Source organism: Opitutus sp. GAS368 (assembly GCF_900104925.1).
In the GTDB taxonomy this organism is placed as follows: domain Bacteria; phylum Verrucomicrobiota; class Verrucomicrobiia; order Opitutales; family Opitutaceae; genus Lacunisphaera.
This window is the reverse complement of the sequence record NZ_LT629735.1, coordinates 4089435-4146965: the sequence shown is the minus strand read 5'-3', so window position 1 is coordinate 4146965 and position 57531 is coordinate 4089435. Positions and strand designations below refer to the sequence as shown.

The 57531-nt window shown below is 65.9% G+C and carries 48 protein-coding genes and 2 tRNA genes (2 of these 50 running past the window's edge); 11 read left to right on the top strand and 39 right to left on the bottom strand.

What is annotated here, in order from left to right; genetic code table 11:
• From serA to BLU29_RS17700, 8 genes are all read left to right on the top strand, one after another.
• A protein-coding gene (serA, locus tag BLU29_RS17735) for a phosphoglycerate dehydrogenase (protein ID WP_091060780.1) crosses the window boundary here: on the top strand, positions 1-757 show its end. 833 nt of this gene lie to the left of the window's left edge; the window shows 757 of its 1590 coding nt (coding positions 834-1590); its start codon lies beyond the left edge, outside the window; the stop codon is at positions 755-757.
• Positions 757-1377 (top strand): glycerol-3-phosphate 1-O-acyltransferase PlsY, encoded by a 621-nt coding sequence (gene plsY, locus BLU29_RS17730; RefSeq protein WP_091060778.1) that lies wholly within the window; start codon positions 757-759, stop codon positions 1375-1377. The genes serA and plsY overlap by 1 nt, the downstream gene beginning before the upstream one ends.
• A 56-nt stretch (positions 1378-1433) precedes the next feature.
• On the top strand, positions 1434-1622 hold the full coding sequence (locus BLU29_RS17725; RefSeq protein ID WP_091061278.1) for a hypothetical protein: 189 nt from the start codon (positions 1434-1436) through the stop codon (positions 1620-1622).
• Complete coding sequence (locus BLU29_RS17720; protein ID WP_197677739.1) at positions 1607-1822, top strand: type II toxin-antitoxin system RelE/ParE family toxin; 216 nt, start codon at positions 1607-1609, stop codon at positions 1820-1822. The genes BLU29_RS17725 and BLU29_RS17720 overlap by 16 nt, the downstream gene beginning before the upstream one ends.
• Positions 1823-2033: 211 nt before the next feature.
• Positions 2034-3248 carry an aspartate kinase gene (locus BLU29_RS17715; RefSeq protein ID WP_091060776.1) on the top strand — a complete coding sequence of 405 codons (1215 nt, stop codon included), beginning with the start codon at positions 2034-2036 and terminating at the stop codon, positions 3246-3248.
• A gap of 196 nt (positions 3249-3444) precedes the next feature.
• On the top strand, positions 3445-4806 hold the full coding sequence (thrC, locus tag BLU29_RS17710; protein ID WP_091060774.1) for a threonine synthase: 1362 nt from the start codon (positions 3445-3447) through the stop codon (positions 4804-4806).
• 153 nt (positions 4807-4959) lie between these two features.
• Positions 4960-5703, top strand: coding sequence for a class I SAM-dependent methyltransferase (locus BLU29_RS17705; RefSeq protein ID WP_091061275.1), 744 nt, complete (start codon positions 4960-4962; stop codon positions 5701-5703).
• 116 nt (positions 5704-5819) lie between these two features.
• Positions 5820-6989 (top strand): fatty acid desaturase, encoded by a 1170-nt coding sequence (locus tag BLU29_RS17700; RefSeq protein WP_091061272.1) that lies wholly within the window; start codon positions 5820-5822, stop codon positions 6987-6989.
• 161 nt (positions 6990-7150) lie between these two features.
• Here the strand turns inward: BLU29_RS17700 and cls are convergent, their stop codons facing one another.
• Entirely contained in the window at positions 7151-8599 is a 1449-nt protein-coding gene (cls, locus tag BLU29_RS17695) for a cardiolipin synthase (RefSeq protein WP_091060772.1), read from the bottom strand.
• Positions 8600-8781: 182 nt separating this feature from the next.
• On the opposite strand from cls, the gene BLU29_RS17690 reads away from it, so the two are divergent.
• Positions 8782-8869 (top strand) — tRNA-Tyr (locus BLU29_RS17690).
• A gap of 125 nt (positions 8870-8994) precedes the next feature.
• Here the strand turns inward: BLU29_RS17690 and radC are convergent.
• The 8 genes from radC to BLU29_RS18780 all read right to left on the bottom strand — a co-directional run bounded on the left by radC (position 8995) and on the right by BLU29_RS18780 (position 17974).
• Entirely contained in the window at positions 8995-9717 is a 723-nt protein-coding gene (radC, locus tag BLU29_RS17685) for a DNA repair protein RadC (RefSeq protein WP_091060769.1), read from the bottom strand.
• 41 nt (positions 9718-9758) lie between these two features.
• A complete protein-coding gene (locus BLU29_RS17680) occupies positions 9759-10658 on the bottom strand; it encodes a peptidyl-prolyl cis-trans isomerase (RefSeq protein WP_231962273.1) in 900 nt (299 codons plus the stop codon).
• Between the two features lie 113 nt (positions 10659-10771).
• Entirely contained in the window at positions 10772-14230 is a 3459-nt protein-coding gene (mfd, locus tag BLU29_RS17675) for a transcription-repair coupling factor (RefSeq protein ID WP_091060765.1), read from the bottom strand.
• A 69-nt stretch (positions 14231-14299) separates the two neighbouring features.
• Positions 14300-15013 (bottom strand): ribonuclease III, encoded by a 714-nt coding sequence (rnc, locus tag BLU29_RS17670; protein WP_091060762.1) that lies wholly within the window; start codon positions 15011-15013, stop codon positions 14300-14302.
• A 4-nt stretch (positions 15014-15017) separates the two neighbouring features.
• A complete protein-coding gene (locus BLU29_RS17665) occupies positions 15018-15812 on the bottom strand; it encodes an ABC-2 family transporter protein (RefSeq protein ID WP_091060761.1) in 795 nt (264 codons plus the stop codon).
• Between the two features lie 3 nt (positions 15813-15815).
• The gene (locus BLU29_RS17660) at positions 15816-16628 is read right to left on the bottom strand and encodes an ABC-2 family transporter protein (protein ID WP_091060758.1); all 813 of its coding nucleotides are present in this window, start codon (positions 16626-16628) and stop codon (positions 15816-15818) included.
• 37 nt (positions 16629-16665) lie between these two features.
• Positions 16666-17460 (bottom strand): ParA family protein, encoded by a 795-nt coding sequence (locus tag BLU29_RS17655; protein ID WP_091060756.1) that lies wholly within the window; start codon positions 17458-17460, stop codon positions 16666-16668.
• A gap of 166 nt (positions 17461-17626) precedes the next feature.
• Positions 17627-17974, bottom strand: coding sequence for a prepilin-type N-terminal cleavage/methylation domain-containing protein (locus BLU29_RS18780; RefSeq protein ID WP_091060754.1), 348 nt, complete (start codon positions 17972-17974; stop codon positions 17627-17629).
• Between the two features lie 477 nt (positions 17975-18451).
• Between BLU29_RS18780 and BLU29_RS18250 the strand changes: the two genes are divergently transcribed.
• A complete protein-coding gene (locus BLU29_RS18250; RefSeq protein WP_157693980.1) occupies positions 18452-18808 on the top strand; it encodes a hypothetical protein in 357 nt (118 codons plus the stop codon).
• Positions 18809-19049: 241 nt separating this feature from the next.
• Positions 19050-19883: a hypothetical protein gene (locus tag BLU29_RS17645; protein ID WP_091060751.1), complete on the top strand. Its 834-nt coding sequence runs from the start codon at positions 19050-19052 to the stop codon at positions 19881-19883.
• 75 nt (positions 19884-19958) lie between these two features.
• On the opposite strand, the gene BLU29_RS17640 is transcribed toward BLU29_RS17645, so the two are convergent.
• From BLU29_RS17640 to BLU29_RS17500, 30 genes are all read right to left on the bottom strand, one after another.
• Positions 19959-20168 carry a hypothetical protein gene (locus tag BLU29_RS17640; protein ID WP_157693978.1) on the bottom strand — a complete coding sequence of 70 codons (210 nt, stop codon included), beginning with the start codon at positions 20166-20168 and terminating at the stop codon, positions 19959-19961.
• Between the two features lie 2 nt (positions 20169-20170).
• On the bottom strand, positions 20171-20437 hold the full coding sequence (locus tag BLU29_RS17635) for a hypothetical protein (protein ID WP_091060746.1): 267 nt from the start codon (positions 20435-20437) through the stop codon (positions 20171-20173).
• On the bottom strand, positions 20434-20736 hold the full coding sequence (locus BLU29_RS17630; RefSeq protein WP_091060744.1) for a type II toxin-antitoxin system RelB/DinJ family antitoxin: 303 nt from the start codon (positions 20734-20736) through the stop codon (positions 20434-20436). Before BLU29_RS17630 ends, BLU29_RS17635 begins: the two co-directional genes overlap by 4 nt.
• 363 nt (positions 20737-21099) lie before the next feature.
• A tRNA-Cys gene (locus BLU29_RS17625) sits at positions 21100-21174 on the bottom strand.
• Positions 21175-21253: 79 nt separating this feature from the next.
• Positions 21254-22621, bottom strand: a complete 1368-nt coding sequence (locus BLU29_RS17620) for an MFS transporter (RefSeq protein ID WP_091060741.1) — start codon at positions 22619-22621, stop codon at positions 21254-21256.
• A complete protein-coding gene (locus BLU29_RS17615) occupies positions 22618-24681 on the bottom strand; it encodes a transporter substrate-binding domain-containing protein (RefSeq protein ID WP_091060738.1) in 2064 nt (687 codons plus the stop codon). Before BLU29_RS17615 ends, BLU29_RS17620 begins: the two co-directional genes overlap by 4 nt.
• Positions 24682-24729: 48 nt before the next feature.
• On the bottom strand, positions 24730-25563 hold the full coding sequence (locus tag BLU29_RS17610) for an MBL fold metallo-hydrolase (protein ID WP_091061270.1): 834 nt from the start codon (positions 25561-25563) through the stop codon (positions 24730-24732).
• A gap of 226 nt (positions 25564-25789) precedes the next feature.
• A complete protein-coding gene (locus BLU29_RS17605; RefSeq protein ID WP_172830297.1) occupies positions 25790-27301 on the bottom strand; it encodes a TolC family protein in 1512 nt (503 codons plus the stop codon).
• A 319-nt stretch (positions 27302-27620) separates the two neighbouring features.
• On the bottom strand, positions 27621-29273 hold the full coding sequence (locus tag BLU29_RS18460) for a hypothetical protein (RefSeq protein ID WP_091060733.1): 1653 nt from the start codon (positions 29271-29273) through the stop codon (positions 27621-27623).
• A complete protein-coding gene (locus BLU29_RS17595) occupies positions 29270-29875 on the bottom strand; it encodes a prepilin-type N-terminal cleavage/methylation domain-containing protein (protein ID WP_157693977.1) in 606 nt (201 codons plus the stop codon). Before BLU29_RS17595 ends, BLU29_RS18460 begins: the two co-directional genes overlap by 4 nt.
• On the bottom strand, positions 29856-30368 hold the full coding sequence (locus BLU29_RS17590) for a hypothetical protein (RefSeq protein ID WP_172830296.1): 513 nt from the start codon (positions 30366-30368) through the stop codon (positions 29856-29858). The genes BLU29_RS17595 and BLU29_RS17590 overlap by 20 nt, the downstream gene beginning before the upstream one ends.
• Before the next feature lie 104 nt (positions 30369-30472).
• Positions 30473-31156 (bottom strand): response regulator transcription factor, encoded by a 684-nt coding sequence (locus BLU29_RS17585; protein WP_091060725.1) that lies wholly within the window; start codon positions 31154-31156, stop codon positions 30473-30475.
• 40 nt (positions 31157-31196) lie between these two features.
• Complete coding sequence (locus BLU29_RS17580) at positions 31197-32573, bottom strand: hypothetical protein (protein WP_091060723.1); 1377 nt, start codon at positions 32571-32573, stop codon at positions 31197-31199.
• Positions 32573-33187: a prepilin-type N-terminal cleavage/methylation domain-containing protein gene (locus tag BLU29_RS17575; protein WP_091060720.1), complete on the bottom strand. Its 615-nt coding sequence runs from the start codon at positions 33185-33187 to the stop codon at positions 32573-32575. Before BLU29_RS17575 ends, BLU29_RS17580 begins: the two co-directional genes overlap by 1 nt.
• Positions 33162-33584 (bottom strand): hypothetical protein, encoded by a 423-nt coding sequence (locus BLU29_RS17570; RefSeq protein ID WP_091060718.1) that lies wholly within the window; start codon positions 33582-33584, stop codon positions 33162-33164. The genes BLU29_RS17575 and BLU29_RS17570 overlap by 26 nt, the downstream gene beginning before the upstream one ends.
• Entirely contained in the window at positions 33581-35179 is a 1599-nt protein-coding gene (locus BLU29_RS17565) for an ATP-binding protein (RefSeq protein ID WP_172830295.1), read from the bottom strand. Before BLU29_RS17565 ends, BLU29_RS17570 begins: the two co-directional genes overlap by 4 nt.
• 288 nt (positions 35180-35467) lie before the next feature.
• Positions 35468-36130, bottom strand: a complete 663-nt coding sequence (locus BLU29_RS17560; RefSeq protein WP_091060713.1) for an ABC transporter ATP-binding protein — start codon at positions 36128-36130, stop codon at positions 35468-35470.
• A gap of 81 nt (positions 36131-36211) precedes the next feature.
• Positions 36212-37261, bottom strand: coding sequence for a small ribosomal subunit Rsm22 family protein (locus BLU29_RS17555; RefSeq protein WP_091060710.1), 1050 nt, complete (start codon positions 37259-37261; stop codon positions 36212-36214).
• Positions 37258-38442: an SAM-dependent methyltransferase gene (locus tag BLU29_RS17550; protein WP_231962272.1), complete on the bottom strand. Its 1185-nt coding sequence runs from the start codon at positions 38440-38442 to the stop codon at positions 37258-37260. The genes BLU29_RS17555 and BLU29_RS17550 overlap by 4 nt, the downstream gene beginning before the upstream one ends.
• 55 nt (positions 38443-38497) lie before the next feature.
• Positions 38498-39364 carry a tetratricopeptide repeat protein gene (locus BLU29_RS17545; protein ID WP_091060707.1) on the bottom strand — a complete coding sequence of 289 codons (867 nt, stop codon included), beginning with the start codon at positions 39362-39364 and terminating at the stop codon, positions 38498-38500.
• A 34-nt stretch (positions 39365-39398) separates the two neighbouring features.
• Positions 39399-41861, bottom strand: a complete 2463-nt coding sequence (locus BLU29_RS17540; RefSeq protein ID WP_091060705.1) for an ABC transporter permease — start codon at positions 41859-41861, stop codon at positions 39399-39401.
• 94 nt (positions 41862-41955) lie between these two features.
• Positions 41956-44454: an ABC transporter permease gene (locus BLU29_RS17535; RefSeq protein WP_091060703.1), complete on the bottom strand. Its 2499-nt coding sequence runs from the start codon at positions 44452-44454 to the stop codon at positions 41956-41958.
• A 159-nt stretch (positions 44455-44613) separates the two neighbouring features.
• Positions 44614-47124, bottom strand: coding sequence for an ABC transporter permease (locus BLU29_RS17530; protein ID WP_091060701.1), 2511 nt, complete (start codon positions 47122-47124; stop codon positions 44614-44616).
• A gap of 31 nt (positions 47125-47155) precedes the next feature.
• Entirely contained in the window at positions 47156-47302 is a 147-nt protein-coding gene (locus tag BLU29_RS18235) for a hypothetical protein (protein ID WP_157693975.1), read from the bottom strand.
• A 218-nt stretch (positions 47303-47520) separates the two neighbouring features.
• Positions 47521-48270: a DUF4097 family beta strand repeat-containing protein gene (locus tag BLU29_RS17525; protein WP_091060698.1), complete on the bottom strand. Its 750-nt coding sequence runs from the start codon at positions 48268-48270 to the stop codon at positions 47521-47523.
• A 260-nt stretch (positions 48271-48530) separates the two neighbouring features.
• On the bottom strand, positions 48531-50966 hold the full coding sequence (locus BLU29_RS17520) for an ABC transporter permease (protein ID WP_157693974.1): 2436 nt from the start codon (positions 50964-50966) through the stop codon (positions 48531-48533).
• Between the two features lie 73 nt (positions 50967-51039).
• A complete protein-coding gene (locus tag BLU29_RS17515; RefSeq protein WP_091060694.1) occupies positions 51040-53463 on the bottom strand; it encodes an ABC transporter permease in 2424 nt (807 codons plus the stop codon).
• 151 nt (positions 53464-53614) lie between these two features.
• Positions 53615-54325: an ABC transporter ATP-binding protein gene (locus BLU29_RS17510; RefSeq protein ID WP_091060692.1), complete on the bottom strand. Its 711-nt coding sequence runs from the start codon at positions 54323-54325 to the stop codon at positions 53615-53617.
• Between the two features lie 170 nt (positions 54326-54495).
• Entirely contained in the window at positions 54496-55749 is a 1254-nt protein-coding gene (locus BLU29_RS17505; protein WP_091060690.1) for an efflux RND transporter periplasmic adaptor subunit, read from the bottom strand.
• 517 nt (positions 55750-56266) lie between these two features.
• Positions 56267-57531 carry the 3' portion of an ATP-binding protein gene (locus tag BLU29_RS17500; RefSeq protein ID WP_091060688.1) on the bottom strand. 82 nt of this gene lie beyond the right edge of the window, so only the last 1265 of its 1347 coding nucleotides appear in the window; the start codon falls outside the window, past its right edge; the stop codon is at positions 56267-56269.

Below are 57531 nucleotides of genomic sequence, written 5' to 3'. Positions count from 1 at the left end.
GCACCTCGGGGCCTCGACCGCCGAGGCGCAGGACGCCGTGGGCGTCGAGGTCGCCGAACAGATCGCCGACGTGCTCAACGGCGGCGTGATCCGCAACGCCGTCAACATGCCGACGATCGACGCCGCGCAGCTGAAGGTGCTCGGGCCGTATCTCGAACTCGGCGCCAAGCTCGGCACGCTCGTCCAGCAGATCGCGCCCGGCCCGGTCGTCACGTTGCGCATCACCTATTGGGGCAAGATGGTGGACCTCGACGCCACCGCGGTCACGCGCTCGATCCAGCGCGGTTACCTGCGCCGCATCAGCGGCGAGAGCGTCAACTACGTGAACGCCCCGCTCAACCTCGAGCGCCTCGGCGTGAAGTCCGAGGTCATCAAGTCCACGGCCGACACCGATTACACCGAGTTGATGGAAGTGAAGGCGATCGCCGCCGACGGCACGAGCGTCAGCGCCGCCGGCACGCTCATCGGCAAGGCCAACGCGCCGCGCCTGATCGCGCTCAACGACCGCGAGGTCGAGGCCGCGCCCGCGGGTGCCCTGCTCATTTACGAGAACCACGACGAGCCCGGCATCATCGGCATGGTCGGCACGCTGATGGGCCGCGACCAGGTGAACATCGCGGCCATGTCGCTGAGCCGCAACAACGCCGGCGGCACCGCCCTGTGCGTGTTGAATTTGGACAGCGCGCCCTCGGAGGCGGCCCTTAAGGAGTTGACCAGCCATCGCGCCATCAAGCAGGCTGTGGTGGTCAAACTCTGATGTTTAACGCCTGGTTAGTTAGCTCAGCCCTCATCGGATACATCCTCGGGTCGCTGCCATTTGGCTACCTCGTGGCGCGGGCGCACGGCGTCGATATTTTCAAGGCCGGCAGCGGCAACCCGGGCGCGACCAACGTCAAGCGCGTGCTCGGCGCCAAGGCCGGCAACACCGTGCTGGTGCTCGACATGATCAAGGGCGCGATCGCGACCGGCTGGCCGCTGCTGCCGATGGTGGTCGCGCCGCGACCGATGGTGCTGGCGCTGATCGGCGTGGTGGCGGCCGTGATCGGCCATTCGTTTTCGGTCTTCACCAAATTCCGGGGCGGCAAGGGCGTCGCGACCGCCGCGGGCGGGCTGGTTGTCCTCATGCCGCTGGCCTGCGGCATCGCCGGCGCGACCTGGGTCGTGGTTTTCTATGCTTTCCGCTACGTGTCGCTGGCGTCGATCCTCGCAGCCGTCGCCATCGTCGCGGCCGGCTGGCTGCTGCCGTATCATGTGGCCATCAGCGTGATCGCTTCGGTGCTGGGCGGGTTCGTCATCCTGCGCCACCACGAGAACATCAAGCGGTTGCTGAACGGCACCGAGAACAAGTTTGCCAAGAAACCGCCCGCGCAGGGTTGAACCTCAGAGTGGAAAGCGCTCTGGACTTTAAGGACAGTCGGGCTAGGTTGCCGTTCATGAGCGCGGACAAATCCGAGGCCGTCGAGATGATCAAGAAACTTCCCGACGACGCGACGTTGGAGGACATCCAGCACCACCTCTTTGTGCTCGAGAAGATGAAACTGGGCCAGCAACGTCTCGTCTCCGAGGGCGGCATACCGCAAGCCGTCATGGAGCAGGATCTGGCCAAATGGATTTTGAAGTAGTTTGGTCACCGCAGGTTCGGGACGACCTGCATGGCATTGCCGCCTACATCGGGAAGGACTCGCCGCGCTATGCCTCGGCGGTGATCGAAAGGATTCTCGGAGCGGGGCGCAGCCTGCAGATCCTGCCGTGGCGCGGGCGGGTTGTGCCGGAGATCGGAAGTGAGAACTGTCGGGAGCTTTCATCCACGAATACCGGCTGATCTATGAGATCGGCGACAAGGTTGTCCGCATCATCGCCGTTATCCATGGTCGGCGCCTGCTGGGCGTCATACCGGGACGCTTGGCTGATTGAGCTTTAAGGTCGGCAGCTACATCTGCCGCAAGTGGTTCAACGGTTGGGTTATGACGCGAGGGGTGCACTCGCGCCTTGCCAAACCCCGTCCGGCTGAGCCATTTAACCCGACTCTTTCCATGGCTCTCATTGTCCAGAAATACGGCGGCACCTCGGTGGGTGACGTCGACCGCATCAAGAATGTGGCTTCGCGCATCAAGAAGACCCACGCGGAAGGCCACGGCCTGATCGTGGTGGTGTCCGCCCGGTCCGGCGTGACCAATGAGCTCATCGCTCGCGCCAAGGCCATCAACGACCGACCCGACACCCGCGAGATGGACATGCTGCTGGCCATCGGCGAGCAGGAGACCATCGCCCTGACCGCGATGGCGCTGCACGCGATCGGCGTGCCGGCCGTGTCCTACACCGGCGCGCAGGCGGGCATCCTCACCGACCAGGTTTTCACCAAGGCCAAGATCAAGCAGATCGTGCCCAAGTCGATCCTCAAGGACCTGAAGGAGGGCCGGGTCGTCATCGTCGCCGGCTTCCAGGGCATGAACGAGGCCGGCCAGATCACTACTCTCGGCCGCGGCGGCTCCGACCTGACGGCCATTGCCTTGGCCGCCGCCTGCAAGGCCGACAAGTGCGAGATCTACACCGACGTCGACGGCGTCTACACCGCCGACCCGCGCATTGTGAAGACCGCGCAGAAGATCGAGGAAATCAGCTACGATGAGATGCTCGAGCTCGCGAGCCTCGGTTCGAAGGTCATGCAATCGCGCTCCGTCGAGTTCGCCAAGAAATATGGCGTCGTGTTCGAGGTCCGTTCCAGCTTTAACCACAACCCAGGAACCATCGTGAAAGAAGAAGTCGCCTACATGGAAAAGGTCGTCGTCCGCGGCATCGCCGTCGACAAGGACCAGGCCAAGGTCGTCATCAGCGGTCTGCCGGACAAACCCTCGTCCGCCGCGACCATTTTCACCGCCCTGGCCGAGGCCAGCATCAACGTGGACATGATCGTCCAGAACGTCGCCCACACCGGCGGCGTGGACCTGACCTTCACCGTGCAGCGCGACGATGCGCAGAACGCCGTCAAGGTGCTGCCGCCCGTGCTCAAGAAGCTCGGTGGCGGCGAGGTCAAGGCCTACGACAACATTGCCAAGCTCTCGGTCGTCGGCGTCGGCATGCGCACGCACGCCGGCGTGGCGGCGGCGCTGTTCACCGCCCTCGGCGACCGGGGGATCAACATCCAGCTGATCGGCACCTCCGAGATCAAGATGACTCTCGCGGTGGAACGCGCCAAGGCCGACGAGGCCGTGCGCGCGGCGCACGAAGCATTCGGGCTGTCGAAGTAAACCAGAGGACGAAGGACGGAAGACAGATCTCCGCTTGGTCATTCTGAGCGCAGGGAAGAATCCAATGCGATATGCGCTGGCGGTTATGTTACTGGATTCTTCACTTCGTTCAGAATGACAAACCAGGCAAGCACATGACTTTCTGGTGGCCTGATGCTGGATTCTTCGCTTCGCTCAGAATGACAATTTACGCGGCATGAAATTCGTTTCCACCAGAGGCCAGACCGAGGCACTTAGCTTCACCGAGGCCGTGGCCGTCGGCCTGGCGCCGGATGGCGGGCTGTTCCTGCCGCAGAAGCTGCCGGACCTGACTCCGCACCTGGCGAAGTGGGAAGGGCTCGGCTACACCGACCTGGCGTTCGAGTTCCTGAGTCTGTTCGCCACGGACCTCGAGCCGGCGGTGCTGCGCGATATTGTCCAGCGGACCTACGGCACCTTTGCGCCGGCGGAGACCATCGCCCCGTTGCGGAAGCTCGACGGCAACCTGTATGTCCTGGAACTCTTCCACGGCCAGACACTAGCCTTCAAGGATTTTGCCCTGCAGCTGCTCGGCCACCTCTACGAACACCAATGCGTGGAGAGCGGGCAGGGGATCAATGTGCTCGGAGCCACCTCGGGTGACACCGGCGCCGCCGCCATCCACGGCCTGCTCGGCAAGCCGAAGACCGCCATCTTTATCCTGTATCCCGAGGGACGGGTCTCGCCCTTGCAGGAGCGGCAGATGACCTGCACCGGCGCGGCCAACGTCCATGCGATCGCCATCGACGGCAGCTTCGACGACGCCCAGCGCGTGCTGAAGGAGGTTTTCGCCGACCAGGACTTTGCCGCCAAGCACGGGCTGTCCGCGGTGAACTCCATCAACCTCGCCCGCGTGCTCGGCCAGTGCATCTATTACCTGTCGGCGTGGCTGCGGGTGCCGGCGGCGGAGCGCAGCAATGTGGAATTCGTCGTGCCGACGGGCAATTTCGGCAACGTCTTTGCCGGGTGGCTGCTGGCGCGGATGGGCCTGCCGGTCCGCGGCTTCAAGGTCGCCACCAACCGCAACGACATCCTGCACCGGCTGTTCAACACGGCCGAATACCGCAGCGAGGCCGTGCACCCGAGCCTGGCACCGTCGATGGACATCCAGGTGGCGTCCAATTTCGAGCGCTTCCTCTACTATGCGCTCGATGAGAACCCGACGCGGGTGAAGGCCGTGATGGCGCAGATCAAGGCGACCGGCGTCTACCGGTTCGACGTGCTCAACAAAGCGGCCTTCAGTTCGTCGCGCGCGACCGACGAGGAGATCACCGCCATCATCCGCCAGGTTTACGATCGCTACCACTACATCGTCGATCCGCACACCGCCTGCGCGTTCAAGGAGCTGAACCCGGCGCGCACGAGCGTGGTCCTGGCCACGGCGCACCCGGCCAAGTTCCCCGACGCCATCAAGGCCGCCACGGGGCAGACGCCAACGCATCCGACGCTGGAGGCGCTCAAGGCACGGCCCATCGTGAAGCACCGGCTGCCGGCCGATGCGGCGGCGATCAAAGCGTTCATCGCCCAGCACGCGGTGTGAGCGATACACCATGGGGTCGGCAGGGACGGCCCAGCGGCCCGGTCATCAGCGCAGCTTAAAAATCTGGCATCAGCGCTATAACCTCCGCTGCAAAGCGCGCCCGACGCGCGGGTGCGGCTCGCGAACAAGGCGAAGCCGTGCGTGACTGTCGATATGAGCTTCAAGGATCATTTCTCCACGCAGGCGGCGACCTACGCCAAGGCCCGGCCGACTTATCCGCCGGCGTTGTTCGCGGAGCTGGCCCGGCTGGCGCCCGGCACGGCGCTCGCCTGGGATTGCGGTTCGGGCAACGGCCAGGCCGCCGTGGCGCTGGCCGCGCACTTCGAGCGGGTCGTCGCGACGGAGCCCAGCGCCGCGCAACTGGCCCAGGCGGTCGCGCACCCGCGGGTGCGCTATGTGCAGAGCGCGGAGCTGGCGCCGGGTATCGCGGACGGTTCGGCGGACATCGTGACGGCCGCCCAGGCGGCGCATTGGTTCGACCTGAAGATCTTTTACCCGGAGGTGCGCCGCGTGTTGCGCCCGGGCGGGTTGCTGGCGATCTGGAATTACGGCCTGTGGACCATCGAGCCCACGGTGGACGCCCTGGTGGAGCGGTTCTACAACGGCACCGTCGGTCCCTACTGGCCGCCTGAGCGCAAGCACGCGGAAACGAGCTACCGACTGCTCGAGTTTCCATTCCCGGAGATCCCCCTGCCGAAGCTCAACCTGGAGGTCGATTGGACCGCGGAGGAATTCGCCACCTACCTGCGCACCTGGTCGGCGGTCGCCCGCTACATCAAGGCCCACGGCACCGATCCGGTGACGGCGTTCGAACCCGAACTCAGCAAGGCCTGGGGCGGGGACCGGCGCCGTATCGTCTGGCCGGTGGGCGGCCGGCTCGCCCGGGTGGACGGCTGAGCTGCTGCGGCCAAGGCCTTTGCGCCCCCGGGGCGTTCAAAAATAGGTTCTGACGGTCAGAAATATACCGCGGATTTGCGCTCGCCCCCGGCGCCCGGTTGCACACCTTCACTGGCGTGAAACTTCGCCTTCCGTTTGACCGCATCAACTGGACCAACAGCTCGTTCCTTATCGGCACGACGATTGTGACCCTCACCGGCGTGCCGCTCTACCTCTGGCACTACGGCGTCGATGGGTTCCAAGTCGCGATGTTCTTCCTGTTTTTCATCGCGACCGGCCTGAGCATCACGCTCGGCTACCACCGTCTGTTCGCCCACATGGCCTTCCAGGCCAGGTGGCCGGTGCGGCTGGTCACGCTGATCTTCGGCGCCGCCGCCTTCGAGAATTGCGCGCTCGCCTGGGTTTCCGACCATCGCCGGCACCACAAGCACGTGGACCACGACGATGATCCCTACGACATTTCGAAGGGCTTTTTCCACGCCCACATCGGCTGGATCCTCTTCAAGATCAATCCCGAGCCGCCGTGGGACAACGTCGCGGACCTCCGCAAGGACCCGCTGGTGATCTGGCAGGACCGGTTCTATGTGCTGATCGCCGTGGTGGCCGGTTTCGTGCTGCCCGCCTTGCTGGGCTACTGGCATGGCGGCGCGGCGGGGGCACTCGGCGGATTCCTGCTGGCCGGTGTCGCCCGCGTGGTCGCGGTGCAGCACATGACCTTCTTCATCAATTCGCTCTGCCACACGGTCGGCGACCAACCCTACTCGAACAAGTGTAGCGCCCGCGACAGCTGGTTCATGGCGATCTTCACCTTCGGCGAGGGCTACCACAACTATCACCATGAGTTCCAGCACGACTACCGCAACGGCGTGAAGTGGTGGCAGTGGGACCCGACCAAGTGGACCATCTGGACCCTCGAGAAGGTCCGCCTCGTGGGCGGCCTGCGCCGGGTGCCGGAGGACAAGATTCTGCTCGCGCAGCTGGCCGATGCCCGCCGCCGCCTCGGCGAACACCTGGCCTGCCCGAAGGTCGGCGCCAATGCCCGCCTCCACGCGCTGCTGCAGGCCTCGGACGCCAAGCTGCACGAGCTCGGCGAACGCTGGACCGCCCTGAAGGCGCAGTATGCCGAGAAAGCCGGGGCGATGAAGGCCGAGTATGCCGAGAAGAAGGCCGCCTACGCCGAGCGCGCCTTGCACCAGATTGACGACGCGCGCGCCGCGCTCGCCGAGATGCGCCACGAATTGCGCCAGGCGCTGCATTTGCTGGAACACGCCGCCGCCGCGGCTTGAGGATTCAGCAGATTGCAATTGTAGGGCGGGATCGCTGATCCCGCCCTTTTTATTGGGTCTATTCGGAAGCCGGGAGACCAGGGGATTCTCCGCAGATGAACGCGGATGAAACGATTCGGATCAATCCGCGTTGATCCGCGTTATCCGCGGGAATGCATTGTTCACAGCAGAGGCGCCAGCAGCCGGGCGATTTCCTCGGCGATGGTCGGAATCAGGCGGCGCCCGGGACGCGGCTCGGGCATGGGCTTCGCATGGGCGAAGATGTCCTTCATCCACCGGCCGATCGCCTCGGCGTCGGCGGGCGAGTAGGTGATGGCCCCGACCTCGAAGTTCAGGAATAGGCTGCGCAGGTCCATGTTGGCGGAGCCGAAGAGCCCGGTCTGCCCGTCGACGAGCAGCATTTTCGCGTGGTTCATCCCCGGGCCGTAGAACAGCACCTTGACGCCCGCGGCCTGCAGGCCGCGCAGGTAATAGCGGCGGGCGAGATCGGTGACGGGGTGGTTGGACTTGGCCGGCACGACGAGGCGGATGTCGACGCCGGCGCGCGCCTGCACCAGCAGCGAGCGGAACAGCACTTCATCGGGGATGAAATAAGGCGTGACGATCCACACGCTGCGCTCGGCCTGCTGCACGAGGGAGAGGATGCCCTCGTAGAGCGGGTCGCCGGCCACGTCGGGGCCGCTGGCCACGATCTGCACCTCGCTGTCGCCGGCCGCCGCGGGCGCTTCCGCGGGCAGTTCCTTTTGCAGCTCGGCGAGCGGCTGGCCGCTGGCAAAGGCCCAGTCGGAGAGGAAGATCTCGTCCAGCAGGCGCACCGCCGGGCCTTCGACGACCCCGCCGAGGTCGCGCCAGCGGCGCTTCAGCGGTGTGGGCCCCATGTATTCGACGGCGAGGTTGCGGCCGCCCAGCGCGGCCACGCGGTGGTCGAAAATCGCGATCTTGCGGTGATTGCGCAGATTGGCGGAATGGGGAGACTGCAGCGGCATCACCGGCATGAACTTCACCACCTCGCCGCCCGCCTGCCGGATTGGATCACAGAAACCCCCGCTGGTCAGGAAGCAGCCGAGCCCGTCGAGCAGCAGCCGGACCTTGACGCCCTCCCTGGCGCGCTGGGCGAGGAGTTTGACGAGGCGTCTGCCCACGGCGTCGCGGCCGAGGATGAAGGTCATCAGGTGGATGCTGTGCTGGGCGTGGCGGATGCTGTGTTCGAGCCGTTCGAAGGACTCCTCGCCGGAAGTGAGGAAACTCACGCGGTTGCCGCCGACCGGCGGGCAGGCGCCGCTGCGCGTGAAGACGCGGGCGGCAAAATTCTGCTCCGCGGTGGCAAAGGGCGTGATGGTGGGAGTGGGATAGAGCCGGGCTTTTTTCTCCGCCAGTTTCCGCAGCTTGCGGCCGCCGAACATGAGGTAGAGGGGCACGCCGACGTAGGGCACGAAAGCAATGGCGAAGAGCCAGGCGAAGGTGTTGCCCGGCTGCTTGCGCTGGCTCATCAGGCGGGCGATGGCAAAGAAAGCCAGGAGGAAGCCCACGACCGTGAGCAGGTGCGGCAGGACGCCGTTGATGAACGGGTGCTCCAAGAGGGCGTCGTAGTATTGCCTCAGCGTCTCCATCGTGCGGCTAGATTTGCAGTGATTGGCCGGTTGGCAAGCGACGGAGTTGCAGCAAGGTAGGGCGAATCCTCCGGATGAGCCGCGGCTCGTCGGGACGACTCACCCTACCGCGTGCACATTTGCAAAAAACCGCTTGGCAAAGCCCGAAACCGCCCCATACCTTCACCTTTCGTTTGCTTGATGGTGGAGTATCCAAGTGGCCAAAGGACGTTGACTGTAAATCAATTCGGCTCTTGCCGTTCACTGGTTCGACTCCAGTCTCCACCACCAATTTGCGAAAGTCCCGCTGCCTGAAAGGGTAGCGGGATTTTTCGTGTCTGCCATTCCACGGCGAGGTCGCCGTGGCTCCAGTGGCGATCTGAATGGAGTGCAGGCGACCTCGCCTGCGGGGGCTGTCAGATCACCCCGGCTTCCCGGAAGCTGTAGTAGCCGCGCCCTTGTGGATCGGCGCCGGACCGGCCGACGATCACGTGGTCGAGCAGCTCGATGTCGACGGCCTTGGCGGCATCGCGGAGCTGGCGGGTCACCTGCACGTCGGCGGCGCTGGGAGCCGGATCGCCACTGGGGTGGTTGTGGACGCAGACGACGGCCGTGGCGCCCTGCCGGATGGCCTCGCGGAAGACCTCGCGCGGGTGGGCGAGCGAGCTGGTGGCCGTGCCGGAGGTGACCTCGACCTGCTTCAGGAGCCGGTTCTTGCGGTTCAGGCAGAGCACCCAGAATTTTTCGACGGCCAGTCCGGCAATCTGCGCTTTGAAATGGGCGTGAATGAGCTCGGGGCGGTTGAGCACCTCGTCCTCCGGCTCGGCACCCTTCGCCAGGCCGCGGCGCACGATTTCCATGACCGTGACCAGCTGCAGGGCCTTGACGCGGCCGATGCCGGTCAGCCGGCGAAAGTCGGCCTCGTTCCACTTGATCAGGGCCGCGAGCGAGCCGGCCTCGGCGATGAGCCGCTGGGCGATGCTGATGACGTTGTGCCCCCGGCTGCCGCTGCGGAGGAGCATGGCGAGCAGCTCGGTGTCACTGAGCGCGGCCGGGCCGAGTCGCTCCAAGCGTTCCTGCGGCCGGTCGGTGACCGCAAGATCCCTGACGCGGAGGGGTGGGTAGGATTCGTCGCTCATGGGCCGGGGCGCTTCGCCCGCTGGCCCGCGAGCTAGAGCACTTAGAAGTGCTTCACGTAGGCGTTGCGTCGGAGCTTCTCGAGCCAGCGCTCGGTGGCTTGCCGGGAACCCTGCTGGACGAGCGCTTTCTCGATATCAGGGCGGACCTCGTCGAGGGGAAGAATACCGGCGTGCTTGCGGTCCTCGGCGAAGAAGATGAACGCGCCCTCGGGCATGATGAGCGGCTCGCTGCGCTGGCCCTTCTCCAGGTTGAAGATCACATCACTGAATTCCTTGCGCAGGTCGGAGCGGCGCTGCCAGCCCCAGTCGCCGCCCTTGCCCTTGCGTGAGTCCTGGCTGTATTTGCGGGCGACGTCGCCGAAATCCGCGCCGGCGGCCAGCTCGGAGACGATGGTGTTGGCCTTGTTGCGGAGCACATCGTCCGAGTCACCGGCGGCGCGGGTGACCTGGATGAGGCGGAGCTGCACGCTGTCTTCCTGATAGAAGCGGTCCTTGTTCTCGGCGTAGAAGGCCTCGATCTTCACCGGGCTGATGGTGCTGGCCGACTTGGCCTTCTGCTGGCGCATATAGCCGTAGATCATGTCATCCTCCTGCTCCTTGCGGTAGTCCTTCTGCGAGATGCCGCGGGAACGGAGGTAGGCGAGGTATTTGCTGCGGTCGCCGTCGAACTGGGTGATGATGGTCTCGGACACGGCGTTGTCCACGTAGCTGGCCGGGACCTGGCGCTTCTCGTCCGAATGGAAATCCTTGATGATCAGGACGCGGTCGATGAGGTTCTGAACGACGTCCTCCTGCAGGGCCTCCAGCTTCTCGTTGAATTCCTTCTCGCTGCGGCTCTGTTTCTGGATCTCGGGGACCAGCGGGCCGATTTCGCGCCGGATGTCGTCCACTGTGATGATATGATCCTCCGCAATGGCCACTATGCCGTTGGCGTAGCGCATGTTAAGACTATCCGGCGGCGTCTGGGCGATCTGGCCACGGGCGGCGATCAGGCCTAGGAAAAGGCCGGCGCAAGCAAGCAGGGATGTGGATAGAACGCGGGGGCGTCGAAGACTCATGGAGTGGGTAGATTCTGCAGGAAAATAATTATTTCCCTCAACCTTGCAAGGGGGGTGGGTGCGGTCAAGCGGGGAAAGCGGCTGCTCAATTGGATGAAATCGTCGCGCCGGCCCGAATTGCGGAGGCATTTCAGCCGGCTGCCTTGCGTCTCGACTGACAAAACGCCCTTTTGTTCCGCCCGCACCCGGATTTCCGTGACCAGCAACAGGGCCTTCACGGGCTCGGTGAACTTGCCGAACCGGTCGCGCAACTCGGCCTCGAGCTCCTTCACCTGCTTGGGATTCTCGGCCAGGGCCAGCCGGCGGTAAAAGTCGATGCGCAGCCGCGTCTCGCCGATATAGCCCGCCGGCAGGCGCGCCTGGATCCGGTCGATCTCGCCCTCGATGCGTTCCGTCTGCTTCAGCGCGGAGAAGCTGTCGGTGGCCCCGGCGCGTGCGCGCTCCGACTCGGCGCCCTCGCCGACGAAGACGAAGTCGAGTTTCACATTGGCGCGGACGAGCGCGGCGTGCTTCTCACCCTTCAACCGGGCCACGCTCTGGCGCAGCAGCTGGCAATACAGCTCGAAGCCCACGCCCACGATGTGGCCGCTCTGTTCGGCCCCGAGCAGGTTGCCGGCGCCGCGCAGCTCAAGGTCGCGCATGGCGATGCGAAACCCCGCGCCGAGCTGGTTGTGCTGGCGCATGGCGCTCAGCCGCTGCCGGGCGACGTCCAGCAGCCGCGTGTGCCGGTGCAGCAGCAGGTAGGCGTAGGCCTGGTGCTTGAACCGGCCGACGCGCCCGCGCAGCTGGTAAAGCTGCGAGAGGCCGAAGCGGTCCGCGCCTTCGATGATGAGCGTGTTGCAGTTCGGAATGTCGAGACCGCTCTCGATGATCGTGGTGCAGACGAGCACCTGGTATTGGCCGGCGACGAAGTCGGTCATCATCCGCTCGAGGCCGTCGGCCCCCATCTTGCCGTGGCCGACGCCGACCGTGACGCCGGGCAACAGGTCGCGCAGGCGCGCCGCCACGAGGTCGATGCTCATGACGCGGTTGTGGAGATAGAAAACCTGTCCCCCGCGGCGGAGCTCGTGCTGGATGGCCTCGACGACCAGCTTCTCGTCATAGCTCTTGACGATGGTCTGGATCGGCAGCCGGTTGGCCGGCGCCGTCTCGATCGTGCTGAGGTCGCGCGCGCCGGTGAGCGCGAGGTAGAGAGTGCGGGGGATCGGCGTGGCGCTCATCGAGAGCATGTCCACGTGGGCGCGCCAGCGCTTGAAGACCTCCTTGTGTTTCACGCCGAAGCGCTGTTCCTCGTCCACGATGACGAGGCCGAGGTCCTTGAACTTCACGTCGTCCTGCACCAGTCGGTGCGTGCCGATGAGGATGTCGATCTTGCCCTCGGCCAGCGCGGCGAGGATGCCTTCCTGCTCCTTGCGGGTGCGGAAGCGGCTGAGCATCTCGACCGCCACCGGGTAGCCGGCCATGCGCTCGCGGAAGGTGTTTAGGTGCTGCTGCGCCAGCACGGTGGTCGGCACGAGCACGGCGACCTGCTTGCCGCCCATGACGGCCTTGAACGCGCCGCGGATGGCGACCTCGGTTTTGCCGAAGCCGACGTCGCCGCAAAGCAGCCGGTCCATCGGCCGCGTGCGTTCCATGTCCGCCTTGAGGTCGGTGATGGCCTTGGCCTGGTCGCGGGTCTCGGCAAAGGGGAAGGCCGCCTCGAATTCGCGCATCCAGACGTTGTCCGCGGCGAAGGCGTGACCCGGCTGCGCCTCGCGCTGGGCCTGGATGGCCAGCAACTCGGCGGCGAGATCGAGCGTCGAGCGTTCGGCCGACTGGCGGGCTTTTTCCCAGCGGCCCGAGCCGACGCGCCCGAGCTGCGGCTTCGTCTTGGTCAGACCGACGTAGCGGCTGATGAGGTGCGATTCCTGCAGCGGCACGTGCAGCGTGACCTTGTCATCGAACTCCAGGGAGATGACCTCGCGGATGCCGTCGGCGGTCTCGAGTTTCGTCAGGCCGCGGTATTGCGCGATGCCATGCTGCAAGTGCACCACGAAGTCGCCCTCAACGAGCTCGGAGAAGTCGAGCAACTGGTCCACGGCCGAGGTGGCGGCAATGGCGCGTTTGGCGATGGTGCGGCGCGCCCGTTGGCGGCCGAAGATCTCGGTCTCGCTGACGACGACCAGTCCGGTGGGTAGGGCGCGGACTCCGCTCCGCGCCGCCGCGGTCCCGGCGGGCAGCGGAGTGCCCGCCCTACCTTCACGCAGCGTCAGCCGGAATCCCTCGGTCAGGGAACCGCGCAGGAAGCGTGGCTTGATCTTCTTCAGGGCGGCATGTTCGGCGAGGAGTTCGCGGATGCGCTGTTCCTCGCCCTCCTTGGAGACGACAAAGTCCACGGCGTAGCCCGCGTGCTTCCAGTCGGCGACCTTCTCGAGAAACTGCCGGCGCGCATCCTCCTCGGCGGCCAGCCGCTCGTGTGCGAGCAGGCGCTCCTCGGGATAAGCGCGGTGGTGCGAGAGGGATTCCGTGTCCCAAGTCTCCTCGTGTGCGGCCGCATCGAACAACCGGCTGGCCAGGTCGAGGTCGCTGATGCCGAACAGGCGGGCGGCGGCCTGTGGGAGTTTTTCCAGGATGGGTAGGGCGAGTCGTCCCGACGAGCCGTCAGCCCGCGGCTCATCCGGAGGATTCGCCCTACCAGCATCCGGTGCCAGCGTATCGAACAACTCCTCCAGTGCCTTGGGCTCGAGCAGCGCGGCGTGGGTGGCCGGGCTCAGGTAATCCAACAGGGTGGCTGACAGGCCCGACGTGTGCAGTTTCGGCGCCGCGGTGAGAATGACGCGCTCGACCGATTCGCCCGAGCGTTGGGTGACGGGGTCGAGCGTGCGGATCTCCTCGAGGGTGTCGCCGAAGAAATCCAGCCGGTAGGGTTGGTGAGCGGTGATGGGGTAGACGTCGACGATGCCGCCGCGCACGGCGTATTGACCCGGGGCCTCGCAGACCGCCTCGCTGTCGTAGTCAAAAGAGCTGATCAGGTCGAGCAGGGCCTGAAAGGAGCGGTGCTCGCCGCGCACCAGTTCCGCCTCGCGAGTGGCGAAGTCGGCCAGGGGAGGCACGGGCTGGAGCAAGGCGGCCGGTGTCGTAAGCACGAGCAGCGTGCCGGACTTGGCCGAGGCGTTCCTGAGCCCGCGCAACCGGCTCAACACCGCGAGCCGGTCACTGGCGGCGTTGAAGGCCTCGCGCATCTCGCCGGTCTGCGCCTCGGGGAAGGACAGGATCTCCAGCGGCACCTTGCCGGCGTTGGCCGCATGAAAAAGCGCGATGTCTTCCGCCAGCGCGTCGTTTTTTTGCGCCTCCTCGTGGATGACCAGCCAGACCGGCGCCGGATGTTGCCGGAGCAGTTCCGCGAGGGCATGGGTCTGCGCTGCCGGGCAAATGCCGGTGAGTTTGGTGCGCGGAACGGAATTGGCAGATGACAAAACTATCGCGGAAACGCGGAAGGACGGAAGGAAGTCCAGTTTTCCGGGCAGCGCAATTCCGCGCTGCCGTTATTTCGTGTTTCCGTGATTTTCCTGGCGCAGGGTGAGCAGGGCGGTGCGGGCGGCGATCTCCTCGGCAACCTTTTTGGACGGTCCCGTGCCGGTGCCCAGCTGGCGGTCGTTCAGGAACACGGCGACGGCGAATTCGCGGGCATGGCGCGGGCCGGTGGTGGCGGTCACCTCGTAGCGCAGGGCGGTGTTGCCATGCACGGGCTGGATCAGCTCCTGCAGCCGGCCCTTGGGGTTCTCGGCGTCCTCCGTGGCGGCCAGCCGCGCGGCGAGCGGGCCATACCACGCCAGCACCCGCGCTCGGGTCGTGGCGAGGTCGCTGTCGAGATACATGGCGCCGACCAAGGCCTCGAAGGCGTCCTCGAGGATCGAGGCGCGGCCGCGGCCGCCGGTGTCCTCCTCGCTTTTGCTGAGGCGCAGGGCGTCGTCGAGCCCGAGGTCGCGGGCCATCTGGGTGAGAAAGCCGCCCTGGGACAGCACGGCGCGGCGGCGGCTGAGCACGCCTTCGCGCTCGGCCGTGAATTCGCGAAAGAGGGCGTCGGTCAGGATGAACTGGAGCACGGAGTCGCCGAGGAACTCGAGCCGCTGGTTGTGTGGGCCGGCGGCCGGGTGGTCCTGCAGGTAGGACGGATGAGTCAACGCCTCCAGCAGGAGCGCCGTCGAGCGGAACTCGTAGCCGAGGCGTTGCTGGAGGGCGGCGAGCTTCTGCAGCATGGGCTCAGGAGCTCGCGCTCGTGTAGCGGCGCAGGCCGCGGTGAAAAAGGATGACGGCCAGGGTGAACCAGATGACAGTGATCCCCAGCAACCAGCCGATGACGCGGAGATCGAAGCCGTGCAGGAGGGTGCTGGCGGGGGCGTTGCTGACCACCACGACGGGCAGGATCCAGACGAACGCGACCTGGGCCAGGCCCTTGAAGGCGGCCCGGGGCAGGCGGGAGAATTCGCTGAGCGTGAAGTAACTGCCCTCGATGCCCTGCGCGCTCGTGATCCAGAAGGCCGGGGCGATGCACAGCACCAGCATGCTGTAGTGGATGATGACGCCGCAGGCCACCAGCAGGGCGTAAAGGGCGATGTCGGTCAGGCCCGGGTGCAGGTTCAGCTGGCGGGCGGAATAGATGACCACGCCCAGCGCGACGAACGAGTTCATCAGGCCGTCGGGATCGAGCTTGCGGGTGGTGGCCATGAACATGACGTTGCCCGGCTGCGCGAGGAAGAAGTCGAAGCTGCCGCTGCGGATGTTGCGGCCCATCTCGAAGATGCTGCTCCAGAAAAAGCCCATGAGGTAGCGCTGGATGAGCAGCGAGGTGCCGACCAGCAGCATCATCTCGTATTTGGTCCAGCCGGCGACCGTATCGGTGTGCCGGTAGATGACCGAGATCATCAGCAGGTTCACCGACATCCAGAACAGCTCCACCAGCGCCCAGATGAAGAAGTCGCCGCGGAACATCAGCGTCCGCACGATCGAGTAGCGGGCGGAGGTGAGCCAGATGCGGGCGTAGTGGACGAGGCTCATGGGTCAGCCGCCGACGGCGGTGTGCAGGCGCAGGCCGCGGTGCCAGAGGAGCTGGCCGACGGCGAGGATGATCACGACCCAGCAGGCCTCGATGCCGAGGCCGGTCAGGGCGGCGGCGGGGTCGTTGAGCCGGCCGGTGAAGATCGCGACCGGAAAATACATCTGGTAGTAATACGGCAGGTATTGCGAAAGCCGGAAGAGCCAGCCGGGCAGCAGGTCGAGGGGGAAGATCTGGCCGCCGAGCACCGACTCGATCGCCATGGAGAGGATCACAAGGCCCTGGATCTCGAGGAACCAGAAGCTCATCATCCCGAAACAATACGCGATGCCGAACTGGATGAGCGCGGACATGGCCAGCGCGGGCAGGCCGATGCCGAGGCGCCAGGCGTCGAGCGGCACGGTGAGGTGCGCCTGGAGCAGGGGGAAGAGCACGACCAGCGGCACCAGGATGAGCAGGCCGGTGACGAGCCGCGCCGCCAGGTAGATGCTGAAGCGGTAGGCGAAGTAGTTCACCGGCTTCAGCAGGAACTGGTTGATCAGGCCGTTGCGGATCTCCTCGCTGATCTGGTAGTCCTCGTTGAACGCACCGATCATGAACTGCACGATGATGAGCGCGACGAAGTAGGTGAAGGTCTGGGCGAAGCTGAAGCCGCCGATGACCGGGCTCCCGGCATAGGCCGAGCCCCACAGGATGAACACCACGATGAGGTGGAAGAACGAAAAGAACCCGCGGATGGCGAAGTTCACCCGGTAGACCAGGTTGCTCTGCAGGCCGACGGAGAACGCGGCGCGGTATTTGTTCAGGGTGGCGAGCACGGGAGGGGGAGCTAAGCCGTAACCGGCGCGGGCGCAACTAGGCTCCGCCGTTCTCCTTCAGTCCAAAACGCTCCGCGACCTCCTTGCCGAGGGCGCGGTAGGCGGTGGCACCGGGGCCGTGCGGGTCGTAGGCGAAGATGGGCTTGCCAAAGCTGGGCGCCTCGCTGAGCCGGACCGTGCGCGGGATGAGCGTGTCGAAAATCTTGTCCGGCAGGTGCGAGCGCACCTCCTCGACGACCTGCTTGGCCAGGTTGATGCGGCTGTCATACATCGTCATGATGATGCCGCCGACATCGAGGGTGGGGTTGACGCCGGCGTTCTTCAGGCGGTCGACGACCTTCAAGATCTGGCCGAGACCCTCGAGGGCCATGTATTCGCACTGGAGGGCGATGAGCAGATGGTCGGCCGCGGCGAGGGAGTTCATCGAGAGCATGCCGAGCGCGGGCGGGCAGTCGATGATGATGGCCCGGTAGCCGCCGGAGCTGCGCAGCGGCTCGAGCACCGTGCGGAGGCGCATGAGGTAATTCGGTTGCTGGGCCAGCTCGATCTCGATGGCGGCGAGGTCCACCTCGGACGGGATCAGCGCGAGGTGGGGCCACTGCGTGGGCGTCAGCATCTCGAAGGCGCTGCCTTCGCCGTGCAGCGGACGGTAAAGGCTCTTGCCCTCAAACTTCTCGACCCCGAGGGCGCTGGTGGCGTTGGCCTGCGGGTCGAGGTCCACGACGAGGGTGTGGATCTTGCGCTCGGCGAGGGCGGCCGCGAGGTTGACCGCGGTGGTGGTCTTGCCGACGCCGCCTTTCTGGTTGGCGATGGTGAAAACGGTGCAGGCCATGCGCAATTAACCGGAAAGAACTCGCCCTAGTCTAGCGAGAAGTGGCGGGTCGGGGCGGATCGACCCGGTTGCCCGGGCGGGTTTCGGTCCTCGCCAGGGCGCTATTTCGCAAAAAAGGCCGCCTCCTTGCGGAGACAGCCTTGGATCCAAGTGCAAAAGCGTCGGGTTACGGAGCGTAGGTCACGGTGCGGGCCCCGGCGACGCCGGAGATCGTGATCGTCACGCCTTGGGTGAAGCCGGCCGGGTAGGACTCCTGCGCGACCGTGTTGATGGCCTTCACGTAGTTCGTCGCGCCGATGAGGCTCGTCGAAGCAACGGTGGAGACACCGTTCTCCAGGAAGTATTGGTCGGCGGCCGCCGACAGCTGGCGGGCGTTGTTGAGGACCGTTTTGTCCTGCGAGGACTGGCGGACCTTCTGGAACGCGGGAATGGCCATGGCGGCCAGGAGGCCGATGATGACCACGACGATCATGATTTCAACGAGCGTGAAGCCCTTGGTGGAACGGATATGCATATTATTGTGTAGTTGCGGATGGGTTAAAACGGGCGAGACATTCGCGGAATGTGACTGGTGACATGGATAGAGCAACTAAGTTACGTCCCCGAAAACGCTTTAGGCGCATCTTTCTAAGATAACAGGGCCCAAAGACCGTGAAGAGAGAGTCTTTCAGTCGACTAATTCGGCCGTGAGCCGCGAATGTCCGCTTTTTTGCGAACACGCCTTGGAAGGTGGAGGTGCGGGCGGAACCGGCGGCCAACGGTGAAGAAGAGACGTGATCGCTTGACAAACGCAGTCAGTCAAAATTGGTGTGTCAAGAATCAGCCCAAAGCCGAGCGCACCCAGACCAGAGCAGGCGAAGGTCAATCGGCTGAAGAGTTCAGTGGCAACCACACCCGGGCATGAAGCGTGTTGCACAATTTGGCTTGAGCCTGCTTCAGGCGCACTTCTTATCGGGTTTCTTTGCGTAAGAATATCTCCATCTTCTGCCTCGTGATTGCCTGGCTGTGTGCCAACGGCGCAGTGTGGAACGTGGTGCAGGTAGTGGCATGGAGTAAGATGTATCTGGACTATGCGCGTGTGTTGCCGGCGCGGATCGCGCTTAGCAAAACCTTTGATCCCAGCAAGCCCTGCGAATTGTGCAAGGTGGTGCGTCACGCCGAGGAATCAGCCCGGGGCCAATTGCCGCGCGATGCCGAATTGAAGGGTGGAGTGGAGAAAGTGCACCTTATCGCCGAAGGCGAGCCGGACAGTGTGCTGGCCGCGCCAACTTTGGCTTGGCCGCATAGCGGCAACCAAGCCGGGATTGAGCGCACTGGGCGTGTGCCCCTGCCGCCGCCGCGAGTCTGACGTTTCACCGTCCCCCTCGGCGGCACTATCGGTGCCGCTTTGTCCACGCCTCTATTTCCCGTTCCGGGACGCGTAGCAATGCACGCGCATATTATTCATTTTCGGTCTTACACATTCTTGGATGAAATCTTTTTCACGTCTCCTCCTTTGCCTCGCCTCTGTTGGCGGGGTATCCACCACGTTGGCCTGCTCCGAATGCGGGTGTTCTCTCAGCTCCGATTGGGCCGCACAAGGCTATGGCATGTTGCCCGGATTCGAAGCCGGCCTGCGCTACGAATACTTTGATCAGTCCGTTTTACGCTCCGGCACCGACTCGGTGAACCGGGCAGCACTAACATTTCCCAATGAAAGCGAAATTCAGCAACACACCGTCAACCGCAATACCTGGCTGGACCTGAACTATGGGATTGGTTCGTCATGGGCTTTCGTTCTGTCCGTGCCTTACCATGACCGATTCCACACCACCATTGCCGCCGGCGACAGGGAGGTTTCCACCTCCCAGGCCAGTGGGCTCGGTGACGTCCGTTTGCTGGTGCGCTACCAACGGCCAGGATTGCGGGAAAGCCTTGGGTTCCAATTCGGACTCAAACTGCCCACCGGTAACTTTACGCAAAACTTTGCCGCGGGTCCGCAGGCCGGCAACGCACTCGACCGGGGCCTGCAACTGGGCACCGGGACAACCGACCTGTTGGTGAATGCGTCCTGGTTCCGCCGACTCGCACCTGAATGGAGTCTGTTTGCCCAAGTACAGGTTGATCAGCCATTGGCCGCCCGAGACGGCTTTGTTCCTGGCACCAGCGTAGGCTTCAACAGTGGCATTCGTTGGCTGAATACAGGGAGGATCACCCCGCAGCTTCAGGTGAATCTCAAGGCCGAGTCTCGGGAACACGGCTCCAATGCCGACACCGCAAACAGTGGTGGCGTCTTCGCCTATCTCAGCCCCGGGGTGACCGCCGAAGTGACAGAAAATGCCAGTGCTTTCGCCTTCGTTCAGGTGCCGGTTTATCAGCGCGTCAACGGCCTGCAACTAGAGCCCAAATGGCTTTTGTCGTTCGGGCTCCGTTGGAAACTCTGAGCAATTCCTCAATCAGAGTGGTGCGGCGGTAGCTCCGATGCTATCGCCGCTTACCTCTTACTGCTTGCGTGGACCTTAGCCAGCAGCCGGCAACGGCAGCGGAATCACCTGCGCGGCCTTCGCGTCGCGTTCGTAGTCCTCCAACGGTGACAGCCTGACCCGGGCTCGCTTCGCGTAAGCCCGGTGCACGGCCTTGCTGTTGTGACCCAGGGCCAACGGCGCGAACCGTTCGGGGTAGCCAACCGCCTTCGCCCGATCCGCCCAGGCGTAGCGGTAGCTGTGCAAGGTCACCGCTGGTTCTTCAGGAAGGATTCGACCTCATCATGCGACCCGCAAAGGTGGAAAACGAGGGCCGGTCCCTCGCGCTGGAAAATAAGCCTCAAGTCCAGCCCGCAGCGGCATTCCATGAACGGCCGGATGCGTCTTAGTCCAAGACCGGCGTGCAGGTGAGGCTGCCCATAGGCAACAGCCGCCGCCTGCATGGCTGCCAGGATTTCCGCCCGGCGAGCGGCTGGGATGCTTTTGAGAAAACGCGGCGTCGCCAGCAACCTCATGGGGCGAGGTCGGCCACATCGGTAATCTCGCGCAGTTTGCCCGTGCGCCGGGCGCGGGCCGTGTCTTTGCTCATGGCCGCGCCCGCCTTGGCGCTTTGGGCGGAACTAAGCCCGTATTCTGAGGCAAAGTAGCCCGCATCTGACTCAGAGACGGCAAAGGGGATGCCGCGGCGATTGACGAGCTGAGTCAAAGCCATGGAGACGAACGAACCTGCGTCCAAGCCAAGGCCCTTGAGGACAGCGTCGCTCTTCTTCTTCAGGTTACGATCAATGCGGGCTCGGAATTGAACAGTTGCCATGGCTCAGAAGTGCTCAAACGGGCCCAATGTGTCAAGTGACGCGTGCAAGGAGCGGGAACAGACTCGACCGACGACGGGTATGGGCAAGGGATAATGGCCGCTGCGCCATGTTTTTTCGTAATCTTCCAGCGGAGGCAGCGTGATCTGGGCCCTTCTCGCATATCTCGCAAACTGGACTGGGCACGAAGGGCTTATAATCAACGATGAAGCCCTGCTCCTTCTAGCGGGCAGGTTAGTTCCCGTTACGCCAGGTTCTCCAAGAGTAGAGAACCTGGTGTCCGTTTTGGTGTCCGTTGCCGCCTCGCCACCTTGTCCGCCTTCGCCTTTTAGGCTTCAGCGAGGCACTTATCGGCTTCCGATAAGTGGAGGTGCGGGGCGGAATCGAACCGCCGAATAGAGCTTTTGCAGAGCTCGGCCTTACCACTTGGCTACCGCACCGGAGCAAAACGAGCGGGCAACTTGGGTCAAAAAATCGCGTTCCGCAAGAACTGAAATACCGGGGTGGGCCGGCTCGGATTTACCCGCCCGGAGCGACTTTTTCGTCCTCGGATTTCAGCGTGGGCAGGGGCGGCACCGTGCGCAGCGCCGGCAGGGCCAGCGTCACGACCACGACGACCAGGATGGTGCCGACTCCGCCGCCGGCCGCCGCGGCCACCGGGCCGAACAGGGCCGCCGCCAGGCCGGCGCGCAGTTCGGAAATCTCGTTCGAGGAGCCGATGAACAGCTGGTTGAACGCCGTGACCCGACCGCGCAGCGCGTCGGGGGTCATCAGCTGCACGAGGGTGTGGCGGACGACGACGCTGAAATTGTCGCACACGCCGCTGAGGTAGAGGGCGAGGAGCGACAGCCAGAAATGGGTGGAAAGGCCGAACAGCACGATGGCGGCGCCGAAACCGGCGACCGACCAGAGCATGCCGAGGCCGGGGCGTTTCGCGGGCGGCAGGTGCGTGACGAGGAAGGCCATGGTGATGGCGCCGAGGGCGGGCGCGGCGCGCAGCCAGCCGAGCCCGGCCGGGCCGACGTGCAGGATCCGGTCGGCGTAGATGGGCAGCAGCGCGACCGCACCGCCGAGCAGGACGGCGAACAGGTCGAGCGAGATGGCCGCGAGGATGGGCTGGCGTTGCCAGATGAAGCGCACGCCCGCGAACATGTCGGGCTCCGGCCCGGCGGCGGTCCGGCGCGGGGCCGCGTGGTGTTGCACCCCGCGCAGCAGCAGGGCGAAGGCGACCGCGGCGATGAAATCGATCAGGTAGACGGCGTCGAAACCGGCGCCGGCGACAAGGAAGCCGCCGAGCGCGGGGCCGATCACGGTGGAGAGTTCGAAGGCACTGGCACTCCAGGTGACGGCGTTGCTCACCGCGCTGGTCGGCACGAGCAGCGGCACCAGCGCCGCCCGGGCGGGATTGCCCAGCACCCGGGCGATGGATTGGAGGAACAGCAGGGCGAAAATGACGGGCAGCGCCGGGTCGGTGAAGTGCAACGCCGCCGGGTCGGTGTGATGTTCGAACACCAGCGCGATGGACCGGAGCAGGCTGTTGGCTCCCCGCAGCGGGGCGAGGTCCGGCAGCGCCGCGTGGTAGCGGCTGACCAGCAGCAGCGCCAGGGAGAACAGTCCCGAGGCCCCCATGGTCCAGGCCACGAGCCGGCGCCGGTCAAGCCGGTCGGCGAGCACCCCGGCGGGCAGCACGAGCGCGATCAGGGGAATGACGTTCACCAGCCCGACCAGGCCGAGCGCGGTGGCGGAATTAGTCCACCGGTAGATTTGCCACGCGATGGCGACGCTCATCGCCTGCCGGCCCGTGTTGGAGAGGAAAAATCCGACGAGGTAGCGCGAGTAGCCGGGATGGCGCATCGCGGCGTAAGGATCGCGCCTGCCGGCGCTCATATCGCGGCGCTCGCCGTCTCTGTCCGCGGGAAGGGAGGATTGGTCTGGGTCTGCGAGACCGGCAGATAGATATGGAAGGTGGAGCCCCGGCCCGCGGTGCTGGTGACCTGGAGCGCACCCTGGTGCGTGCGCACGATGCCCAGGACGGCGGCCAGGCCCAGGCCGCGGCCGGTGAATTTGGTGGTGAAGAAGGGGTCGAAGATCCGCGCGAGCACCTCGGGCGGCATGCCACAGCCGGTGTCGGAAATTTCCATGCAGGCGTATTCGCCGGGCGCGAGCTCGGCGACCGGCCCGGAATCCAGGGCGCCGGGCCGGGGCAGGGTCACCACGGTGGTGGCGAGGCGGATGGTGCCGGGGTTGTTTTCGCCGAGGGCTTCGGAGGCGTTGATCACCAGATTCATGATGATCTGGCGGAGCTGGGAGGCGTCGCCCTCGATGGCCGGCACGGCCGGAGCCAGGGCGAACTCGAGCCGCGCCTGCTTGCTGATGGAAAGCTCCAGCAGCCGGGTGGTCTCGGTGACGAGTTCGTTGAGGCTGAGGCGGGTGAGGGAGAAGCGGCCCTTGCCGGCGTAGGCCAGCAGCTGGCGGCAGAGTTCGGCGGCGCGGTTGGCGGCGGTGACGATGCTGTCGAGGCGGGCGGCGTTGACGGGGGTCTCGGCGGCTTCGAGGCGGGCGAGTGAGGCATTGCCCAACACGACACTCAGGAGGTTGTTGAAATCGTGGGCGATGCCGCCGGCCAGCACGCCGAGGCTTTCCAGCTTCTGGGTCTCCTGCATCTTCTGCTCCAGCCGGTCCGCCGTCTCCTCGGCCAGTTTGCGCGCCGTGATGTCGGTGTGCGTGCCGGTGATGCGGAGCGGGTTGCCGGTCGCCGGATCGCGGGCGACGACCTTGCCGCGGTCGAGGATCCATTTCCACTCGCCGGATTTGGCCCGCATGCGGAATTCGTGGGCGTAGTGGTCCTTGCCCTCCTCCATGAGCTTGATGTCGGCCAGGACGCGCGGCAGGTCGTCGGGGTGGACCCGGTCAAGGAAGGATTTCCGGCCGCCGCCGATCTCCTCGAGGGTGTAGCCCAGCATGCCGGCCCAGCGCGGGCTGCGCAGGATGTGCCCGGAGGTGACGTCCCAGTCCCAGAATCCGTCCTGGCTGCCCTCGAAGACCAGCTGCAGCCGCTCCTCGTTCTCGCGGATGGCGCGGGCCTGGCTGGACACCCGGCGCAGCAGCCGGCGCTGCCAGAGCAGCACGGCCAGCGCGGCCACAAAGAAGACGGTCACCGGCGGCAGGAACGGCTGGGCGTCGTGCCAACGCAGTTTCTGGGGCTCGAGCGGCCCAAGCCACCGCTCATGAAGGACATCGTGCTCGCGGCTCAACCGCAGGTTGTAGAGTCCCTGGTTGATCTTCGCGAGCAAGGCCTTCTGGCCCGGGTGCACCGCGAAGCGGAGACTGTAGCTGATCTCCGGAAAATTCAGCTCGCTCGGCACCACCTGCTTCAGTTTCAGCAGCCGGATCTGGTAATCCGTGACGAGTTGCATCCCGAGCAGGACGTCGCAGTCGCCATTTTCCACGGACCGCAGGCACTCCTCGAAGGAGTCGAAGGGCCGGATGTCCGCCTGCCAGGCCTGGTGGCGCGCATACTCGTGGGTGAGGGCGTTCTTGATCACGGCCACGCGTTTGCCCGCCAGGTCGGCGACGGTGCTCAACACCGGGCGGTCCTTGCGCTGATAGACCCCGCCGACGAGCTTCTCGTAGGGCAGGGAAAAATCCATCAAGGCGGCGCGCTCCTCGGACCAGGCCACGAGCCCGAGGACATCACCGCGGCCTTGTTGAAAATCCGCATAGACCATCTGCCAGGGGCGCAGGTCAAATTCCACGCGCAGCCCCTGGTCCGCGGCAATGGCACTGAGCAGATCCACGGCGAAGCCGTCGGGGCGGCCCTGGTCATTGAGGTAGGAAAAGGGCTGGCTGCCGCTCTCCATCAGGACCTGCATTGTCGCCGGTTCCGCGCCCGTCAGCCGCAGGGCCAAGGCCAGGAGAAGGGGAATGAGGCGGCTCGACCGGGTCATTAAGTCCTGCTGAGAGATAGCAACGGGCGCGACAAATCAACCTTTTGCTCACGGGGCATGACGCCGGGCGTAGAAAGGGTTGTGCTGCCTTTCCTGCTTCAGGGTCGTGAGCGGCCCGTGACCGCACGCGAGCACGGTGTCGGCCGGCAGCTTGAGAATCTTCTGCTGGTTGTTGCGCAGCTGCATGTCAAAATGGGTGGAACTGCCGCCCATCGAGCCGGCGAACAGCGCGTCGCCCACGATGGCCAGCGGCCACGCGAGACCGGTGACGAAGAACGTCGTCATGCCCGGGGAGTGGCCCCAGGTGAAAAGGGTCTTGATCGCGAGCTCTCCGAGGTGGAAGTGCGCGTTTTCCTGGAAGGTCTGGGCGCCGAGGCGGCCGAGCGGCTCGAGTTCGCTCGCCCAGATCTGCGCGCCCGTGGCGGCCAGCCGGTGGATGTCGGCGATGTGGTCGGGGTGCGTGTGGGTGAGGAAGATGTTGCGCAGCGTCAGGCCCTCGGACGAGATCGTGTCGAGCATGCCCCGGGCGTCGGTGCCGGTATCGAAGGCGGCGGCGAGCCGGGTCTTCGCGTCCCAGACGAGGTAGCTGTTCACGGTCAAGTCCTCGAAGGGGGTGTTGAACATGGCGAAGCCGCGCTTGAAGATCGGCTGCTCGGGATACCATTCGCGCCGGGCGAGGGCGAGGAGGGCGTTGCGCTCGAGGCCGAGGGGGCGGGCGAGGGCGAGGAGGGTGTTCTCCCGGACCTCGCCTTGCTGCACGGCGCGCAGGTCGGCGACGGGGATGTTGGCGGCGGCGGCCAGGGCGTCGTCGCCCAGCTTGAGCCCCCGTTGGGCCTTGCCGATGACGTCGGTGAAATTGTCCTCGAGGGGAATGCGCGGCATGTGGCGGATATTCCCGGTAAAATTCACGCGCTGCAAGCGGCATTGCGGCGGTGAAATTCAGCGCAGATCGGGGCATGCGGTAGCGGCGGTCCATGACCGTCGACGATGACCCTGCCGCGCTTCCCGGCGGGCACAGACCGCCGCCACAGAGGCATCGCAAAAAAGCGGGGGCGGCGCCTTGCGACGCCGCCCCCTCGGGGATGTAACCGGCAAATTGAAGGGCGGCCTACCTGGGCGGCTCGACGTTGATGTTGAGCTTCTCCAGCGTGACGCCGAGTTGGCGGTCATATTCGGCGAGGGCCTTCGCGTAGTCCGCCTGGGCGCGGGCTTCGCTCACTTCGGCGCCGGAGACGATTTCCTGCTGCTGGGCGACCTGGAAGGTGGTGCTCGTGCCGGCGCGGAGACGCTTGACCTCGGCGTCGAGGGTGGCCTGGGCCAGTTCGCGCGCATGGCGGGTGGACTGCACGCGCTTCTGGTTGGTCTCGATCTGGCCGGCGGCGTTGCCGACGCTGACCACGATGCCCTGTTCGACCTCTGCGAGGATGGTTGCGGACTGGCGCTCCTGCATCTTGGCGGCCCGGTAGCGGCCGCGCTCGGTGGTGAAGGTGAGCGGCACGGACACGACGACGCCCCAACTGTAGGCGTGGTAGTCCTCGCTCCTCACCTGCTGGCGGCTGGTGCGCAGATCGGTATCATAGCCATTGTAGCCGTAACTGCCGACGAGGTCGACGCGGGGCAGGAGCTGGTTGCGCTGCAAGCGGGCGCTGATGCCGTCGCGCTTGAGGGCGAGCTTCGCCTGCTGATAATCGGGGCGCTTCTGCAGCGCGGTGTGGAAATCCGTGGCGGCGTCCACGATGACGATGGGCGGGGGGGGCGGGGGTTCGATGGCGATGCGCTGCGCGAGCAGGCCCGGGGTCTTGTCGTCGGTGATGAGCTGCTTGAGGGCATACTCGGCGGCCTGCACCGCGCGCTGGGCAAACAGGATGCTCTCATCGCGGGTCGCGGCGCGCGATTCGGCGACGCCGACATCGTATTCGGACATGTTGCCGACCTTGAAGCGCTTCCGGTTCTCGTCGACCAGCTGCATGGCGAGTTCCTTGGAGCGGACGGCGCTGTGGAGGTTGGCGTAGGAGAAATTGAGATCGTAGTAGGCGAAAATGACCTGGGAGATGGTATCCATCACCGACTGCCGGAAAGCCCACTGGCTGATGCCGCGGTTGACCTGGGCGATGCGGATGGAGGCGAGCGTGGGACCGAAGCCGAAGTTGCGCAGGAGGGGTTGGGTGCCGGAGATGCCGGCGAACGTGTTGTAGTTGTCGATGTAGCCGTTGAAGGTGCCGCGGGAATTGAGGCTGTTGGCGTCGAACTTGTAGGTCATGCCCCAGGGCAGCACGCCGCCGAGGTTGAAGTCCGCGGTGTCGGACTTGGAGAAGCTGGGCGGGGGGCGGAGGCCGGTGGTGGCGTCGGCGAGCGCGGGATTGAAGCTCTCGGCGTAAGTGTAGCTGCCGTTGAACACCGGGTCGAATTTGCCCAAGGCCTCGGTGACCTGGGCGGACGCAATCGCGGTGCTGAAACCGTCGACCTTGATCGAGAAATTTTTGGCCAACGCGCGCTGGATGGCGTCGTTCAGGCCGATCTTTTCCCCACCGACGGCATCCATGGGGGCGGATTGCGCAAAGCTGGAAAGCGTGAGGACTGAGGAAAAAAGCAGGCCAAAAAGGCGCCGTGGGGTGGACATGGTGGTTGGGTTGTCGCCCCACTTTGCAACCCTCATGCCATCTTTAAAATTAAAACTAAACAACAGAATGTCAGTGAGTTGCCACATCACTGTCTCCGTCTCATCGAGCGATTCGCCTCAGCAGCGGGATTGGTCGATCCCGGAAATGGGAAGACGCACTTTCAGGCGAAGAACACGGCCTGAAAAAGACGTCCGGTTACTCCTCCGTGGCGGGCGCGATGCCGGCGGACCAGCGCATTGTGCGACCGGAGCCGGGGTCGGAAAATCAGAATGTCCGCTCTCGAAATCTTTTCGTCCCGAAAGGGGGACGAGCGAGAGATCAGAAGTTCAGCTGCGAAGCGTAAAGGTTTCGGTCTGCCGACGTTTGCAATTCCTTCCACAGCGCCAGGCTCCACGCCTTCGTGGTGGTGGGGGTGCCGAGCCCCTCGTCGTAGTGAAAGTCCATATGGCCGTTGCTGGTGACCGATCCCACCACAAATGATCCGCACAGGTCCATTTGAGAATTACCGCTACCGTTGCCGGTCAGCGCCGCATAGGGGGCGATCAAAACGCCGGTGAAAGATGCGTTGCCGCTGAATGTGCAGGTTTGCGTCGTGGTCGAGTAAACGGTCAATGCGCCGGCCCAACTGCCAGTGTTGATCGCATCGTTGCCCGACTCATTGATGGGCCCGTCCATGTAAATCTTCGCGTTGCCGACATTCGTGCCGGTGACGCCAATCTGCAGGCCGGCGGCCATGGAGGTGCCCCCCGATCCGACGATCACCACGTTCTTGCCGGCGGTGATGGTGGTGGCCCCGATGGTAGTGCCGCTGCAAAAATAGTAGTAGGTTTTGGTTCCGTCGGCGGCGGTTTCCGGGAGATCGCCGGCGCGCGGCAGTGTCGCCGGGAGACTGGCCACGACGCCCAAGCTGTAGTAGCCGGTTGCGCCCGTATTGGTCGGATACGTCGGCATGGTGAAGTTGAACTGGGCATTGCCAATGGTCTGGCCGGAGATCGTCCCCCCGGTGACCGTCACCCCTGAACCCACCGTGACGTTGCCGTTGACGACGCCTTGGGCGCCGAGGCTGACCGTGGGACCATACAGGCTGCCGACGGTGATGTTGGACCGGGCGGTGGCGGTGTTGTATTGGGTGAAAGGGGGCACGCCCGGCGTCGTGCTGCTGATGAAGCTGTCGGCCAACGGGTGCCCGTTCCAGGTAATAGAGTTCTTGGCGATCAGGCCCTTGGGCATGACGCCGCTCTTGCTGAGGATGATTTTGATCCACTTTACGATCGGTGGACCATCGACCGGCGTGATGGTTGCCTTGGTGACAACCGTCGGCACCGTGCCCGAGCCGTCATAGCCGGAGGACCACACCTTCACCGTGGCGGTCGCATTCTGGTCCAGGTTGTTGAAGGTGATGGTGCGCGTCGCCGCCAGCAGGGCCCGGGCGCTGGCCCCGGTGCCGCCGCCGCCACTCAGGGTGATCGTCGGCTCCGAGGTGTAGCCGGAGCCGGCGTTGGTGATGGTGAGGCTGCTCACCCCGGTGATCGTCGTGGGGACGCCGCCCACGACAATGATGGAGGTGACGATATTCGCCGTGGCCGCCGCCCCGGTGCCGCCACCGCCGCTGAAGGCCACGGTCGGCGCGGAGGTGTAGCCGGAGCCCATGCTGGTGATGTTGGTAGCCGCCACGGTGTTGCCCAGCGTCCAGCCGCCCCACGCGGCATTGATGCTGGTTGAGTCGGTTGCGTAGCCGAGCTTGTTGAAACTCCAGACGGCCTCCTCGGTGCCGGCTTCCGCGAGATTGCCGGCCAGATCGGCGAAATAGGTGCGGTGCGCGAGCTTCATGGAGTTCGTGCTGAGCTTGAGATAGCCCACCAGCGTGATGGCGATGATGAGCGAGAAGATCAGCGTGGTGATCAGCGCGCTGCCGCGCGACGAATTCGCGGTGCAGCCGGCGTGGCGATGTGCGGTGGCCCGGGAGATCATATGGTGATGTTGCGGATGGTGAACGCGGAGGAGCGGATGACCTGGGTGGTCGCGGCCACGCCCAAGGTCCCGCGGCTGACGTTGATTGAAACCTGGATGTGCTTGATGCCGCTGTCACTGGTCGTGCTGGCGGGAATCAGGGTGCTCGTGGAGTCGTAGCGGTTGAAGGTCAGGGAGGTGACGTATTGCACGAGGTCCACGCGGCCCGTCGTGGCCGTGGGGTCGTTGCCCGGCACCGAGAAAAATTTCCCGTTGGCGCTGTTGCTGTGGTCGAAACCATAGGTGACCTGCGAGATCGTGCTCAGATCCTCGCTCGGAATCGTAAAGGTGCAGGCGGTGATCGTGCCGTTGGTGAAGATCGAGGCGTAGCCGTTGGCCATGCGCGCATCGACGCCCAGCTGTTCGAAAGCCCGGCGGGTTTGCGATTCCATCATCGAGTAGTTGCTCACCCGGATGCCGCTGCGCAGGAGCATGAGGAAGGCCGTCAGCGTGCCGGCCAGGACCATCAGGCTGAGCGACATGGCCATCAGCACCTCGACGAGCGTGAAACCCGCGCGGCGGTTCGACCGGCGGCCGGTGATGTTATAGTGCGATGAAGTCATAGATTCCGTCCTTCCCGTAATAGGTGAAATAGTTTCGAACCAGTTTGTGGCCGTCGTAGGCATTCCAGCTGACGGTGTAAGTGATCAGGATCATGCCCGTGTGCACGTCGGAGGCTTTGCGCGTAATGCGCATCCGGGTGCCGACATCGCCCGCCGAATAATAATTTGCGTCAATCGTGAGGGCGGTGGCCGTCGTCGGAATGGCGGTGACCCCGGTGGTGCCGTTGCCCGCGGCCGTGCCGTCGCCCCAGGTGGTCAGCCGGACCTTCTCAAATTCGCTCTGCAGAATCTGCGAAGCGTAACTCAGACAGCGGGCGGTATCCAGACTGGCGAAGCCCCGTTGGAGGACAATAATCGAGGTGGAGATCACCATGGCCATGATGGCGGCGGAGGTGGCCACCTCGATGATGGTGAAAGCCGCGAGACGCCGGCGGCGCGGCCGGCTTGCCGGAGGACTGTCCGATGATGCGGAAAAGCGCGTGGTCGTGTTCACCCCGTCACTGTAGCGCAAATCGCCTGAAGCCAGTAACAGGCGATGGGCTCCTGATTACGGCCCTATCGTATAGGGCCGAATGCCACGCTCTCTTCGTAGGGTAATTACTTACCCGGCCCGCGACTCGCCGTGTAGAGGACGGCGGCCTGGGAGCGCCGGCTGATTTTCAGCTTCTCGAAGATATTGCTGAGATAATTTTTGACCGTTTTGTCGCTCAAGCCCATCGACTCCGCGACTTCCTTATTGGTCTTGCCCTCCGCCACCAGGGCAAGGACGCGCCGCTCCTGGGCGGACAGCGTCGCGAGCTTGTCGTGCTCGGTGGGCGGGTTGCTGCCACTGCGCACGAGATTGAGCACGTGCGTCGTGACGGTGGGATCGAGGATGAACTTTCCGGCGGCCACGTCCACGATGGCCTGGCTGAGTCCCTGGGCATTGATCTCCTTGAGCAGGTAACCGTGGGCGCCGCTGCTCATGGCATCGTAAACCAGGTTGTCGTCGATGACGGAGGTCAGGATAAGCACCTTGGTGTCGGGCACGCCGGCCAGAATCTTGCGGCAGGCCTCCAGGCCGGAGCCGTCGGGCAGGCGGATGTCCATGAGCACGACGTCGGGCTTGAGCCGGCTGGCCTCGGTGACGGCGCCATTGGCCGTGCTGGCCTCGCCGACCATGCGGAGCAGGGTGCCGGTGGTGCGGGCGTGGGCATCGAGCAGGGTTTTGAGGCCGGTGCGTACCAGTTCGCTGTCGTCGACGATCAGGATCTCGATGGATTTCGGGGCGATAGCAGTCATGGGAAGCGGGTGGGGTTGAGGAAGACGGATTAAAGCAGGATCACCAGCCGGAAAAAACACCCTGCCAGCGGGTCCGGTCCTCGGCGGTGGTGAGCTCGCGCCAGCGGCTGATGCCGAAGGGAGTGTTGCCGCCGGAATTCGCCAGCGATTCATCGTAGTGAAAGCTGGCATTGCCGGTGAAGGTGACGGTGTTCGCGACCAGGGCGCCCATGATGTCCCCGTTGCCGTTGACCTTCACGTCGGCATTGGGGGCGTAGATGACCGTCTTCAAGGCCCCGTTGCCCGCGACCTCGATGCTCTGGCCGGCCGCGCTGGTGCTGGTGCCCCAGATCTGGCAGGTGCCGGGCCGCTGGTTGGCGTTGGCCAGGCCGTTGCCGGCAATCTTGCAGTCGCCCTCGACATACACGGTCAGGCTGGAGCCCGCGGGCACGATGAGGGAGGCGTTGCCGGTGATATCCAGCGCGCTGCCGGTGCTTGCCGTGAGCACCAGCGTGACATCGCCCAGGATGGTGAGGGTCTTGCTGCCGTTCAGGCTGATGCTGGGACAACGCCATTTGGTGGCCTGGCCGAGAGTGCCGAGCGTCGCACCCACGCTGGCGATCGGCGTGCCGTCGACGGGAGCGGTGATCAGCGGGAGGTCCGCCGTGAAGTCCGTGGTAACCCGGGCCGGATCGATCTGCACCCCGGCTGGCGTGCTGGCTCCGCGGATGGAGCCATTGGTGCCCACGGCGGGGGCGGCGCCGCCGGTGGCGACCGAGCCCCAGACCGAGGCCTGGTTGACGAGCACCGCGCTGTTCTGCACCGCCAGGGTGGCCACGCTGCCGCCGTCGTGCCGGACCGCGGCGCTGTAAGGCACCGCGGCCGCCGCCGGGTCGTTGCTGGGGTTGGAATTCCAGCTGTCCACCGAGGTGTTGAGGCCGGAGAAGCTGATGCTGTTCCTCGCGACGATGCCGGTCGCGAAGTATGACCGCCGCGCCAGGGTCACCGAGACCATCTTGGTGGTGGGCGGCGTGCCCGGGGCCTCCACCACCGCCATGGCTACGACCGTCGGCTTGTCGGCGCCGGCGGGGCTGGCGTTGTCCACGTAGACCTTGATGGTCCCCGTGGTGTTGCCGCCGAAATCGAAGCCGGAGAACTTGCACCAGGCCGCAGCCTGCTGGACCGTCCACCCGGTCCAGGCCGCCGGGTTGTGCGCGTTGGCCTGGTTGAACGACCACACGGCCTCCTCGGCCCCGGCCTCGGCGAGGTGGAAGGAGGCGCTCTGCTGGTAGCTCTGACGGGCGAGGCGCGCGGTGCCCAGGTTCAGCGTGAGGTAGCTGCCCAGTGCCAGCGCGATCAGCGCCGTGATGAGCAGGGCCACGATCAACACCGCGCCGCGCGCCTGTCCGGGCCGGGACTGTCGGGTCAGGGCGGTCATCAATTGGCGACCCTTTTGTTGCGCAGCATGAAGCGGGCGGAGGTCGCGGCATTGCTGGCTCCGGTGGTGGCGACATTGGTGCGCACGGCGCGCAGGGTGAGCTGCAGCAGCTTGGTCTCGCTGTCGTTGCCGGCGGTGTTGTCGCTCACGCCCGGTTGTTCGAGCTTGTAGCGGTTGAAGACGAAATCCGGTGCGACGCTGTGGACCAGCACGGTGCGGGACTGGCCGGTGCTGTCCGCGAGGCGGTAGAAGCTGCCATAAGTGCCGCTCGCGGGGTCGCTGTCATAGGCATAGGTCACGGGCAGGCCGCCGACGGTCAGCGTGATGCTTTGCGCGCTGTTCCAGTGCACGTCCGTGGCGTTGCGGGTGTCGCGGGCAAAGATGTCCAGTCCGCGCCGCACCTCGGCCTCCATCTCGCTGTAGCCGCTGGAGCGAAAGCTCGTGCGGGCGAGAAACAGGAAGGCACTCAGCACGCCCGCGAGCACCAACGTGCTGAGGGTCGCGGCGATCAGCACCTCGACGAGGGTGAACCCGCCTTCGCGCGCGCGCGGTGCGCGCTTCGGCGTGGCAAGCCCGGCGGGGCGGGAATCAGTGCGTGGTGTAGAAATAGTCATTGAGGCCGCTCTTGCCGTAGCGGGTGATCAGCCGGGCGATGTGCTCACCGCCGTCGTAGCCGTGCCAGACGGTCGTCAGCGTGATCTGTTTCATTTCGGTCTTGAGGTCGGTTATTTCCCGGGTGCAGGTGAAGCGGCTGCCGTTCGCCCCGGCGTCCGGGGTCACGCTGGTGCCGCCGGTCTGCTGCAGGGTCTGCAGCTGGCTCCAGCTCAGCAGCCGGATGCGCTCCACCTCGGACTGCATGATCTGCGAGGCCGCCGTGAGGTTGCGCGCCGTGTCGAGCGCCAGCAGTCCGCGCTGGCTGGTGGTGATCGCGGTGACGATGCCGAAGATGAGAACGGTGGACGCCACCATGACCTCGACGAGCGTGAAGCCGGCGGAGCGGAGGTGCTTCATGGTGCGGCCTCCGCGAGGGGAAAAGTGATGGTGACCGTGGCGCCGCGGCCCGGCTGCGAATCGAGGTGCAACCGGCCGCCCATCTCGCGGGCGCGGGTGGCCAGGTTGTGCAACCCGCTGCCCTGGCCGGCGACCAGCGCGGGCTCGAAGCCCCGGCCGTCGTCCCGCACGGTGAGCACGCCGTCCCCGGCGGCGTGCGCCAGCATGATGAGCACCTTCTTCGCCTCGCCGTGGCGCAGCGCGTTGCTGATGCATTCGCGGGCAATCTGGAGCGCGTGCACCTCCTGGCCGATGTTCAGCCGGGCGGCGGCCTGCGCGTCGACCTTGTGGACGATGCGCACGGGCCACAGGGCCTGCATGGTGCGGGCGAGGGCGCCCAGTTCCTCGGCGAAGCCATGGCGCTGCATCTGCTCCGGCTCGAGGCCGCTGATGAAGCCCCGCACCTCCCGGATCACGCCGTTCAGGCTCTGCCGGCAGTGTGTCAGACGTGTGCGGGCGGCGGCCTGGTCGCGTTCCAGTTCCGACATGGCGCTCTCCAGGCCGAGACCCGCGGCGTAGATGGATTGGATGACGCCATCGTGCAGGTCGCGGGCGAGCCGGGCCCGCAGCTCAAGGGAACGGCGCACCAGTTCCTCGCTCTTGCGCAATGCCTGCTCGGCGCGCTTGCGCTCCTCATTCTCCCGCCGCAAGTCCTGCTTTTGCTCGAAGGAATGCGCGACCAGCTGCGCGATGCGGCCGAGCTCGGTGTCCTCATGTTGCAGGGCGACCACGGCCGAGGCATCCTCGTGCGCCAGGCTCCGGCTGATTTGGGCCAGCGGGCGGAGCACCCACTGCCGGACGCCGAGCCAGACGGTCGCAATCACCAGCAGACCAAAGAGCAGCAGCATGCGGACCGCCAGGGTGTCCGCGTCGAGGGTTCCGGCAAAGTCGGGCTCGTTCAGGGTGGTCTGCAGCTGGCGGAGCGGGCGGCCCTGCAGGTCGCACAGCGGCAGCAGCAGGTGGGCGGGGGTCGCCGCTCCCCCGGCCGGCACCAGTTCCACGCGCATCTCCGACAGCCGGCTCAGAGTCGCCAGAAACCGGGGACTCCACCAGCGGGAGACCAGAAGCCAACCGCGGGGATTTCCGCCCGGTTGGTCCGACCCGATGGGCTCGCCCCAGGCTTCGAGCAGGCCGTCGCGGCTTTCGGCAAAGATATGTCGGCCCGGGCCGGAGGCCAACGCAGCCAGTTGCGCGGACGTCGCCGGCGGCGGCAGCGGCGGCCCCGGGTGCTGCTGCGCCGAATAGACGAGTTCGCCTTTTTCCGTCAGCACCCATAGGGCGTGGGCCTCGTAATTGACCAGGTTCTGCTTGAGCGTGCTCTCGGCCCAGGCCTGATCGCGGCGGTCCAGGAAGGCCGCCATCTCCGGCCACTCGCTGAAGTCCCGGGCGAAGCGCTGGAGTGGCTGGTTGGTCAGGCTGATCCACTGCTGGAGTGATTGCCGGCTGCTCTGCACCGAATCCTGCCGCAACTCCTCGATGCGGGACTGCTCCTTGTGCCGGAGGAATTGCATGACCCCGAGAAAGGCGGCCAGCAACAGGCCCAACAGTAGGGTCATTCGGACTTTGATGCTCATGCAGTCGGTTGGCGACTGCATCCCGGGGAATTCCCCCGGGCAACAGTATTCATTGCCTGAGACCCTAAAGGCCCTATATCACTAGAGCCAGATGGCTCTGGTTTTGTTACCTTTCGCCCGGCGTAGCCGGCGCCCGGACAACCCGGGCGATTGGCTTTATCGACAGGCGCGTCGCAGCGCGGACGAGCAAACCGGCGCAGGGGCGGTTCGCCTTCAGCGCGGCAATTCTCGGGAGAAAGCGAACCTGACATGGCGCCGGAGCATGGGGGATCAGCTGATCAGCAGGCCGTCGGCGAGGCGGATGATCCGGCTGCCGTAAGTGGCGTTCTCCGCCGAGTGCGTGACCTGGATGATGGTGGTGCCTTCCTCGTTGAGCTTCTTGAAGAGCTTCATGATCTCCCGGCCCTGGTCGGAGTGGAGGTTGCCGGTGGGCTCGTCGGCGAGGATGAGCGAGGGCTTGGCGATGAGCGCGCGGGCGACGCCGACCAGTTGTTGCTGGCCGCCGGAGAGCTGGCTGGGATAGAGATCCTTTTTCCCGACGATGCCGAACTTGTCGAGCACGTCGCACACGACCGACTCGCGCTCCTTCTTGGGCATGTCGCGGTAGGAAAGCGGAATCTCGAGGTTCTCGTAGACCGTGAGGTCGTCGAGGAGGTGGTAGCTCTGGAAGACGAAGCCGATGTGCTTTTTCTGCAGCTCGAAGCGCTTCTTCTTGTCGAGCTTGTGGACGGCCTCGCCCTTCAGGGTGTATTCGCCGCCCCACGCGCTGTCGTGCAGGCCGAGGATGTGCAGCAGGGTGGACTTGCCGGAGCCGGAGTTGCCCATGATGGAGACGAACTCACCCTCGTTGATCGTGAGGCTGATGTTGCGCAGGGCATAGAAGACTCCGCCCTTGAGCGGGTAGACTTTTTCAACGTTACGGAGCGTGATCATGGGGGAGGAAGGGAAGGCTTTTTGAACCACTAATGGACACTAATGAACACTAATTTTCAGTGGGAAGTTACGGAATAAGCTTCAGAGCGGCTTGATTTGCATGATGCGGCCATGGGCGTGCGCCCAGCGGTGCAGCTCCGGGCCGGCGCCCTGCTTCAGGGCCTTGAATAATTCGGGTGCGTCGCGCTTCTGCAGCATCAGTTCGGCCACGCCGCTGGCGTCGCAGCTGAAGATCTTGGCATAGCCCTTGTAGTGGCGCGGTTCGCCGAGGATGCGGGAAAGCTGTAGCGGCGGTCTATGACCGTCGTCGTTGTTGGCCTCATCATCGTTCCGGCGGTCATAGACCGCCGCTACAGAGGTGGGCCGGCGGTCGAGCGCGAGGAAGCAGTAGGGCAGGGAGCGCAGGTCGATGCCGGCGCGCTGGCCGAACTTCACCCAGTCGGAGTCGGCATAAAGGTTGGCCGGCGGCGACGCGAAGAAGTGGCACCAGTGCCGTTCGTTGCCGGCCGCGAGCACGCCGCAGGCGGCGTGGTGCGGACAGGGAGCGACGGGGTTCAGGCCGGCGGCGCGCAGTTTCTCGCGCCAGCCGCCGAGCGCGCGGCTGACCTCGTGCGTGCCGGGTTCGACCCAGAGGATGGTCTGGGCGCGGGCGCACAGGTCGGCGAGCTCCGCTCGCGCCACGTCGGCGAGCTCGTTGAGCACATGGCTGGCGACCAGCACGCCGATCGGCTCATCCGAGCGGAGGTAACGGGCGTCAGCGCGGCCGGCTTCGAGCTGCGGGTATTGTTTCCGCGCGCGGTGTTCGGCGAAGTCCATCGCCAGCTCCGAGTGGTCGTGCACCAGCAGCCGGGTGAAGCTCGCCGCGCCGAAGAAGTCCACGACGCGCCGGCCGGCGACGCCGCTGCCGCAACCCCAGTCGAGCACGGTGGCGCTGGCGGGCGGGGTCCAGCCGCGCCGTTTCAATTCGGCCAGCACCGCGTCCCACTTCCAACCGATGCGCTCGCCGTAGGTGAGGTCGTAGCTTTCGAGGTCGGTGATCGTGTGCCAGTAGGGGCCGGCGGACTTCGCCTCGGACAGAAACGTTTCGCGCAGCCGGTCGAGGACTTCCCAGTCGAGCGTCTCCCAGTTCATGTGCCGAGATCGAAATAGAACTGCCGCGCGAGCGCCTGCGACTTGATGCCGTAGAAGGTGGCCAGCTCGCGCACCTTCAGGGCGGCGGACTCGGTGCGCGCCGGGCCGTTTCGCTTGGTGGCGGCGATCATGAGGTTCTTCGCCGTATGCTCAGTCGAGATGAACTCGAACACCTTCGTGTCGTAGCCCGCCCACTCGAGCAGCAGGGCGCGGAGGGCGTCGGTGGCAAATTCGGCGTGGCGCTCCTGGAAAATCCCATGGCGCAAGGCGGGAGCCAGGACCGGGGCGGCGACCAGCTGGGGACGCAACTCCTTCTGGCAGCATGGGGCCACCACGAGCAGCGCGGCGCCGGCCTGCACGCCCTTGGCGAGCGCGTCGTCCGTGGCGGTGTCGCAGGCATGCAGGGCGATGAGCACGTCGAGCGCGGGGAGCCTGGCCGACTCGATCGTGCCTTGGACAAAGTTGAGGTTCGCCCGCGCCGTCTCGCGGGCGATCCGGTTGCACAGGGTCACGAGTTCCTCGCGGGCCTCGATGCCGCGGACGTGCGCGGCGCGCTGCTCGACCAGGTTGAAGTAATCGTGCGTGGCGAACGTCAGATAACCCTTGCCGCAGCCCATGTCGGCGATCTCGAGCGGCCGGTGGGTCGGCAAGGCCGCGTCGGCGGCGAGGTGGCTGAGGATTTCGGTGAACTTGTGGATCTGCCGGTGCTTGTCGGCCAGGCCCTCCCGGACGGCGCCGGTGGCGGTCGTGACGCCCAGCTTTTCGAGCCAAGGCTGGCTCTGCTCCGGGAGCAGACGCTGCTTGGTGCGGTCGTGCTCTCCCCCGGCCTTTTCCACCGCGGCCGGACCGTAGGTGAGGCGCGGTTCGCCCTTCTTGTTGAACTCGAGCTGCGCCATCCGCGCCGTGGTGAAGAGGTGGGCGCTGTGAAAGTCGGCGCCGACAAGCGCGGCCAGCGCCGTGATGGCGTCTTCCGGCGCGTGGTTCTTCGTGATGTCCTGCCGGTCATGCCGCCAGACGAAGGAAAGGTGCGGAGCGCCGCGCAGGACCACGGGCCGCACCAGCAGGTTGCGCAGGGTGGCGTCGCCGCCGCGCGGCTTGCCAAGCGTGAGCTTCACGAAGCTGCCGTCGCGCACGCTGGTGCCGAGCTGAATCAGGAAGTCCTCACGGGGCGGATTGCTCACGGCCATGAGCATAGTGAAAACCCGGCGATTGCGAGCGCGATGAGCCGCGGCCCGCTCAAAGCTTTTTCAACGCCTCGATGGCCTGGGGAAACTTCGGGTCGGCTTTGAGCGAAGCCTCGTAGGCGGCACGGGCGCCCGGCTTGTCACCCTGTTTCTCGAGGATGTTGCCGATGCGCCAGTGGGCGGCGGCATGTCCGGGCTCGCCCGCCGGCGCGGGCAGCTCCACGCAACGGCGCAGCGCGGCCAGGCCCCGGTCGAGGAACTGGCCGGTGTTGGCGGCGAGGCGGCCGACCTGGTAGAGCGAGGTGTAATCGTCGGGCTTGTCCTTCAGCACCTCGTCGAACTCGGCGAGAGCAAGGGCGTATTTCTGCTCGTTCGCGTAATAGGCGGCAAAGATCTGCCGGCCGCGCGGGGGGTCGAGGCGCTTGATTTCCTCCGCCTGGGTCAGCGCCTTCTCCTTGCTGCCACCGGCAAAGCCCGGGGCCTGCAGGTAGAAGTTGAACAGGCTTTGGCGCGCGTCGACGCTTTTGCCGTCGAGCTCGACGGCTTTTTCATACTCGGCCTGGCATTTGCCGGCCAGGCTGATCTTGGAAAACAGGCCGGCCTTCTGGGCTGCCAGACCGTAGGCATCGCCCAGCCGGTGGTGGAAGCGCGCGTCGTCCGGCACCAGCGCCACGGCTTTCTCAAAGCAGGCCACGGCCTGCTCATGATCGTCGCGCTGGAGCGCCAGCCGGCCCAGATAGAACTGGATGTCGGCGTTTTTCCCGTCGGCCTGGGCGAGGGTTTCGAAAGCCTTTTGCGCCTCGAGTGGCTTGTGCTGCTGGTAGAGTTCGACGGCGGCCTTGAAGGCGGCCGGGTCGACGGCGGCGACCCCGAGGGCGGTGAGACTGAGGCCGGCCAGGACGGCGCAGAATCGTTGCATGCAGTGGAGAACCTGGGGCGGACGGGAAGTTCCGTCAATCAGCCCGCAGGGCCACCATGGGATCCACGCGGGTGGCGCGGCGGGCCGGAAACCAGCACGCGAGCAGCGCGACGCTGGCGAGGAGGAGCGAGACGATGGCGAAGGTCCAGCCGTCGAAGACGCTGGTTTCGAAGAGCAGGCCCTGCAGGGCGCGGGTGGCGGCGAACGAGCCGGCCAGACCGAGGGCGACGCCGAGCAGGACGACCTTCATGCCCTGGCCGACCACCAGACGGAGCACGTCCCGGCGGGTGGCGCCGAGGGCCGAGCGGATGCCGATCTCGCGGGTGCGCTGCGTCACGTTCCAGGCGACGACGCCATAGATGCCGACGGCGGCCAGCGCGAGGGCGATGACGGCGAACAGGCCCAGCAGCACGGTGTTGAACCGCGTGGACTGGAGCGAGTCGCCGATGATCGTGTTCATGGTGGAGATGCGCTCGACGGGCAGGTCCCGGTCCTGCGATTTGAGCACGCCGCGCAGCGCCGGCACGGCGTCGAGGGGTTCCCCGTGCGTGCGCACGAGGAGGATCATGAACCGGCGCATCTGCGGATAGTTCCAGGACTGGCGGACCGGAATGTAGGCGGCGGCGGGTGGATCGTTGTCGAGACCGAAGTGCCGCGCGCTCTGGACCACGCCGACCACCGTCGCCCACTGGAACTTGTCGAAACCCGCCGGCAGCATGCCGGGTTTGATCAGGTTGTCCGGCGCGCCCAGCATCACCTGCTTGCCGAGGGGCTCGCCCTCGGGCAGGAATTTCTTCACCGCCGCCTCGTTGAGGACGATCACCGGCGGCGAGCCGGCCCGGTCGGTCTCATTGAGGACGCGGCCGCGCACCAGCCGCAGCCCTTGGGCGCGGAAGTAATCGTCGGTGACGAGGGAGAACTGGACATCCTTCATCTGGGCTATGTCGGTGTAGGTCTGGCCCTCGACGACGAGCGGCATGCCCGAGCCGTTGAGGAAGGGCGCGTTGGTGCTGGCCGCGACGGCGGCGACGGCGGGAAGCGACCGGAGGCGCGCCACCGCGTCCTCGAAGAACCGCGTGGCCTGTTCGCTGGTGCCGTAGCGATTCTCGGGCAACTGGATCGGGATCGTGAGAAGGTTGTCGCGGTTGAAGCCCACCTCGACGGCGTAGACGCGCGCGAGACTGCGCAGGAGCAGGCCGGCGCCGATCAGCAGCATGAGGGAGAGGCTGACCTCGGCGACGATGAGCCCGGCGCGGATCCGGCCGGTGCGCACACTGGCCGTGCCGCGGCTGCCCTCGTTGAGGCCGTTGCCGCCGGCGGCGCTGGAGCCCTCGAGCGCGGGAAACAGGGCGAACAGCAGCATGGTGCCGAACGTGACGGTGGCGGCAAAAAACATGACGGGCGCGTTGACCCGGATGACGGCTTCCACCGGCACGGTGTCCTGCGGCAGAATGGCCAGCAACCCATCGAGGCCCCAGACCGCGAGGCCCAGGGCGGCGATGCCGCCGAGCACGGCGAGCGGCACACACTCGACCAGCATCTGGCGGATGAGCTGCCCCCGGCTGGCACCCAAGGCGGCGCGCACGGCAAATTCGCGGCGGCGGGCGATGGTGCGCGCCAGGAGCAGGTTGGCGACGTTGGCGCAGGCGATCAGCAGCACGGCGGCGACGGCGCCCAGCATCAGCAGGAGCGGATTCCGGAACGGGCCCGAGACCGACTCGCTCAGGTAGCGCATGGTGACGCCGACATCCCGGTTGCTGTCGGGGTGTTGTTGGGCGATCTGGCGGGCGATGACCGACAGCTCAGCGCGGACGTCATCGATGGTGCGGCCCGGGGCGGCGCGCGTGACGACCCAGGAGTCATTGCGTATGATGCGGCTCTGCATCAGGTCCGAGCCCGCCTGGAGCCCGACGGGGGTCCAGACGTCGGCGGCCCAGAATTTGAAGGTGGGAGGCATGACGCCGATCACCGTGTAGGACTTGCCGTCGAGGGTGATGGGGTGGTCCAGGATGCTCCGGTCTCCGGAGAAGCGCTTCTGCCAGGTGGCGTAGCTCAACACGCACACCGGCGGGGCGGCGGGGGTGTCTTCGGCGTCGGTGAACACGCGGCCGAGCACCGGCTGCATGCCGAGCAAGGGCCAGACCGGCGCGGACACGGCGCCCTGGCGGAGCACAGCGGGTTCCGGGAGGCCCGTCAGCGTGGCGGACGTGCCGGTGGCGAAGGCGAGGTGCTCGACGCTGCGTGCGTCCCGGCGCCACTCGAGGTAATCGAGGTAGGCCACCGGCATCTGGCTGTTGGGGCGATCCAGCCGGTTCGACCCGACGAAGAGGATGTGGTTGCCGTCCTGATAGGGGAACGGATGCAGCAGCACGGCGTTGATGACGCTGAAGATCGCCGTGGTGGCACCGATGCCCAAAGCCAGGACCGTTATCACCGTGGCGGTGAAGCCGGGGGCCTTGGTGAGCTGGCGCAAGGCGAAGCGCAGTTCAGGGAACATGGGAGAAAGAAGGAGTAAGCAACGGGGAGCGTGTATTAGGGAAGTGAGGGTCCCGGGATATTCGGCGCGTAATACCACGCTCGCTACTTCATCGTCACTCGGCACGGAGCGCCACCATCGGGTCGACGCGGGTGGCACGGAGGGCGGGCACGAGGCAGGAAAGCGCGGCCACGGCGGAAAGCAGCAGGACGACGAAGCCGTAGATGGCCGGATCGAAGCGGTTCACGCCGAAGAAGAGTCCGGCATAGGCGCCGGTGAACCAGAGCACGAGCAGCAGCGCGCCGAGCAGGCCGAGGGCCAGGCCGACGAACAGCTGGCGGCCGCCCTGGTCGAGCACCATCACCAGGATCTGGCGGCGGCCGGCACCGAGCGCCATGCGCACGCCGAACTCCTGCGTGCGCTGGTTGACGGCGAAGGCCATCACCCCATACACGCCGACCGCGGCGAGCAGGGTGGCCACGCCGCCGAAGAGGCTGAACATCGTCGCGAGGATGCGGTTTTGCGCGAGGACGTCGTCCTGGGCGCGGCGCGGCGTCTCCACGAAATAAAGCGGCAGGTTCGGGTCGACCGCGGCGACAGCCTTGCGCAACTGGTCGTCGATCGCGTGCGGCGAGCCACCGGGCGGCCGTACCAGGAGGGTGGCGAACGGGGGCGTCAGCACATTCAACGGGATGAACATCCCGACCGTGTTGACGGTGGGGCTGAACGGCGGCGCCTGCATGACGGTGTCGGGCGCGACGCCGACAACGGTCCGCCACGGGCCGGAATTGCCGCCGCCGAACGGCCGGACCTTGCGGCCCAGCGCGGCGCTCGCGGTGCCGAAATTCTTCCGGGCGAAGGAGGCGCTGACGATGACGACCGGCTGGCGGGCGTCGTTGTCGTCGCTGGTGAAGTCACGGCCCGCGATGACCTTCAGGCCGAGCGTTTCAAAGTAGCCCTCGCTGACATTCTCGAACGAACCCTGCGGGCGGTCGCGCTCGGTGGCATAGCTGACGCCGTCGACCTCGTAGGGTCCGTTGCCGGCGACGATCATGCGGAAGCGGGAGCTGACCGCGGCCGAGGCGATGCCCGGGGTGGCGCGCAGCTCGCGCAGGACCCGCTCGTAGAATTTCCGGCGGTCCGCCTCGGCCGGGTAATCGTCGGTGGAAAACAGGCCGACGCGCGCGGCCAGCACGGTCCCGGGGTCGTAGCCATAGTCGATCCGCTGCTGGTTGACCACGGAGCGGATGACGAGCGTCGAAAGGACGAGCAGCGCGCAGGCGAGGCCGATCTGGGTGATGACGAGACCGCGCGTAAGGACGTTGGTCGCACGGCTGGTGTTGCCCCGGCCGGCGTCCTTGAGGGCGTCGGCGGCGTTGGCGCGCGAGGCGAGGAAGGCCGGGAGCAGGCCCGACCCGACGGCCGCGAGCATCGCGACGCCGACCGTGAAGGCGAGTACCCGGGGGTCGATCGCGAAATGAACCCAGGACGGCGGCGGCGGAATTTGAATCGCGAGGGCCTCGTTGAACAGGTCGATCGCATAGAGCGACAGGAGGACGCCGGCGACGGCGCCCAGGCCGGCCAGCAGCACGTTTTCGGTCAGCATCTGGCGGACGAGGCGGGCGCGGGTGGCGCCGAGCGCATTGCGCACGGCGAGTTCCTTGTGCCGCAGCGTGGCGCGGGCGAACTGCATGTTCATCACGTTGACGCAGGCGATCAGCAACACGCCGACCACCGCGCCGAACATGAGGTAGAGCATCATGCGCTGGTTGCGGCCGACGAAATTCTGGATCAGGGGCCGGACGGACGCCTCGGTCAGGAGCTTGTTCGTGTCGGGATACATCCCGGCGAGGCGGGCGGCGAGCGCGTCCCACTCCTGCCCGGCCTGGGCGAGGGTCACGCCGGGCTTCAGCCGGGCGAGGATGCCGACGTTTGGCGCCGCGGCGATGCCGAGGCCGGCCGCCACCTGGAAATTCCTGGCCGGCGGGGCGAAGGTGTTGAACAGCGGCAGCCAGATCTGCTCCTGCTGCGGGAAGGCGAAGCCGGGCGGCATCACGCCGATGATCGTGGCGGCGCGGCCGTTGAGCCGGACCGTCTGGCCCACGATGCCGCGCGCGCCATTGAACTCGTGCTGCCAGGTCGTGTGGCTGATCAGCGCCACGCGGGGGGCCTCGGGCCGGTTGTCGTCGGCCGTGAAATCACGGCCCAGGACCGGTTTGACGCCGAGGACGGAAAAGAAATTTTCCGTGACGTAGGCACCCTGCAGCCGCTGCGGCGTCCGCGTGATCGTGATGTTGATCGTCGAGAGGTTGAGATAGGCGGCGAGATCGGTGAAGGACCGCTGCGCGGGGCGCAATTCGAGGTAGTCGGCGGGCAGCAGGTTGGTGGTGACCTCCGGCGGCTGCTTGGGGTCGCGCCACTGCACGTCGACCAGCTGCGCCGGCTCGGGAAAGGGCATGCCGCGCAGCAGCACCCCGTCGATCACGCTGAACATGGTCGTGACGCCGCAGATGCCCACGGCGAGCACGAACACCGCGAGGGCGCAGAAGGACTTTTCCTTGAAGAGGACCCGGAGTCCGATGCGCAGGTCTTGGAAGAAGGTTTCGAGAATCATGGTGGGTGGGAGGGAAAATGGCCGGTCACCCGGCCCGCGGGGCGATCATCAGCCTTCGCGCAAGGCTTCCGCCGTCGCCAAGCCGATGGCGGACACGACGGCTGACGAGATGCGTGCGGGGCAACAGAGGTGACATGCAAAAATGGCGTCCTGGTTCGATTATTCGGCGCGGAGCGCCACCATCGGGTCGACGCGGGTGGCGCGGCGCGCCGGGACGAGGGTGGCGAAAAGAGAAACCACGATGATCAGCAGCGATACGGACACATAAGTAAGGGGGTCGCTGGGCGTGATCTGGAACAAGGTGAGGGCATTGATAATCGCATCTCCTGCTAAAAGAGCGGCCGGAAGCGTCAGAAGGAGTCCCAGACTCAGGCCGATTCCAATCTGCCATACGCCCTGCCGCAGGACCATGCGGAGGATGCGGGCGGCGTCGGCCCCCAGCGCCATGCGCACGCCGAACTCCTGGCTGCGCTGGTTGACGGAGAAGCTCATCACGCCGTAGAGGCCCACGGAGGCGAGCAGCACGGCGATGGCGCCGAAGACCGCGAACATCACGGCCACGAGCCGGTTCTGGGACAGGAAGGTGTCGATGGCGGACTTGGGCGTGCCGACGAAATAAAGCGGCAGGTTCGGGTCGACCTTGTTTACGATGTTCTGGACCGCGGCGGCGAGGGCCTCGGGCCGCTGGCCACCGCGCGGGCGGATCAGCGCCGTGCCGAACTGCTGGGCCTGCGGCGTGGCGGCCGCGGGCCCGAAGGCGGTATCGAAAAAGGGCACGTAGAAGCCGGTGCCGTCGGACTTGTTGTTGAACGGCCCGGCCATGCGCACGTCGGTGACGACGCCGACGACCTGGCGCCAGGGGCCCGGTTGCGTACCGTTTTGGTTGATCGTGCGGAAACGGCGGCCGAGGGCCTGCCCGTTGAAATGCTTCTTGGCGAAAGTGGCGTTGACGACGGCGACGGGCATTTTCTGCTCGGAGTCCTCCTCGGTGAGGTAGCGGCCCTCGATCAGCTTCTGGCCGAGCACGTCGTTGTAGCCAGGCGTGACGTTTTCGAATTCGGACGTGGTGCGGTCGCTGTCCTGCTTGTATTCCTTGCCCTCGATCTCGATGGGCCCGTTGCCGGAGAAGACCATGCGGAAGCGGTTGGTCAGCGCGACGGCCTCGAACTGCGGCGCGGCGCGGAGCTCGCGCAGCAGCTTCTCGTAGAAGAGCTGGCGTTTTTCGGAAGTCGGGTAATCGCCTTCCATCAGGCCCATGCGGTTGCCGAGGACGGCGGAGAGGTCGTAGCCGTAGTCGATGGTCTGCTGCCTGACGATGGACTGCACCTGCAACATGGCGACAATGAGCAGGACACAGGTTAGCGTGATCTGGAAGATCACCAGGCCGCGGGTGATGATACCGACGGAACGGCTGGTGTTGCCGCGACCGCCTTCCTTGAGGGCGTCGATCGCGCTGGCGCGCGATGAGAGCCAGGCCGGCACGAAACCGGACACCACGGCCGAGAGCATGGTGGCGCCGACGACGACCAGCAGCACCTTGGTGTCGATGTTGAAAGTCATCCAGGCCGGGATCGGGTTGGCCGCATGCACATAGAGGTCGAGATAGTCGGTGGTCCAGAAGGCGATGCCCACGCCCACCACCGCGCCGATGGTGGCGACCAGCAGGCTCTCGGTCAGCATCTGGCGGATGAGGCGGACACGGGTGGCCCCGAGGGAGGAGCGGATGGCGAGCTCCTTGGCCCGCAGCGTGGCGCGGGCGAACTGCATGTTCATCACGTTCACGCAGGCGATGAGCAGCACGCCGACGCAGAACGCCAGCATGGTGAAGAGCAGGATATTGAGCTGGCCGCCGGTGAACGCCGCGATGAGCGGGCGGACATAGCCCAGCGTGAACTGCTTGTTGGTGTCAGGGTAGGCGGTCGCGAAGCCCTTCGCGATGCTGGAGATCTCGCTAGCGGCCTGCTCCGGGCTCACGCCCGGCTTGAGTCGCGCGATGACGGAGATGAAATTGACGCCGCGGTCGTTGCGCGGCTTGACCGGAAACTCGGCGTTGACGGGGATCCACAGCTCCTCGTTGGAGGGAAACTGGAACTTGGGCGGCATGACCCCGACGATGGTGCCGGTCCGGCCGTTGACCCGCACGGCCTTGCCGATGACCCCCGGGTCACCGCCGAAATCCCGGTGCCAGAGTGCGTCGCTCAGGATGACGGCCTTGTCGACGCCCGCCCGGTCCTCCTCGGGGAGGAAGTCGCGGCCGAGCACGGGCGAGACGCCGAGGGCGCGGAAAAAATCGTAGGTGATGTAGCCGCCGGTCAGGCGCTTGGGCTGGCCGTTGTAGGTCAGGTTGACGGTGGAGCCGTTGAGGTAGCCGACCCAATCCTCGAAGGATTTCTGCTGCTCCTTGAGGTCGGCGAAATCCGCCGTCGTCATGCGGGAGTTGAAATTGTTCGGCGTGAACTTTTCCGGGTCGGCCAGCTGCACGTCGACCAGGCGCTCGGCGGCGCGGAACTTGAAGCCGCGGAGGAGCACGCCGTTGACCACGGCGTACTGGGTCGTGACGGCGCCGATGCCGACGGCGAGCACGAAGACGGCGAGGGCGCAGAATCCCTTTTCCTTGATGAGCACGCGCAGGCCGATGCGCAGGTCCTGGAAGAAGGTGTCGATGATCATGGGGAGTGTAGTGAGTGGGTGACGCGAAAGATCAGCCCGTGAACAGCGCGACGCAGAGAAAACAAAACACGGCCACCGCGAGCGTGAGCAGTCCACTGCTGGCCATGCGCACCTGGGGCGTGCCGTTGTCGGGGTGGGGCGAAAGGGAAATCAGCCAGTTGTATTCGGTGCCGAACATGGAGAGAGTGCGTTCCCTTGCATGCGCGATGCCAAGGCCGTAGACTCTTGTTACTCATTGGAATGGAGCATCTAGAGAATACTTGCGTCGAGGCTCAGCGACGAAAACTTCTGAAAATGAAATTCCACCGTCCCAATTGTGGGATGCCCGAGAGAACTGTAGCGGCGGTCTGTGACCGCCGACGCCCACGAAACGGCGCGCATAAAGCGCGATACAGATCAATTCTCCTTGATGGAGATGCTGCCGTTGACGGTCTCGAGCGAGATGTCGGGACCGCCACTGCCAATCTGACCGCTGAGCGAATGGCGGCGGACCTTGCCGAGCTTCACCGCCTGGTCGATGTTGACGCTGCCGTTGACCGAATCGGCGTCGATCCGGGCGCCGGCGCCCTTGGGCAAAGCGACGCTCGTGCGGCCATTCACGGAATCGAGCTTCACCTTCTGGACCCCGTCGAGCGAGGCGAACTCGGCGCGGAGACTGCCGTTGACGGAGCCCAGGCGCGCGTCGGCGGCGAGCCCGGTGGCGGTGATGCTACCGTTGACCGTGTCCAGGTTGACGGAGCCGCGCACGCCGGTGACGGTGATGTCGGAATTGACGGAGTCGATTTTTTGCAGATGAGCCCCGGCCGGCACCATCAGCTTGTAGCGGACGGAGGCGTTGACGCTGCCCGAGAGCCAGCCGTCCTTTTTGGCATACTTGGTCTTGATGCTGAGCTTGGCGGGCGAGGAATCGATCTCGAGGGTGACCTTCGCCAGGTCCTCGTCGGTCTTGCCCTTCTTCTCCGCTTCCAACGAAACCTCGGCCTTGTCCCAGGCGACGATATCGATGTCGCCGTTGACGTTGTCGAGCTGAAGAGTGCCGTCGGCGGCCAGCGGGTAGGTCTGCTTGAAGGTCTCGGTGACGGTCGCACGCGCCAGGGTGGCGAGTGCGAACAGGGCGGTGCAGAGGAGGAGGGGGCGGGATTTCATGGAAGGGATAACTCAGCAAAGAGGCGGAAGGTTACTATTGAGGATTACCTATTGAAGTTACATCGATCGGTTAGCGGGTAGGGCGAGTCGTCCCGACGAGCCGCTTCGTGCCACGGCTCATCCGGAGGATTCGCCCTACCGGGCCTCGCGTCTCATCTTTAGGTCATGCTCAATAGGGAAATCATTCTCGTTCTCCTCCTCGTAATCGTTCTCCCGTTGTTTGCGGAGAGAAGGAGTAAGAGAACGAGAGCGATGGTTGGTTACTCGGCGCGCAGGGCCTCGAGCGGGTTCACCCGGATGGCCTTGCGGACGGGCAGCAGGCAGGCGGCGGTGGCGGCGAGCGCGAGCACAACCGGGGCGATCGCCAGTGTGGCCGGATCAGTGGCGGCGACGCCGTAAAGGAGCCCGCCGACGATGGAACTCAACGCGAGGTAGCCGGCGAGGCCGGCGGCGATACCGACCAGCACCAACCGCGCACCCTGGCGCAGCACGAGCGCCGCGATGTCGCCGGGGCTGGCGCCGAGCGCGATGCGGACGCCGAACTCCGAGGTGCGCTGCGCCACCGAGAAGGCCAGCACGCCATAGACGCCCAGCACGGCAAGCAGCAGCGCCACGCCGCTGAACAGGGAAAGGAGCACCATCGGGGCCTTGCGCGACTGCGCGACCTCGTCCATGCGCTGCTGCATGGTCTTGATGTCAAAGACGGGTTGCTCGGGGTCGGCCGAGCGGACGGCCTCGCGCACGGCGGCGGTCAGCAGCGTCGGGTCGCCGGCGGTCTTGACCACCAGCACCAGGTTGGCGGCAGGCCGCTGGGCAAAGGGAAAATAGAGCGTCTCTTTCTTCACGTCCTCCTCGAGACTCTGGAACTTGATCGATGCCACGACACCGACAATGACCCAGACGCCGGGGTGGGCGTCGTCGCCGCCGCGGTTGATGCGCTTGCCGATCGGATCCTGGCCGGGCCAGTATTTGTCGGCGAGCAGCTGGTCGACAATGACCACCTGCTGGGCCGTCCCGGCATCGGCTGCGGAGAACAGGCGGCCGCGGAGCAACGTGAGTCCCAGCGCCTTGAAATAGCCCGGGTCGACGATACGCTGCTGGGCATGCGGGCCCGGGGCGCCGGCCGGCACGACGATGTCGGGGCTCGAGTAGGAGCCCGAGCTGTTATTGCCGGTAAAGGGCAGGACGGTCGTCAGGCCGGCGGTCTGCACCCCGGGCAGGGCGCGCAGTCGCTCGAGCGTGGCGTTGGCGAAGGCCGTGCGCTTGTCCGGCTGGTCGTATTTGGCCTCGGGCAGGTCGAGGCGCGCCGTGATGACGCCACCGGGACTGAAGCCCGGGGTTTCCTGCAGGAGCTTCGCAAAGCTGCGGACGAGCAGGCCCGCGGTGGAGAGCAGCATGACCGCCAGGGCGATCTCGCCCACCACCAGGGCGGCGCGCAGGAAGGTGGTGCGCTTGCCGGCGGAGCCGCGGGTGCCGGCTTCCTTGAGCGCGGCGGCGGCATCGCCCCGCGAGGCCGACCACGCGGGCAGCGCGCCGAATGCGATCCCGGTGAGCAGGGCGCACAGCAGGGTGAAGGCAAACACGCTGAAATCGAGCTGCACGCCGAAGGCCCGCGGCAGCGTGGACAGGCCGAGGCGGCCGAAGGCGTCCACGCCCCACCAGGCGACCAGCAGGCCGAGGCCGCCGCCGGCGAGGAAGAGCACGAGGCTTTCGGTCAGCAGCAGGCGCATCAACCGGGCGCGGCCGGCGCCCAGCGCGGCGCGGATGGCGAGCTCGCGCTCGCGGGCCACGGCGCGGGCCAGCAGCAGGCTGGCGACGTTGGCGCAGCCGATGAGCAGCGCGGCGGCCACCCCGGCCTGCACGAGCCAGAGCATGCCGCGGATGTTGCCGACGTTCTGCTCGAGGAAACCGATGGTCCGGCCGCCGAAGCCGCTGGTCTTGTAGAATTCGCGGGAGTCGGTGAGCCGCTCGGCGTTGCGCGCCTGGATGAGGTCGAGGTCGCGCTGGACGGATTCGGCGGTGGCGCCGGGCTTGAGCCGGGCGATCATGGAGGAGTATTCATAACCGCGTTCGCTGTCGGTCTTTTCCTTCGGCAGGAAGGTGAACGGCACCCAGGCCTGTACGCGCGGCGCGGGGAAGTAGAAACTCTCGGGCATGACGCCGATGACGGTGTAGGGCTCGGTGTTGAGCCGGATGGTCTGGCCGATGAGGCTGGGGTTGGCGCCGAAGCGGTTCTTCCAGAGGTTGTGGCTGAGCACGATGACGTGATCGGCGCCCGGCTGGGCGTCGGTTTCGGTGAATACGCGGCCGCGGGCCGCCGCCGCTTGCAGCGTGGTGAAGAGCGACGGCGTGACGCGCTGGCCGATGATGCGCTCAGGCTCGCCGTCGGCGGAAAGGTTGTAGCTCATGTTTGTGAACATGGCGCTGTCGGCGAAGCCGCTGACCCCGGCTCTCCGGTCAAGGTAGTCCGGGATCGCGACGCCGGCGTTCGGCAGGCCCATCAGCGGGTAGGTGTTGTAGACATAGACCAGCCTCTCCGACTCCGGCCACGGGTAGGGCTTGAGCAGGATGGCGTGCACCACCGAGAAGATGGCGCTGTTGGCCCCGATGCACAGCGCCAGCGTGGCGATGGCGATGACGGCGAAGCCGGGAGTCTTGAGCAGCGAGCGAAGGGCGTATTTCAGATCGGTGAGCATGCAAGGGGATCGTTCTCTTAATCTTTCTTGTAATCCAAGCTTGGCGGCTGGGTTGGGGAAAGGGGGGAACGATTTACTCGGAGCGCAGCGCCACCAGCGGGTCGACCTTGGTGGCGCGGCGGGCGGGGATCCAGCAGGCCAGGAAACCCACGGCGGCCAGGAACAGGGAGACGCCGGCATAGATCAGCGGGTCGGTTGGGCTGACCTCATAAAGCTGCGAGGCGAGCAGGCGGGTGAGCCCGAAGGCCACGAGCAGGCCGATGACGAGGCCGGCGACGGTGAGCCGCAGGCCCTCGCGCAGGACAAGTCCGATGATGAGGGCCGGCGAGGCCCCGAGCGCCATGCGCACGCCGATCTCGCCGGTGCGCTGGCTGACGGAATAGGAGATGACGCCGTAGATGCCCAGCCCGGCGAGCAGGAGGGCGAGCAGCGCAAACCCGCCGACCAGGGCCATGACCAGGCGCCGGTCCGAGATGGAATCCGCGAGCAGGCTGGCGAAGGTGCGCACCTCGTCGACCGGCAGACCCGGATCGAACGCATGGACCGCGGCCTTGATTTCCTCGCGCATGCTGGCGGCGGGCCGGGTGGTGCGGACCACAAAGGAGAGGAACTCGTCGCCCAATTGTGCCGTCGGATAATACAGGGTGTCGCCTGGCGCGGTGATGAGGTCCTGGGCGCGGACATCGCCGACCACGCCGACGATCTCGCGCGGGATGGAGGCAATGCCCGTGATAAGCCGGCGGCCGATGGGATTCCCGCCGTTCGGGAAGAGCCGGCGCGCGGTGGACTCGCCGATGATCACGACATTCGGCTGGTTCCCGACGTCGCGCCAGGTGAAATCACGGCCGGCCTTGAACGGGATGCCGAGGGTGGCGAAGTAGCCCGGAATGGAATTGGCGCGGATGGCGATCCGGCGTTCGTTCATCGGCGGGATGGCCTGGCCCTCGAGGGCGAACGGGGAACGGGTGCCCCCGCCGGATACGACCGGCAGCTGATTGATGCCTGCGGCGGCCGTGACGCCCGGGAGCGTCGCGAGGCGTTCGTTCAATTGCTGATAGAAGGAGGTCTGGCGCGCGGTGTCGGGATACTGGCCCGGAGAAAGCTGAACGTTGAAGGTCACGATATTTTCCGTCTGGAACCCCGGGGAGACGTTCTGCAGCCGGGCGAAGCTGCGCAGCAGGAGGCCGGCGCCGACGAGCAGGACGAGGGAGAGGGCGACCTCGCCGACAAACAGGGCCGAACGCAGCCGGCCCGCGGCGCGCCCGCCGGTGTTGCCCCGGGTGGCGTCCTTGAGCGTCTCGTTGACATCGGCATGCGAGGCCTGCCACGCGGGCACGAAGCCCATGACGAGTCCGGTCAGGACGGAAAGGGCCAGCGCGAAGCCGAGCACGGGCACGTCGATGGTGATCTCCCGTGCCCGCGGCAGCAGGTCGGCCGCGGCGCGGGAGAGGACGCCGACAGCCCAGACGGCCAGCAGGCAGCCGAGGGCGCCGGCGAGGATGGAGAGCAACGTGCTTTCGGTGAGGAACTGCCGGACGATGCCGCCGCGCGTGGCGCCGAGGGCCGTACGCACGGCGATCTCCTTGCGGCGCGCGGTCAGGCGGACGAGGAAGAGGTTGGCGACGTTGGCGCACGCGATCAGCAGCACGACGCCGACGGCGGCGAGCAGCACGAAGAACGTCGGCCGCTGGTTGCCCACCAGGTCGTCCTGGAGGAAGCGGGCGAAGATGCCGGCGTTGGAGTCGACCTTCTCGGGGTTCGCCTGTCCGTAGCGGGCGCTGACCGTTTTCAGCTGCTCGTTGATCTGGGCCAGGGTGGTGCCGGGCTTGACCCGGCCGGTGACGACCAGGAAACCCGTGCCGCGCTGCAGGAGGTCATAGGGAATGCCTTCCTGCTCAAACGGGCGCGTCGTCCAGAGCGGAATGCCGCCGTTGGGAAACTGGAAGGAGGCCGGCAGGACGCCGATGATCGTGTAGGCGCGGCCGTCGAGCGTGAGGCCCCCGCCGATGACCCCCGGATCGCGGTTGTAGTGTTTCTGCCAGTATTCGTCCGTGATGAGGGCGACATTGGCGCCGCCGGCCTTGTCCTCCTCGGGCCGGAAGGCGCGGCCCAGCTGCGGCTGCACGCCGAGCATGGTGAAGAAGTTGGCGCTGACGCGGGCCGCCTGCTCCTGGGTCGGGTCGCCGCGGCCGGTGATGGTGAAGCCGGTGAAGGACTGTGCACTGAGGTCGGTGAAGACCGACATCTGATCGCGGAAATATTCGAAGCGGGGGTAGGAAAGATTCGCCTGGTCGAGGCCGCGATCGGCGAAGGCGCCCCAGACGCGAACGAGGCGCGCCGGTTCGGTGAAGGACAGCGGGCGCAGGAACAGAGTGTTGATCGCCGAGAAAATGGCGACGTTGGCCCCGATGCCGAGCGCGAGGGTCAGCAGCGCGATGAGCGTGAAGCCCGGGTGCTTGGCCAGCTGGCGGAACGCATAACGCAGGTCCTGGAACATGGCGTTTTTATTAAAAGGCACCGCCGCCAGGGCGCACTTGAAGCAGAGACCACCGAAAGGTTGCTGTCAGGCGCGGATGGCGGAGGTGCAAGTCGGTCAGTGTGTTGGGGGACCGGCGCGCCGACTGAGGGCGGTGCGCCGGCGAAAGGACTCAGTGGGCGGAGCCGGCCTCGACCTGCTCCTCGACGACGCGGCCGTCGAACACGTGGATGGTGCGCTCGGCGTGGCGCGCGAAGCGCGTGTCGTGCGTGACCATGACGATGGTGGAACCGGCGCGGTGCAGCGAGTGGAGCAGCTCCATCACGGCGTCGCCGTTCTTCGAATCGAGGTTGCCCGTGGGCTCGTCGGCGAGCAGCACGGCCGGGGAGCCGGCGAGGGCGCGGGCGACCGCGACGCGCTGCTGTTGACCGCCGGAGAGCTGGGAGGGCAGGTGCTTGGCGCGGTGGCCCATGCCGACCTTCTCGAGGGCCTCGGTCACGCGGGTCTTGCGCTCGCCGGCGGGCATGCCGCGGTAGGTGAGGGGCAGCTCGACGTTCTCATAGACCGTGAGGTCGCCGATGAGATTGAAGGACTGGAAAATGAAGCCGATCTCGCGGTTGCGGATGCGGGCGCGCTCGGGGAGCGTCAGGCCCTGGACGGGGCGGCCGTTGAGGACGTAGGTGCCGTCGGTCGGCGTGTCGAGCAGGCCGAGGATCGAGAGCAGGGTGGACTTGCCGCAGCCGGACGGGCCGGCGATGGAGACATACTCGCCCTTGCGGATGTCCATGTGGATGCCGGAGAGGGCGTGCGTCTCAACTTCATCGGTGAGGAAGACCTTGGTCACGCCGTCGAGTTTGATCAGGGAGGGATTTTCGGTGGTCATTTGGGTGAGGAGACAGGGTTAATGGGTTACTAACACGCGATGGGGCGTGGCGGTTACAGGAATTTAGCCGCGGGCGCCGTCGTCGGTGGCAACGAGGACGGTCAGGAGGGCGAGGATGAGGGCGGGGCACATGACGCTGGAATCTGCAATCTGGGATTTCAAATTTGAGATCAATTGAGCCGGACGCGGTCGTTGGAGTCCCACGGCGACATGTCGGAGAGGATCACGCGGTCACCGGGCTGGAGCCCGCCGACGATTTCAATGGTATTGACCGAGCTGCGGCCGAGCTGGACCTGGGTGCGGACGGCGTCGTTGCTGCCTTCGACGAGCTTGAAGATGCCCACGGTGCTCTTCTCCTGGCCGAAGGCCGGGCGGCCGACGTAGACGACCTCGTTCAGGCGCTCGAGCTCGATGGTGCCGTCGACCGAAAGGTCGGGGCGGGCACCGCGGGGGAGTTCGTTGACGATGGTGACGTCGACCAGGACGGTGCCGTTCTGCACGGCGGGATCGATGCGGGCGACCTTGCCCTCGACGATGCCGTTGCGGGTGTCGACCTGGGCGAGCTGGCCGATCGCGATGTCGCGGGCCTGGGTCTCCGCGATGTGTATCTCGGCCTTGAGCTTGGAGGGATCGGCCACGCGGGCGATGTTGGAGCCCGGCTGGACCTGGGCGCCGACTTCGACGGGCAGGGCGGAGAGCACGCCGGCCATGGGGGAGCGGACCTGGAGAGCGTCCAGCTCCTCCTGGCGGAGCTGAGCGAGGGAGCGAAGGCGTTCGACCTCGGCTTCCTGCACGGCGAGCTGCGGTTTGATGGAATCCTTGGCGAAAACGTAGCGCTTTTGCTCGATGGCATTGCTTATGGCGCCGTCGGCCGCGGTGGCCTGGGCGAGCTTGAGGTCGAGCTCGGAGACCAAGCCGTCGCGGAAGAGCTGCTCCTGGACGTCGGACCGCAGCTTGGTGGTTTCGAAGTTGGACTTGGCGCGAGCGGCCTCGGCCTCGGCGGCCAGCAGCTGGCTTTCGAGCTGCATGCGCTGGTTGGCCAGTTGGGCCTCGGCGGCGGCCAGTTGGGAGTTGGCGTTGGCGGCGGCGGAGACGACATCGGGGTTGCGCAACTCGAGGATCAGGCTGCCGGTCTCGACGATGGCGCCGGGGCGGAGGACGATCTTGTCCACGCGGCCCTGGGTGCGGGCGGAGATCCAGCGAATCTCCTCGGGCACCAGCGTGCCGAGGCCACGGACCTGGCGGACCATCGGGCCGCGTTTGACGGTGTCGATCCACACCAGGTTGCGCTCCACGGTGGGGGCGGCGGGCTTCAGCCGCGAGAGGGCGACGGTGATGCCGATGAGGACCAGAGCGGCGACGGATCCGTAGATGAGGCGTTTCCTGCGTTTTTCCTTGGCGGCGTTGGGGCGGGCGATGTCCATGCGGTGGTAAGTTGCCGGCCCCATTTGCAACGTTCATGCCAAGCACTCAGATAGCTATAAACCGCTGGTGGTGAGTCGTAAACGAATGACGACAAGATGCTGAGCAGGGCACATCAGAGCGAAGGCGGGATATGACTGTCCCGAAAATGGGATGCCAAACGACCGAGCGGAAGTCCGGGTAGCCAAGGCACGTTTCCAAATTCCGAGAAACCGGACGGAGGAGAGCGGGCTTTATGTTCCGTAATGCGAAAACCAGGCCAAAGCCAAGTTAAAGCCAAGTTAAAGCCAAGCTAAAGCCAGGCCAAAGCCAAGCTAAAGCCAATGTGCGGCCAAACCCCGGCGTCACGCGGCCCGGGCGAGCCGCCGGCAGCCGGCCGTCCGGCCCCTCTGGCCAGGGAACGTCTTCAAAGGGTCATGGCGAGGAGTCACACCCTGCGAAAGGACGAAGCAATCCCGCTGGATCGCCATGGCTCGCGGCCGCGGGCCTCGCGATGACAAGGCACTTTGAAGACGTGCCTTAGGCCGGCAGACGCAAGCGGGCGAGGCAACCGGTGGTGCCCTCGCGATTTTCCAGCGTCAGGGTGCCGCCGTGATTTTCCGCGATTTGCCGGCACAGGACGAGGCCGATGCCGGAACCGGAAGGTTTCGTGGTGAAAAACGGCACGAAAAGATTCTGGAGATTGGCAATGCCGGGGCCGTCGTCCTCGACGAAAATCTCAACCTGGCCGGGAGCCTTGCGCCAGCCGACGCGGACGCAGCCGGTCGGGGCAGCCGACGGCCCGGCCTCGGGCGCGGCCTCGATGGCATTCTTGATGAGATTGATGAGCACTTGCTCGACTTGGGCGGCGTCGAGGGAGACCGTGATTTCCGGTCCCTCGAGCAACTGGACCGAGGAACGGCCCTCGAGCGTCACGATGCGGCGCAGCAGCGGCGCAAGATCGCAGGGCAGTTTGTTAGGCGCGGGCAGTTTGGCCAGCCGGGCATAGGACTGCATGAACTTGTTCAGGCCCTCGGCGCGCGTCTCGATGATTTCGAGGCCGCCCATCATGTCCTTTTCCCAGTCGTCGGCGCGCGCCGGGCGCCGGAGCATGGTGGTGAGTGAGCCGGCGATGGACTTGATGGGCGCGAGCGAATTGTTCAGCTCGTGGCCGATGACGCGCACGAGGCGCTGCCAGGCCTTCAATTCCTCTTCGCGAAGCGGCTGGCTGAGGTCGGCGATGACCACCAGCTTGTGCGGCAGGCCCCCCTCGCGGAAGCTCGTGCGCCGCATCCCCCAGCGGCCGGCGCCACCGGCAAAGGTGCGGCTCAGCACGCGGGTGCCTTCCCCGGCCAGGCAATCGGCGAGGTCGAGATCAGCCGCCTGGCGGCCGAGAATGCGCTCGGCGGGCTGGGCGATCAGCTCCTGCCCGGAGCGGTTGACGAGGCGGAGCGTTTCGTTGGCGTCGAAGGCGAAGATGGCGACATCGATTTCCTCCATGACCGTCCGGAGCAAGGCGGTGGCCTCGAGCGCGCCCAGGCGCTGCTCCTGGAGCACGCCGCCGAGCATGTTGATCTCGGCGAGCACGTCGCCCAGCGGCTCGTCGCGGTTGGCGCCGCGGGCCCGGACGGAGAAATCGCCCTCGCGCAGCGCGGTGAGCAGGTTGGCCATGGTCTGCAGCGGCCGGACGACCTGTTCGCGCACGGCCAGGGCAAAGCCCAGCCACGTCAGGGCGATGAACAGCGTGACCGTCCACTGGACCTTGGCCTCGTAGTCGCCGGCCCAGAGGATCCACATCACCGTCG

What these genes read in the sequence shown, in the direction of transcription:
- plsY (WP_091060778.1), top strand. Translation starts at nt 757, where the DNA reads ATGTTTAACGCCTGGTTAGTTAGCTCAGCCCTCATCGGATACATCCTC.
- BLU29_RS17725 (WP_091061278.1), top strand. Translation starts at nt 1,434, where the DNA reads ATGAGCGCGGACAAATCCGAGGCCGTCGAGATGATCAAGAAACTTCCC.
- BLU29_RS17720 (WP_197677739.1), top strand. Translation starts at nt 1,607, where the DNA reads ATGGATTTTGAAGTAGTTTGGTCACCGCAGGTTCGGGACGACCTGCAT.
- BLU29_RS17715 (WP_091060776.1), top strand. Translation starts at nt 2,034, where the DNA reads ATGGCTCTCATTGTCCAGAAATACGGCGGCACCTCGGTGGGTGACGTC.
- thrC (WP_091060774.1), top strand. Translation starts at nt 3,445, where the DNA reads ATGAAATTCGTTTCCACCAGAGGCCAGACCGAGGCACTTAGCTTCACC.
- BLU29_RS17705 (WP_091061275.1), top strand. Translation starts at nt 4,960, where the DNA reads ATGAGCTTCAAGGATCATTTCTCCACGCAGGCGGCGACCTACGCCAAG.
- cls (WP_091060772.1), bottom strand. Translation starts at nt 8,599, where the DNA reads ATGGAGACGCTGAGGCAATACTACGACGCCCTCTTGGAGCACCCGTTC.
- radC (WP_091060769.1), bottom strand. Translation starts at nt 9,717, where the DNA reads ATGAGCGACGAATCCTACCCACCCCTCCGCGTCAGGGATCTTGCGGTC.
- BLU29_RS17680 (WP_231962273.1), bottom strand. Translation starts at nt 10,658, where the DNA reads ATGCGCTACGCCAACGGCATAGTGGCCATTGCGGAGGATCATATCATC.
- rnc (WP_091060762.1), bottom strand. Translation starts at nt 15,013, where the DNA reads ATGCTGCAGAAGCTCGCCGCCCTCCAGCAACGCCTCGGCTACGAGTTC.
- BLU29_RS17665 (WP_091060761.1), bottom strand. Translation starts at nt 15,812, where the DNA reads ATGAGCCTCGTCCACTACGCCCGCATCTGGCTCACCTCCGCCCGCTAC.
- BLU29_RS17655 (WP_091060756.1), bottom strand. Translation starts at nt 17,460, where the DNA reads ATGGCCTGCACCGTTTTCACCATCGCCAACCAGAAAGGCGGCGTCGGC.
- BLU29_RS18780 (WP_091060754.1), bottom strand. Translation starts at nt 17,974, where the DNA reads ATGCATATCCGTTCCACCAAGGGCTTCACGCTCGTTGAAATCATGATC.
- BLU29_RS17645 (WP_091060751.1), top strand. Translation starts at nt 19,050, where the DNA reads ATGTTGCCCGGATTCGAAGCCGGCCTGCGCTACGAATACTTTGATCAG.
- BLU29_RS17635 (WP_091060746.1), bottom strand. Translation starts at nt 20,437, where the DNA reads ATGAGGTTGCTGGCGACGCCGCGTTTTCTCAAAAGCATCCCAGCCGCT.
- BLU29_RS17630 (WP_091060744.1), bottom strand. Translation starts at nt 20,736, where the DNA reads ATGGCAACTGTTCAATTCCGAGCCCGCATTGATCGTAACCTGAAGAAG.
- BLU29_RS17620 (WP_091060741.1), bottom strand. Translation starts at nt 22,621, where the DNA reads ATGAGCGCCGGCAGGCGCGATCCTTACGCCGCGATGCGCCATCCCGGC.
- BLU29_RS17615 (WP_091060738.1), bottom strand. Translation starts at nt 24,681, where the DNA reads ATGACCCGGTCGAGCCGCCTCATTCCCCTTCTCCTGGCCTTGGCCCTG.
- BLU29_RS17610 (WP_091061270.1), bottom strand. Translation starts at nt 25,563, where the DNA reads ATGCCGCGCATTCCCCTCGAGGACAATTTCACCGACGTCATCGGCAAG.
- BLU29_RS17605 (WP_172830297.1), bottom strand. Translation starts at nt 27,301, where the DNA reads ATGTCCACCCCACGGCGCCTTTTTGGCCTGCTTTTTTCCTCAGTCCTC.
- BLU29_RS18460 (WP_091060733.1), bottom strand. Translation starts at nt 29,273, where the DNA reads ATGATCTCCCGGGCCACCGCACATCGCCACGCCGGCTGCACCGCGAAT.
- BLU29_RS17595 (WP_157693977.1), bottom strand. Translation starts at nt 29,875, where the DNA reads ATGACTTCATCGCACTATAACATCACCGGCCGCCGGTCGAACCGCCGC.
- BLU29_RS17585 (WP_091060725.1), bottom strand. Translation starts at nt 31,156, where the DNA reads ATGACTGCTATCGCCCCGAAATCCATCGAGATCCTGATCGTCGACGAC.
- BLU29_RS17580 (WP_091060723.1), bottom strand. Translation starts at nt 32,573, where the DNA reads ATGACCGCCCTGACCCGACAGTCCCGGCCCGGACAGGCGCGCGGCGCG.
- BLU29_RS17575 (WP_091060720.1), bottom strand. Translation starts at nt 33,187, where the DNA reads ATGACTATTTCTACACCACGCACTGATTCCCGCCCCGCCGGGCTTGCC.
- BLU29_RS17570 (WP_091060718.1), bottom strand. Translation starts at nt 33,584, where the DNA reads ATGAAGCACCTCCGCTCCGCCGGCTTCACGCTCGTCGAGGTCATGGTG.
- BLU29_RS17565 (WP_172830295.1), bottom strand. Translation starts at nt 35,179, where the DNA reads ATGACCCTACTGTTGGGCCTGTTGCTGGCCGCCTTTCTCGGGGTCATG.
- BLU29_RS17560 (WP_091060713.1), bottom strand. Translation starts at nt 36,130, where the DNA reads ATGATCACGCTCCGTAACGTTGAAAAAGTCTACCCGCTCAAGGGCGGA.
- BLU29_RS17555 (WP_091060710.1), bottom strand. Translation starts at nt 37,261, where the DNA reads ATGAACTGGGAGACGCTCGACTGGGAAGTCCTCGACCGGCTGCGCGAA.
- BLU29_RS17545 (WP_091060707.1), bottom strand. Translation starts at nt 39,364, where the DNA reads ATGCAACGATTCTGCGCCGTCCTGGCCGGCCTCAGTCTCACCGCCCTC.
- BLU29_RS17540 (WP_091060705.1), bottom strand. Translation starts at nt 41,861, where the DNA reads ATGTTCCCTGAACTGCGCTTCGCCTTGCGCCAGCTCACCAAGGCCCCC.
- BLU29_RS17535 (WP_091060703.1), bottom strand. Translation starts at nt 44,454, where the DNA reads ATGATTCTCGAAACCTTCTTCCAAGACCTGCGCATCGGACTCCGGGTC.
- BLU29_RS17530 (WP_091060701.1), bottom strand. Translation starts at nt 47,124, where the DNA reads ATGATCATCGACACCTTCTTCCAGGACCTGCGCATCGGCCTGCGCGTG.
- BLU29_RS18235 (WP_157693975.1), bottom strand. Translation starts at nt 47,302, where the DNA reads ATGTTCGGCACCGAATACAACTGGCTGATTTCCCTTTCGCCCCACCCC.
- BLU29_RS17525 (WP_091060698.1), bottom strand. Translation starts at nt 48,270, where the DNA reads ATGAAATCCCGCCCCCTCCTCCTCTGCACCGCCCTGTTCGCACTCGCC.
- BLU29_RS17520 (WP_157693974.1), bottom strand. Translation starts at nt 50,966, where the DNA reads ATGCTCACCGATCTGAAATACGCCCTTCGCTCGCTGCTCAAGACTCCC.
- BLU29_RS17515 (WP_091060694.1), bottom strand. Translation starts at nt 53,463, where the DNA reads ATGTTCCAGGACCTGCGTTATGCGTTCCGCCAGCTGGCCAAGCACCCG.
- BLU29_RS17510 (WP_091060692.1), bottom strand. Translation starts at nt 54,325, where the DNA reads ATGACCACCGAAAATCCCTCCCTGATCAAACTCGACGGCGTGACCAAG.
- BLU29_RS17505 (WP_091060690.1), bottom strand. Translation starts at nt 55,749, where the DNA reads ATGGACATCGCCCGCCCCAACGCCGCCAAGGAAAAACGCAGGAAACGC.